Source organism: Nocardia sp. FBN12 (assembly GCF_054031145.1).
Map to the genome: position 1 here is coordinate 729,525 of NZ_CM132926.1, position 57,671 is coordinate 787,195.

Annotated in this window: 48 protein-coding genes, 3 rRNA genes and 1 pseudogene (2 of these 52 cut by a window edge); 26 read left to right on the forward strand and 26 right to left on the reverse strand. The window is 65.2% G+C overall.

The features are described from left to right. Positions 1-764: the final stretch of a bifunctional [glutamine synthetase] adenylyltransferase/[glutamine synthetase]-adenylyl-L-tyrosine phosphorylase gene (locus tag ACWZHB_RS03795; protein WP_427906541.1), read on the forward strand. It extends 2,251 nt beyond the left edge of the window; the window shows 764 of its 3,015 coding nt (coding positions 2,252-3,015); its start codon lies beyond the left edge, outside the window; it ends in the stop codon at positions 762-764. Between the two features lie 55 nt (positions 765-819). Here ACWZHB_RS03795 and ACWZHB_RS03800 read toward each other — a convergent pair whose 3' ends face one another. Then, complete coding sequence (locus tag ACWZHB_RS03800; RefSeq protein WP_056821080.1) at positions 820-1,023, reverse strand: cold-shock protein; 204 nt, start codon at positions 1,021-1,023, stop codon at positions 820-822. A gap of 230 nt (positions 1,024-1,253) precedes the next feature. On the opposite strand from ACWZHB_RS03800, the gene ACWZHB_RS03805 reads away from it, so the two are divergent. Together ACWZHB_RS03805 and ACWZHB_RS03810 are read left to right on the forward strand one after the other, a co-directional pair. Further along, complete coding sequence (locus ACWZHB_RS03805; protein WP_427906542.1) at positions 1,254-2,258, forward strand: hypothetical protein; 1,005 nt, start codon at positions 1,254-1,256, stop codon at positions 2,256-2,258. 103 nt (positions 2,259-2,361) lie between these two features. Further along, entirely contained in the window at positions 2,362-4,875 is a 2,514-nt protein-coding gene (locus tag ACWZHB_RS03810) for a GmrSD restriction endonuclease domain-containing protein (protein ID WP_427906543.1), read from the forward strand. Here the strand turns inward: ACWZHB_RS03810 and ACWZHB_RS03815 are convergent. Further along, positions 4,872-5,153, reverse strand: coding sequence for a hypothetical protein (locus tag ACWZHB_RS03815; RefSeq protein WP_427906544.1), 282 nt, complete (start codon positions 5,151-5,153; stop codon positions 4,872-4,874). The genes ACWZHB_RS03810 and ACWZHB_RS03815 overlap by 4 nt on opposite strands. Positions 5,154-5,247: 94 nt before the next feature. On the opposite strand from ACWZHB_RS03815, the gene ACWZHB_RS03820 reads away from it, so the two are divergent. Both ACWZHB_RS03820 and ACWZHB_RS03825 read left to right on the forward strand, forming a co-directional pair. Continuing rightward, a complete protein-coding gene (locus ACWZHB_RS03820; protein ID WP_427906545.1) occupies positions 5,248-6,198 on the forward strand; it encodes an endonuclease/exonuclease/phosphatase family protein in 951 nt (316 codons plus the stop codon). Positions 6,199-6,274: 76 nt separating this feature from the next. Continuing rightward, entirely contained in the window at positions 6,275-7,720 is a 1,446-nt protein-coding gene (locus ACWZHB_RS03825) for a neutral zinc metallopeptidase (RefSeq protein WP_427906546.1), read from the forward strand. Here ACWZHB_RS03825 and ACWZHB_RS03830 read toward each other — a convergent pair whose 3' ends face one another. From ACWZHB_RS03830 to ACWZHB_RS03840, 3 genes are read right to left on the reverse strand one after another with little or no spacing between them, the layout of a single operon-like run. Then, the gene (locus tag ACWZHB_RS03830) at positions 7,721-8,182 is read right to left on the reverse strand and encodes a 6,7-dimethyl-8-ribityllumazine synthase (RefSeq protein ID WP_266299114.1); all 462 of its coding nucleotides are present in this window, start codon (positions 8,180-8,182) and stop codon (positions 7,721-7,723) included. It lies immediately after the preceding gene. A gap of 35 nt (positions 8,183-8,217) precedes the next feature. Further along, a complete protein-coding gene (locus ACWZHB_RS03835; protein ID WP_427906547.1) occupies positions 8,218-9,054 on the reverse strand; it encodes an alpha/beta hydrolase in 837 nt (278 codons plus the stop codon). Further along, positions 9,051-10,469, reverse strand: a complete 1,419-nt coding sequence (locus tag ACWZHB_RS03840) for a M20/M25/M40 family metallo-hydrolase (RefSeq protein ID WP_427906548.1) — start codon at positions 10,467-10,469, stop codon at positions 9,051-9,053. Before ACWZHB_RS03840 ends, ACWZHB_RS03835 begins: the two co-directional genes overlap by 4 nt. A 119-nt stretch (positions 10,470-10,588) precedes the next feature. Here ACWZHB_RS03840 and ACWZHB_RS03845 point away from each other — a divergent pair, with 119 nt between their 5' ends. Continuing rightward, positions 10,589-11,332 carry a DUF4191 domain-containing protein gene (locus ACWZHB_RS03845; protein ID WP_056821069.1) on the forward strand — a complete coding sequence of 248 codons (744 nt, stop codon included), beginning with the start codon at positions 10,589-10,591 and terminating at the stop codon, positions 11,330-11,332. Between the two features lie 56 nt (positions 11,333-11,388). On the opposite strand, the gene ACWZHB_RS03850 is transcribed toward ACWZHB_RS03845, so the two are convergent. Continuing rightward, the gene (locus ACWZHB_RS03850) at positions 11,389-11,772 is read right to left on the reverse strand and encodes a YrdB family protein (protein ID WP_427906549.1); all 384 of its coding nucleotides are present in this window, start codon (positions 11,770-11,772) and stop codon (positions 11,389-11,391) included. A 71-nt stretch (positions 11,773-11,843) separates the two neighbouring features. Further along, positions 11,844-12,299, reverse strand: coding sequence for an RDD family protein (locus tag ACWZHB_RS03855; protein ID WP_378712540.1), 456 nt, complete (start codon positions 12,297-12,299; stop codon positions 11,844-11,846). A gap of 287 nt (positions 12,300-12,586) precedes the next feature. Between ACWZHB_RS03855 and glnA the strand changes: the two genes are divergently transcribed. Continuing rightward, entirely contained in the window at positions 12,587-14,023 is a 1,437-nt protein-coding gene (gene glnA, locus ACWZHB_RS03860; protein WP_378907388.1) for a type I glutamate--ammonia ligase, read from the forward strand. Between the two features lie 100 nt (positions 14,024-14,123). On the opposite strand, the gene ACWZHB_RS03865 is transcribed toward glnA, so the two are convergent. The 3 genes from ACWZHB_RS03865 to ACWZHB_RS03875 all read right to left on the reverse strand — a co-directional run bounded on the left by ACWZHB_RS03865 (position 14,124) and on the right by ACWZHB_RS03875 (position 15,483). After that, positions 14,124-14,522, reverse strand: coding sequence for a PPOX class F420-dependent oxidoreductase (locus tag ACWZHB_RS03865; RefSeq protein WP_427906550.1), 399 nt, complete (start codon positions 14,520-14,522; stop codon positions 14,124-14,126). Between the two features lie 25 nt (positions 14,523-14,547). Beyond that, positions 14,548-15,024, reverse strand: coding sequence for a DUF1772 domain-containing protein (locus ACWZHB_RS03870; protein ID WP_427906551.1), 477 nt, complete (start codon positions 15,022-15,024; stop codon positions 14,548-14,550). A gap of 147 nt (positions 15,025-15,171) precedes the next feature. Continuing rightward, positions 15,172-15,483 carry a DUF6191 domain-containing protein gene (locus ACWZHB_RS03875; protein ID WP_427906552.1) on the reverse strand — a complete coding sequence of 104 codons (312 nt, stop codon included), beginning with the start codon at positions 15,481-15,483 and terminating at the stop codon, positions 15,172-15,174. A 152-nt stretch (positions 15,484-15,635) separates the two neighbouring features. Between ACWZHB_RS03875 and ACWZHB_RS03880 the strand changes: the two genes are divergently transcribed. Then, positions 15,636-17,279 (forward strand): CocE/NonD family hydrolase, encoded by a 1,644-nt coding sequence (locus tag ACWZHB_RS03880; protein WP_427906553.1) that lies wholly within the window; start codon positions 15,636-15,638, stop codon positions 17,277-17,279. Positions 17,280-17,324: 45 nt separating this feature from the next. Here ACWZHB_RS03880 and ACWZHB_RS03885 read toward each other — a convergent pair whose 3' ends face one another. The 3 genes from ACWZHB_RS03885 to ACWZHB_RS03895 all read right to left on the reverse strand — a co-directional run bounded on the left by ACWZHB_RS03885 (position 17,325) and on the right by ACWZHB_RS03895 (position 20,760). Further along, a complete protein-coding gene (locus ACWZHB_RS03885) occupies positions 17,325-19,037 on the reverse strand; it encodes an alpha/beta fold hydrolase (RefSeq protein WP_427906554.1) in 1,713 nt (570 codons plus the stop codon). Between the two features lie 68 nt (positions 19,038-19,105). Beyond that, positions 19,106-19,660, reverse strand: a complete 555-nt coding sequence (locus ACWZHB_RS03890; RefSeq protein WP_427906555.1) for a TetR/AcrR family transcriptional regulator — start codon at positions 19,658-19,660, stop codon at positions 19,106-19,108. 149 nt (positions 19,661-19,809) lie between these two features. Further along, positions 19,810-20,760 carry an NAD(P)H-dependent flavin oxidoreductase gene (locus ACWZHB_RS03895; RefSeq protein ID WP_427906556.1) on the reverse strand — a complete coding sequence of 317 codons (951 nt, stop codon included), beginning with the start codon at positions 20,758-20,760 and terminating at the stop codon, positions 19,810-19,812. A 107-nt stretch (positions 20,761-20,867) separates the two neighbouring features. Between ACWZHB_RS03895 and ACWZHB_RS03900 the strand changes: the two genes are divergently transcribed. Further along, entirely contained in the window at positions 20,868-21,167 is a 300-nt protein-coding gene (locus ACWZHB_RS03900) for a hypothetical protein (protein ID WP_427906557.1), read from the forward strand. On the opposite strand, the gene ACWZHB_RS03905 is transcribed toward ACWZHB_RS03900, so the two are convergent. After that, complete coding sequence (locus ACWZHB_RS03905; protein WP_427906558.1) at positions 21,106-21,681, reverse strand: TetR/AcrR family transcriptional regulator; 576 nt, start codon at positions 21,679-21,681, stop codon at positions 21,106-21,108. The genes ACWZHB_RS03900 and ACWZHB_RS03905 overlap by 62 nt on opposite strands. A gap of 99 nt (positions 21,682-21,780) precedes the next feature. Here ACWZHB_RS03905 and ACWZHB_RS03910 point away from each other — a divergent pair, with 99 nt between their 5' ends. Further along, entirely contained in the window at positions 21,781-22,449 is a 669-nt protein-coding gene (locus ACWZHB_RS03910) for a class I SAM-dependent methyltransferase (RefSeq protein WP_427906559.1), read from the forward strand. A 72-nt stretch (positions 22,450-22,521) separates the two neighbouring features. Further along, positions 22,522-23,178 (forward strand): HD domain-containing protein, encoded by a 657-nt coding sequence (locus ACWZHB_RS03915; protein ID WP_427906560.1) that lies wholly within the window; start codon positions 22,522-22,524, stop codon positions 23,176-23,178. Positions 23,179-23,280: 102 nt separating this feature from the next. On the opposite strand, the gene ACWZHB_RS03920 is transcribed toward ACWZHB_RS03915, so the two are convergent. From ACWZHB_RS03920 to ACWZHB_RS03945, 6 genes are all read right to left on the reverse strand, one after another. Continuing rightward, positions 23,281-24,033 carry a copper homeostasis protein CutC gene (locus ACWZHB_RS03920; protein ID WP_427906561.1) on the reverse strand — a complete coding sequence of 251 codons (753 nt, stop codon included), beginning with the start codon at positions 24,031-24,033 and terminating at the stop codon, positions 23,281-23,283. Between the two features lies 1 nt (position 24,034). Continuing rightward, complete coding sequence (gene nagB, locus ACWZHB_RS03925; protein WP_427906562.1) at positions 24,035-24,814, reverse strand: glucosamine-6-phosphate deaminase; 780 nt, start codon at positions 24,812-24,814, stop codon at positions 24,035-24,037. Further along, a complete protein-coding gene (locus ACWZHB_RS03930; RefSeq protein WP_427906563.1) occupies positions 24,814-25,983 on the reverse strand; it encodes an N-acetylglucosamine-6-phosphate deacetylase in 1,170 nt (389 codons plus the stop codon). The genes nagB and ACWZHB_RS03930 overlap by 1 nt, the downstream gene beginning before the upstream one ends. 136 nt (positions 25,984-26,119) lie before the next feature. Beyond that, positions 26,120-27,784: a phosphoenolpyruvate--protein phosphotransferase gene (gene ptsP / locus ACWZHB_RS03935; protein ID WP_427906564.1), complete on the reverse strand. Its 1,665-nt coding sequence runs from the start codon at positions 27,782-27,784 to the stop codon at positions 26,120-26,122. Beyond that, a complete protein-coding gene (locus tag ACWZHB_RS03940) occupies positions 27,784-28,047 on the reverse strand; it encodes an HPr family phosphocarrier protein (RefSeq protein WP_427906565.1) in 264 nt (87 codons plus the stop codon). Before ACWZHB_RS03940 ends, ptsP begins: the two co-directional genes overlap by 1 nt. 4 nt (positions 28,048-28,051) lie before the next feature. Continuing rightward, entirely contained in the window at positions 28,052-29,398 is a 1,347-nt protein-coding gene (locus ACWZHB_RS03945) for a PTS transporter subunit EIIC (RefSeq protein WP_427906566.1), read from the reverse strand. A 228-nt stretch (positions 29,399-29,626) separates the two neighbouring features. Here ACWZHB_RS03945 and ACWZHB_RS03950 point away from each other — a divergent pair, with 228 nt between their 5' ends. Next, on the forward strand, positions 29,627-29,857 hold the full coding sequence (locus tag ACWZHB_RS03950) for a glucose PTS transporter subunit EIIB (protein WP_379239166.1): 231 nt from the start codon (positions 29,627-29,629) through the stop codon (positions 29,855-29,857). Continuing rightward, positions 29,854-30,309, forward strand: coding sequence for a PTS sugar transporter subunit IIA (locus ACWZHB_RS03955; protein WP_427906567.1), 456 nt, complete (start codon positions 29,854-29,856; stop codon positions 30,307-30,309). The genes ACWZHB_RS03950 and ACWZHB_RS03955 overlap by 4 nt, the downstream gene beginning before the upstream one ends. 482 nt (positions 30,310-30,791) lie before the next feature. On the opposite strand, the gene ACWZHB_RS03960 is transcribed toward ACWZHB_RS03955, so the two are convergent. Beyond that, positions 30,792-34,082, reverse strand: a complete 3,291-nt coding sequence (locus ACWZHB_RS03960) for a DEAD/DEAH box helicase (RefSeq protein ID WP_427906568.1) — start codon at positions 34,080-34,082, stop codon at positions 30,792-30,794. Between the two features lie 208 nt (positions 34,083-34,290). On the opposite strand from ACWZHB_RS03960, the gene ACWZHB_RS03965 reads away from it, so the two are divergent. Next, positions 34,291-34,944, forward strand: a complete 654-nt coding sequence (locus ACWZHB_RS03965) for a hypothetical protein (RefSeq protein WP_427906569.1) — start codon at positions 34,291-34,293, stop codon at positions 34,942-34,944. Here the strand turns inward: ACWZHB_RS03965 and ACWZHB_RS03970 are convergent. Further along, positions 34,871-35,461, reverse strand: a complete 591-nt coding sequence (locus tag ACWZHB_RS03970) for a SanA/YdcF family protein (protein WP_427906570.1) — start codon at positions 35,459-35,461, stop codon at positions 34,871-34,873. The two genes, ACWZHB_RS03965 and ACWZHB_RS03970, sit on opposite strands and share 74 nt — an antisense overlap. 509 nt (positions 35,462-35,970) lie before the next feature. Between ACWZHB_RS03970 and ACWZHB_RS03975 the strand changes: the two genes are divergently transcribed. The 3 genes from ACWZHB_RS03975 (at position 35,971) to rrf (ending at position 41,196) form a co-directional block, all read left to right on the forward strand. Continuing rightward, a 16S ribosomal RNA gene (locus ACWZHB_RS03975) occupies positions 35,971-37,487 on the forward strand. A gap of 337 nt (positions 37,488-37,824) precedes the next feature. Next, positions 37,825-40,956: ribosomal RNA gene (locus tag ACWZHB_RS03980) — 23S ribosomal RNA — on the forward strand. Between the two features lie 123 nt (positions 40,957-41,079). Further along, positions 41,080-41,196, forward strand: a 5S ribosomal RNA gene (gene rrf / locus ACWZHB_RS03985). The 16S, 23S and 5S rRNA genes sit together here, the layout of an rRNA operon. Before the next feature lie 67 nt (positions 41,197-41,263). Here the strand turns inward: rrf and ACWZHB_RS03990 are convergent. Beyond that, positions 41,264-42,712, reverse strand: coding sequence for a hypothetical protein (locus tag ACWZHB_RS03990; RefSeq protein ID WP_427906571.1), 1,449 nt, complete (start codon positions 42,710-42,712; stop codon positions 41,264-41,266). Positions 42,713-43,279: 567 nt separating this feature from the next. On the opposite strand from ACWZHB_RS03990, the gene gntA (ACWZHB_RS03995) reads away from it, so the two are divergent. Further along, complete coding sequence (gene gntA / locus ACWZHB_RS03995; RefSeq protein WP_427909071.1) at positions 43,280-43,945, forward strand: guanitoxin biosynthesis heme-dependent pre-guanitoxin N-hydroxylase GntA; 666 nt, start codon at positions 43,280-43,282, stop codon at positions 43,943-43,945. 69 nt (positions 43,946-44,014) lie between these two features. Continuing rightward, a complete protein-coding gene (locus ACWZHB_RS04000) occupies positions 44,015-44,920 on the forward strand; it encodes an ATP-grasp domain-containing protein (protein ID WP_427906572.1) in 906 nt (301 codons plus the stop codon). 75 nt (positions 44,921-44,995) lie between these two features. Here ACWZHB_RS04000 and ACWZHB_RS04005 read toward each other — a convergent pair whose 3' ends face one another. Beyond that, a complete protein-coding gene (locus ACWZHB_RS04005) occupies positions 44,996-46,945 on the reverse strand; it encodes a UvrD-helicase domain-containing protein (RefSeq protein WP_427906573.1) in 1,950 nt (649 codons plus the stop codon). Between the two features lie 216 nt (positions 46,946-47,161). On the opposite strand from ACWZHB_RS04005, the gene ACWZHB_RS04010 reads away from it, so the two are divergent. After that, complete coding sequence (locus tag ACWZHB_RS04010; RefSeq protein WP_427906574.1) at positions 47,162-48,538, forward strand: hypothetical protein; 1,377 nt, start codon at positions 47,162-47,164, stop codon at positions 48,536-48,538. Positions 48,539-48,564: 26 nt separating this feature from the next. On the opposite strand, the gene ACWZHB_RS04015 is transcribed toward ACWZHB_RS04010, so the two are convergent. Both ACWZHB_RS04015 and ACWZHB_RS04020 read right to left on the reverse strand, forming a co-directional pair. Continuing rightward, positions 48,565-48,813 carry a MoaD/ThiS family protein gene (locus ACWZHB_RS04015; RefSeq protein WP_266299262.1) on the reverse strand — a complete coding sequence of 83 codons (249 nt, stop codon included), beginning with the start codon at positions 48,811-48,813 and terminating at the stop codon, positions 48,565-48,567. Between the two features lie 28 nt (positions 48,814-48,841). Next, on the reverse strand, positions 48,842-49,939 hold the full coding sequence (locus tag ACWZHB_RS04020) for a WD40/YVTN/BNR-like repeat-containing protein (RefSeq protein WP_427906575.1): 1,098 nt from the start codon (positions 49,937-49,939) through the stop codon (positions 48,842-48,844). Between the two features lie 1,047 nt (positions 49,940-50,986). Between ACWZHB_RS04020 and gntA (ACWZHB_RS04025) the strand changes: the two are divergent. The 6 genes and pseudogenes from gntA (ACWZHB_RS04025) to brxC all read left to right on the forward strand — a co-directional run. Beyond that, positions 50,987-51,678, forward strand: a pseudogene (gene gntA / locus ACWZHB_RS04025) (guanitoxin biosynthesis heme-dependent pre-guanitoxin N-hydroxylase GntA). 143 nt (positions 51,679-51,821) lie between these two features. After that, on the forward strand, positions 51,822-52,223 hold the full coding sequence (locus ACWZHB_RS04030) for a hypothetical protein (protein WP_427906576.1): 402 nt from the start codon (positions 51,822-51,824) through the stop codon (positions 52,221-52,223). 125 nt (positions 52,224-52,348) lie between these two features. Beyond that, entirely contained in the window at positions 52,349-52,690 is a 342-nt protein-coding gene (locus ACWZHB_RS04035) for a hypothetical protein (protein ID WP_427906577.1), read from the forward strand. 468 nt (positions 52,691-53,158) lie between these two features. Further along, positions 53,159-53,791 (forward strand): DUF1819 family protein, encoded by a 633-nt coding sequence (locus tag ACWZHB_RS04040; protein ID WP_427906578.1) that lies wholly within the window; start codon positions 53,159-53,161, stop codon positions 53,789-53,791. Then, complete coding sequence (locus ACWZHB_RS04045) at positions 53,788-54,426, forward strand: DUF1788 domain-containing protein (protein WP_427906579.1); 639 nt, start codon at positions 53,788-53,790, stop codon at positions 54,424-54,426. Before ACWZHB_RS04040 ends, ACWZHB_RS04045 begins: the two co-directional genes overlap by 4 nt. Before the next feature lie 2 nt (positions 54,427-54,428). Beyond that, positions 54,429-57,671, forward strand: partial view of a BREX system P-loop protein BrxC gene (brxC, locus tag ACWZHB_RS04050; RefSeq protein WP_427906580.1) — the 5' portion only. The gene runs 270 nt beyond the window's last position; the window shows 3,243 of its 3,513 coding nt (coding positions 1-3,243); the start codon lies at positions 54,429-54,431; the stop codon falls past the right edge of the window.

A 57,671-nucleotide genomic window follows, 5' to 3' on the forward strand; every position in this document is an offset into this window, starting at 1 on the left:
GCGAGGACGAGGCCACCGCGGTGAAATGGGCCAACGGGATCGCGGAACAGGTCCAGCGGCTGCTCGGCGCACCGAGCGTCGATCCGCCCTTGCAGGTGGACGCGGGCCTGCGCCCCGAGGGCCGCAACGGGCCGCTGGTTCGCACGCTGGCCGCCTATCAGGCCTACTACGCCCAATGGGCCCAGCCGTGGGAGGTGCAGGCGCTGTTGCGCGCCCACCAGGTGGCAGGCGATCAGGATCTGGGCGTGCGTTTCCTGCACGTCATCGACCCGATCCGTTATCCGGCCGGCGGTGTTTCGGAGGAATCGGCCCGCGAGATCCGCCGCATCAAGGCCCGCGTCGACTCCGAACGCCTCCCCCGCGGCGCCAACCCGTCCACCCACACCAAGCTGGGCCGCGGCGGTCTCGCCGACATCGAATGGACCGTCCAGCTCCTGCAGCTGCGCCACGCGCACGAGGTTCCCGCCCTGCACAACACCTCGACCCTGCAGGCCCTCGACGTCATCGGGGCCGAAGGCATCCTCGAACCCGAAGACGTCGCGCTCCTGCGCGAATCGTGGATCACTGCCACCGCCGCCCGCAACGCCCTGGTCCTGGTCAAGGGCAAACCCACCGACCAGCTCCCCGGCCCCGGCCAGCTGCTGTCGGCGGTCGCCCGGGTAGCAGGCTGGCCCAACGACGACGGCAGCGAGTTCCTCGACACCTACATGCGCATCACCCGCCGCGCGAAAGCGGTCGTCGAGCGCGTATTCGGGGGCGAATGAGGACATGAAAAAGCCCCGCACCACTGGTGCGGGGCTTTTTCAGTTCACGCCGAAATCAGATGGCGCGGACGTCCTGGGCCTGGGGGCCCTTCTGGCCCTGGCCGACCTCGAACTCCACCCGCTGTCCCTCTTCGAGGGACTTGAAGCCCGAGCCGCCGATAGCCGAGTAGTGAACGAAGACGTCGGGGCCGCCTCCGTCTTGGGCGATGAAGCCGAAGCCCTTTTCGCCGTTGAACCACTTGACGGTGCCTTGAGTCATGTTTTAAAAGTCTTTTCCGTAGGTGAGCCATGGCGATCACTTGCGATCAGCCCAGTCTCAGCAACCCAGTATGCCATACTCGCCAGCAAACCGCGCCTTTCGGGTCGCCACACCGGAATGTGGGCGGAGTTTGCCGTGGCAGACCGGTGTGTCGCGGCCGCAGGCAACCGATGTGTGCGCGCTTTTCCCATCAGGTCGCGGACTGTGTCAATCTGGGCACCATGGGTGAGATGAACAGTGGTCACGTCGACCTGGCAATGCGAGTGCTCGACGCGCACGTGGCGTTCACCAAGCAGCAATTGCGCGAACCAGAGGGCTTCCTCGAGTTCGTCACCGAGGAGGTCGACGGCGCGCTCGACCAAGCCGCGGTGCTGACCCTCGCCGAGGCGGTCACGCGCGAGCAGATCAAAGCGGTCGCGCACAAGTTCGCCGTGCAGGTTCCGGTGGAGGGCGCGATTCCCGAACTCGTCGGTGAGATCGCGACGCGGCTGTACAACCATCGCGCCAATGACGAGATCGAGGTCGGCGAACTAGTCGACAACCGCCGGTTCGACGAGCTGATCGACGCTGTCGCCGATCTGGATCTCACCCACCGGCTGGTCCGGTTGGTGCTCGACAGCCCGGTCACCGTCGACGCGTGCGTCGAGGCGGTCCAGCGTGCGGTGGTCACCGCGGTCGACGACGGCTTACACCCCGACGGTGGCGGCCTGACCCGTTCGCTGCGCAGCGCCCTGTCGAGACTGGCCGAACCCGCGATGCCCGCGATCGAGAACGGCGTCGGCAGGCTCACCCGCACCGGCGCGCGATTCGTGCTGCGCGGCAACAGCGGTGATGCCGACGACGTGCTGCTGGACAGTGCCCGCGAGACCTGGCGCAAGCACACCGGCGACGCGGTCGGCTCGTTCCGCGAACTGGTCTCGGCCGACGATGTCGAAGACATCGTCGTGCTCATCTTCGAATTCTGGCGCTCCTTCCGCGATACCGACTACTTCCACGCCCTGCTCGACGAGGGCATCGACCACGTTTTCGACAAATACGGCGACACCCCCCTTGCCGAATTGCTGGCTGAGCTGGGGGTGGGGCGCGCGGAGATGATCGAGGAGGCGCTGCGTTTCGGTCCGCCGGTCCTCGAAACACTCGACGAGCGCGGGTATCTCGACACCGTGTTGCGGCGCAGGCTGGCTCCGTTCTATGCCTCGCAGGCTTTCCGGACCGCCGTGTCCGGGATGGAGTAGAAGCGCCAGTTCCGTTCGGCCGCTGGCATGTCGGGATGTGTCGGTACGATCCGTGCAACGATGGGGCGCTTGTCCGCCACCGGATCTCGATCGAAAGGCTGCCGTGACACGTCTGTCCACCCTGCTCGACCAGATCGACTCCGGTGCTGTGCTGTTGCCCGAATTCCAGCGTGGGTACGTGTGGAACCGCGACCAGGTCCGTGGACTCATGCGGTCGCTGTATCTCGGGTATCCGGTCGGTGGATTGCTGGTGTGGGAGACCGGGTCCGAGGAGATCGCGGTGCGCGGGTCGACGACCGGCTCTGGGCTGCGGCAGTTGCTGCTCGACGGGCAGCAGCGCATCACCACGCTCTACGGGATCGTGCGCGGGACGGCGCCGTCGTTCTTCGAAGGCGACGAGATCGCCTTCACCGGATTGCATTTCGATGTCGAGCGTGAGTTGTTCGAATTTCAGGTGCCCGGTCGCGATACCGCGCCGGCCTGGATCGATATCACCGAATTGTTCGCTCAGGGCCCGATGCACTACCTGGCCAGGTTCCCTGACGAGTCACCGGAAACCCTTGCCCGCTATCTCGATCGGCTGAACAAGGTTCGCGAGGTCACCAACCGCGAGTTCAATGTCGAGACCATCACCGGCTCGGACCGCACGGTCGACGAGGTGGTCGACATCTTCAACCGGGTCAACTCCGGCGGCACCAAACTGTCCAAGGGCGACCTCGCCCTGGCCACCCTGTGCGCGCAGTGGCCCCAGGCTCGCGGCAACCTGCGCGACCACCTGATCCGCTGGGACAAGGACGGCTACACCTTCACCCTGGACTGGTTGCTGCGCAACGTGATCGCGGTCGGCAACGGGCGCGCGCACTTCGACGCGCTGGGCGATCTGGCGCCCGCGGAATTCGAGCAGGCACTGGTGGACACCACCAAGCAGGTCGATACCTTCCTCGATACCGTGGGCGGCAGGCTCGGTCTCGATCACGACCGAGTCCTCATGGGGCGCTACGCGATTCCCGTGATCACCCGGCTGCTGTTCCTCAACGGCGGCGGCTTCGACGACGATCTGCACCGCGATCGAGTGCTGTACTGGTACGTGCACTCCGCGCTGTGGGGCCGATTCAGTGGCTCCACCGAGACGTTCCTGCAACAGGATTACGACACCCTCGAACGCGGCGGGATCAACGCGCTGATCGGCTCGCTGGAACGGCTGCGCGGCGGCTCGCTCGACCTGTGCGCCGACGATTTCGCCGGTGCCACCCGCGGTTCCCGGTTCTATCCGCTGCTGTACATGCTGACCCGCGTCGACGGTTCGCGCGATCTGGGCACCGGCTCGGAGCTCGGCATCGAGCAGTTCGGTGAGCGCACACCGGTGCAGGTCCACTACCTGTTCCCGAAAACCCTGCTGCGCGACGCCGGTTACGAACGCAACGAGATCAACGCGATCGCCAACTTCTGCTTCCTCAGCCCCGGTTCGGAGGCCGAGCTCGGTGAGCGCGAGCCCGCCGACTACTTCGCCGAGATGGAGCGACGCAACCCGGGTGTGCTCGCCTCGCAGTGGATTCCGACGGACCCGGCGCTGTGGCGGGTGGAGAACTACCGAGAGTTCCTGCGGGCGCGCCGCAAACTGCTCTCCACCTCGGCCGACGCCTTCCTGGAGAAGCTGCGCACCGGCAAGCTGCACCGCCCGACCCTGCTGACGGTGGGTGTGGCCGGGGTGACCATCGGCGATCCGGCGGTGGACCAGGTCAACGCGCTGGTCGACGACCTCATCGCCGACGGCTTCGGCTTCCCGCTGCTCGACAGCGAGGTCTCCGACCCGGTCACCGGCCGCGAACTCGCTGTCGCCGAAGCCTTTTGGCCCGAGGGCCTACAGCCCGGCGTCGGCATGCCGGTGGTGCTCGTGCTCGAACCGTCCAACGCCGACCTCACCCGCTTCGCCCAACTGGGCTACGCGGTGTTCACCTCCGTCGACGCCCTGCGCGGTTACGTCGACAACCTGCGCGTGGAGGCCTCCGGCGACACCGGCTTCGACGGCCCGGCCGCCGACCTGGCCGTGCTGGCCGACCGCCTGCCCGCCACCTGGGTCGGCAACTCCGAACAGGTCTGGTTCCGCTTCGCCTGGAATCAGCTCGAGAAGGACCGGGTCGAGGGCCCCGACGCTCACCTCGGTCCCGAACAGCTCGCCCTGCGCTACATCGCGCTGTGGGCGCTCACCCGCACCTTCTACATCCACGCCTTCGACCAGGGCAACCCCGGCGAATGGCGCTACTTCCTCGGCGACGCGATCGGCCCGAGCCCGCTGGTCCCACGCGCCTGGCTGGCCCAGCGCGCCGTGGAGTCCGGTGCGCTGGCACCCGGCATGCCCCCCGGAGACGAGGACATCGCGATCGCGCTGGTCCACGGGGTCATCGAGACCGTCGACGAGGTAGCCACCGCCCTGTCGCACATCCTCGGCGGCCCCGGTCTCTTCGCGTCCCTGTGGGCGTCGGCGGGCGCCGCCGAGCACTACGGCTACCCCCTGTCCACCGACCAGATCAACGACCTCATCAACCAGGTCGTCAACGACCCCCAGTCCCGAAAGATCCAGGCCTACAACTGGATCGAGGCAGGCCTGCCGCTCTAGCGCTGACCGGTCGCGCGCTGAAAGGTCGTGACGAAATCGGTCAGCGCGGTGCGGTCCTCGATATCGGCCGGTCGATAGCCGCGGTCGGCCTCCACCGTGATCGTGGTGCCCGCGCTGACGGACAGTTCGTCCCAGCAGACCGGGAGAACCGGGAGTTGGACGGTGCGCTCGCCGATGGTGATGGTGATCGCCGAGGTGTACTTGTTCGCGACGGTCATCAGCTCCTCGACCGCGTGCTCGGTCAGCGGCCCCGCCGCGGTGAATTCCTCGATGTACACCTCACGCCTCCTGGTCGGCGGCCATTGTAGGCCCTCAGGAAGTCCTCATGACGGTCATAAGGGACTCGAAAGTCGCGCCGCTTAGGGTGGCCGCATGATGCGTAAATGGGTGCAGCGAACGTTGCTGGTGCTGGGGTGGGGCGCGGTGGTCGCGGCGGTGGCCGGGATCGTGTTGCATGTGGTGGACTGGCCGCAGAAGTCGATGGTGCTGCTCGCGTCGGGGGCGATGTGGTTGATGCTCGGCGCGGTCGTCGGGCTGGCGTTGTTGCTGCTCGCGCGGGGGTGGCGCAGCTCGGGAGCGGCGGCGCTGGTGCTTGCCGGTGCCGCGTGGTTGGTGGTGCCGTCCTACATTCCGGAGGCCAGGGCCGCCACGGGGCCGGAACTCGTGGTGCTGCAGTCCAACATTCTGTTCGGGCTCGCCGATCCTGTCGCGGTCGTCTCGACGGTGCGTGACAACAACGTCGACGTGCTCACCGTCGAGGAGTTGACCAACGACTCGATCGTGCGCTTGCGCGACGCGGGTCTGGAACAAAGGCTGCCCTACTTCTACTTGGAGCCCGCTCAGTCCGGCGGGGGTGGCACCGGCATCTACAGCCGATACCCGTTGCGCGACATCAAGAAATACGACGGGTTCACCATGAGCAATATCTCCGCGACCATGGAACATCCACAGCGCGGCCCGATGTCGGTGTTCGCCTTTCACCCGATCCCGCCTAATCTCGACTTCGCGGCCTGGTCGGCGGAGATGCGCAAGATCGACGAAATCCTCGCGGCGACAAGTGTGCCCGCGGTCGTCGGCGCGGATTTCAATGCGACACATGACCATTCGGCCTATCGAGCCCTGCTCGACGGCGCCTTCGCCTCGGCCGCCGACCAGACCGGCGACGGTGTCCTGCTCACCTACCCGGCGGATCGCCGATGGGGACCGGTGATCGGGATCGATCACATCCTCGTCGCAGGCGGCGTGGCCGAACAGATCCGCACGCTCACCATCCCCGGCTCCGACCACCGCGCGGTGCTGGCCACGATCCGAATGGACCTGTGACAGCAGTCGTTTACGATGTGATCGCTCGATAGCGGACCGCACGACGGTCCGCGTCATTTCCCGGGGAGGACAGCGCATGAGAAGACATCGGTTCGGCGCGGCCATGGCAGCTTTGGTGAGTATCGGCATGCTCGTATCCGGTTGCAGCGCGACAACAGTCGCCAGCGACCAGGCGCAGCCGGTGATGGACAACCCGTGGGAGGTGGCGGGCGCGGCGTCGTCCACCGGACCCAGCGGATCGCGCCCCGGTGTGCCCGACACCGACAAGAAGGCCGAGAACGGCGACAACGGCAAGATCGACAAGCTCGCTCTCAACGCCATCGCCGACATCGAAGAGTACTGGCAGACCGAGTATTCCAAGACCTTCCGCGGCAATTTCAAGCCCGCCTCGAAGTACATCTCGTGGTCGGCGAAGGCGCCGGAAGCGGAGTCGGTGCAGTTCTGTAAGAGCAGCACCTACAAGCTGGTCAACGCGGCGTACTGCCCGCTCGACCACACCATCGGCTGGGACCGCACCGTCCTGCTGCCGCTGCTGGTCGACAAGTACAAGGAGATGTCGGTGGTGATGGTGCTCGCCCACGAGTACGGGCACGCCATCCAGTCCCAGGCCGACCTGCTGCGCGGGCTCCTCACCGACGCCCTGGTGAAGGAGCAGCAGGCCGACTGCCTGGCCGGTGTGTTCCTTCGCCATGTGGCAGAAGGCAATTCGAAGCACTTCACGCTCAACACCACCGACGGCCTCAACGGCGTGCTCGGTGCGACCGTCGCCGTGCGCGACCGCGACCCCAATGATCCCGACGCCGTGCACGGTTCGGCGTTCGAGCGGGTCACGGCGGTGCAGATGGGATACACCCAGGGCGCCAAGTCGTGCAAGGACATCAACGAGGACGAGATCGAGAAGCGTCGCGCAGGCCTGCCTGTCACCTTCGAAGAAGGGGAGCGCGACGAGCAGCTCCCGGTGAACAAGGACACGCTGACCACCCTGGCCGCCCAGCTGGGCAAGTCGATGCCGGTGAAGAACGCGCCGAAGTTCGACTACGCGGGTGTCACCCGCAACTGCTCCTCGACGACCACCACCGAGCCGGTCTCCTACTGCCCTGGCTCGAACACCATCGGCACCGACATTCCCGCGATGGCCAAGCGCGCGGGCGAGGGGGCCAGTACCAAGGAGGAGCCGCTGTCGGCGGTCGTCACCGGCGACTACAACGCGGCGGCGGTGTTCGTGTCGCGTTATGCCCTCGCGGTGCAGCAGGATCGCAAGCTGTCACTGTCGGGTGCAGAGTCCGCCGGTCTGCGCACCGCGTGCCTGACGGGTGTGCTCACCACGAAACTCAGTGAGCCGGGCAGTGATCCGCGCCTGTCGGCCGGTGACCTCGACGAGGCGGTCTCGGGCCTGCTCGCCGACGGCCTCGCGGCCGCCGACGTCAACGGCAAGGTGGTGCCGAGCGGATATCAGCGCCTGGAGGCTTTCCGCACCGGTGTCCTCAGCGGTGAACAGGCCTGTCTGACCCAGTTCAAGTAGTCAGCGAGACGTAGGCAGCGACCGCAGGGAGCTGAGGGTGTTCGCCACCGCGCGGGCAGCCTCGGCTCCCTTCGTCACGAAGTGGTTGGTGTAGTAGTCCACGTGCTCGCTGTGCTCGTGGAAGTGGTGCGGAGTGAGCACCACCGAGAACACCGGCACATCGGTGTCGAGCTGCACGCGCATCAGGCCGTCGATCACCGCGGTGGCGACGAAGTCGTGGCGGTAGATGCCGCCGTCGACGACCAGGGCCGCGGCGACGATCGCCTCGTAGCGGCCGGTGCGAGCCAGGCGCTGGGCGTGCAGCGGGATCTCGAACGCGCCGGGGACGTCGAACACCTCGACGACCGCGGGGTCGAACCCGAATCCGGTGTATTCGGCGAGGAAGCCCTCGTGTGCCTTGTTGACGATGGAGCTGTGCCAGCTCGCGCGGATGAAGGCAACGGCGCCGGTAGACGTGGTCATGAGTGGTGAGTCTACTAGGTCACCCGAGCGCGAACTTACTGATCGGTAACATGGGCTGTCAGCCAGTCGGTGACATCGCTGAGTACCTGTGGACCCTCGGGTTCGTTGAACACCTCGTGGTAGAGCCCCGGGTAGCGCAGGACTGTCACGTCGACCGAGCCCGCGTCGCTTTCGAGCAGATCGGCGCTCGACGGTGCCGCGATGACATCAGCGGTGCCGTGTAGCACCAGCAGCGGCGCGGTAAGCGCACCGAGCCGTCGCTTCACCAGCGCGGTGTGTTCCAGGATCTCCACGGCGGTGCGCGCGGGCAGTTTGCCGCGGAAGACCAGCGGGTCGTCGTCATAGGCGCGCACCACCTCGGGGTCGCGGCTGATCGTGGACGAATCCAGTGTCAGCACACCGAGATTAGGCGCGAACCGGGTGAGCAGGGGAGCGGCGAGGCGCTGGATCGGGTTGCCGAGCGGGATGTCGAGGGGTGGTGCGGACACCACGACGCCCGCCACGTCGACCGGTCCGCGGGTCGCCAGGTGCAGTACCGCCAGGCTGCCCATCGAATGGCCGAGCAGGAACCGCGGGACACCCGGATGGGCGGCACCCGCGAACTCGAGCAGCGTCGCGACATTGTCGGCGGCGCCCTGCATCGAACCGATATTGGCCGCGGGCCCCTCGGACAGTCCGTGCCCGATGTGGTCGAGCGCGTACACCGCGAACCCCGCGTCGGCCAGGGTGGCGCCGACGTGCTCGTAGCGGCCCGAGTGTTCGGCGACGCCGTGCACCAGCACCACCACCGCGCGCGGGGCCGTCTCGGGTTGCCATGCGCGCCAGGCGATCTTGCCGCCGTGGCCCGCGAACTCGCCCGTGTCCGTCGTCATCGTGGCGCTCCTGTGGCTTCGGGCGCCGCGGCGAGCCGCTCGATCAGACGCCGGTTGAACTCGATCAGCCGAGCGTAGTTGAGTCGTGAGATCCGCTCGTCGGTTCCGTGGATCCGCGCCAGGTCGGCGGGGGTCAACACGATCGGCGCGAAGTTGCAGCGGGTCGTGGCCAAGCCGTCGTAGTGGCGTGCATCGGTGGCGCCGGGAACGATCCCGGTGGTGGTCACGATTCCGGGCACCACGCTCGCGGCCAGCTCGGCGACCAGGTCGAACGCCGGGCCGGGCGGGGTGAACCGCGAGGGCTCCGACGCGGGTCCGACGAGGTCGATCGCCACGCCGATATCGCGGATCACCCGAGCGCAGTGCGCGAGCACCGCCGCCACCGAATCACCGGGCAGGATACGGAAATTCACCAGTGCCTCGGCGCTCTGAGGGAGCACGTTGGCCTTCACGCCGCCGCTGATGACCGTGGGTGCGGTGGTGGTGCGGACGAGGGCCTCGGTGGTCGGGCCCGCCGCCATGATTCTGGTGAGGAGCGGTGCGGCCAGTGTCGCCATCGCGCGCGAGTCGGTGAGTGCGAGCAGCCGGCGTCGCGGCTCGGGAAGTGCTTCGCGCATGCGGGCGAGCATGTCGCTGATCACCGGCGTCAGCCGCAGCGGCATCGGATGATCCTGCACCCGCGCGACCGCGCGAGCCAGCCGTCCCACCGCGGTCTGCTTGCCCGGCATCGACGAGTGGCCGCCGGTCTCGGTGACCGAAAGCCGCACCGTCGCATAACCTTTCTCGCCGAGCATGATGCTGGCCACCGGGCGGTCCACGCCGTCGGCGACGCCCTCGGTGATCACCCCGCCCTCGTCGAGCAACAGTTCCGCGCGCACGTCCTGGTCGCGTAGGTACTCGGCCATCCGCACCGCGCCGCCGTCGCCGAAGACCTCTTCGTCGTGCCCGAACGCGAGGAACATGGTGTGGCGCGGGCGAATTCCGGCTTCCAGTGCCGATTCGACCGCTTCCAGCACGGCCAGCACACGACTCTTGTCGTCGATCGCGCCACGGCCCCAGATGAATTCGTCGTCGACGACACCGGCGAACGGGGGATGGGTCCAGCCGTCTGCGTCGTCGGCCGGCACCACGTCCTGGTGGGCGAGCAGGATCGCCGACACCGTGCCCGGCTCGACACCGTCCCAGCGGTAGAGCCTGCTGTGGCCGAAGGTCGTCGATGTCAGCTCGGCGTGCACGCGCGGGAACGAGGTCTCGAGGTGGGTGGCCAGGCGCGCGAACTCCGTGTCGGCGGTGTGCGCGGGATCCTCCGTCGACACCGTCACGCACTGCAACGCGACCGCCAGCCGCCGGGCGACCTCGTCGTCGACACCCTCGGTGACGGGGGAGAGGGCAGCGTTCTCGGTGATCGGGCGCACCTGCGCCATTGTGGTCTCTGTCGGCGCGGTTTGCCCGCCAAAGGTGCCCGAAACGCCGGGATCGCGGTCCGGTGTGATGCGGTCCGACGCTCCGGCGACGCGCCATCTAAGCTGGCACCATGGCAGGAGGCAAGGGCGGCAAGCCGTCGAAGGAAGCCAGGGCCGCGGCTAAAGCGGCCCGTAAGCAGGCATCACGCGAGCGTCGTCAGCAGTTGTGGCAGGCGTTCAACATGCAGCGCAAGGAAGACAAGGCGCTGCTGCCGCTGATGATCGGCGCACTGGTCGGCACCACGGTGGTCTTCTTCCTCATCGGGCTGATCTTCGACATGCAGTGGTTCCTGCTGCCGCTGGGTCTGCTGCTGGGTGTGCTGCTGGCATTCATCCTGTTCGGGCGCCGCGTGCAGAAGAACGTGTACCGCAAGGCCGAGGGTCAGGCGGGCGCCGCGGCGTGGGTGCTGGAGAACCTGCAGGGCAAGTGGCGGGTCGCCAACGGCGTCGCCGCGACCACCCAGCTCGACGCCGTGCACCGCGTCATCGGCCTGCCCGGGGTGATCTTCGTCGCCGAGGGTTCGCCGCAGCGGGTCAAGTCGCTCATTCAGCAGGAGAAGAAGCGCACCGCCCGCCTGGTCGGTGACACCCCCATCTACGAAGTGATCGTCGGCAACGAGGAAGGCCAGACTCCCCTCAAGGAGCTGCAGAAATACCTCACCAAGCTGCCGCGCAACATCGATGTCAAGCGGATCGACCAGATCGAGGGCAGGCTCTCGGCCCTGAGCTCACGCAGTGGTCCCGCGATGCCGAAGGGCCCGATGCCCCCCGGCGCGAAGATGAAGGGCATGCAGCGCGCGATCCGTCGCCGCTGAACCGCACTACCGTCTCGAGCCCGTCACCTGATCGCAGGTGACGGGCTCGTGGCGTTTCAGGCGTTGGGTTCGCGCCCGGTCAGCAGCCACAGGATCCGGTCGTAGGCCAGCAGGTGGTAGCCGACGAGCACGGCCGCCGAGATCAGCGCGAGTCGCGGCAGCGAGGCGGCCCAGAGCGCCGCGGCCCCGCCGAACAGCACCGCGAACTCGACGCCGAGTCGCACCGGGCCCGGGACCGGCACCGTCGCGTCGCCGCCGCGGCTCGGATCATCGGGCACCGCGAACGTTCCCCACAGCAGCGCCGCCGCGACCGGCAGCACGACGACGAGCAGATATCGCCAGGGGGAATCGAAGGCACGCCAGCCGAACACTCCGAACGAGATCACGGCGATCAATTCGAGCAGGAAACGCACGGCCAGCATGGCCGGATTCAGTGACACGGCCTGATCGTAGGGCCGCGCGCGACCATGAGCAGGCCCAACGGACGCAGGCGCTCAGCCGGGCTGACCGCTCAGCGGGCGTTGACCAGCGCCGTCCCGGTGGCCCGGTCGTGCATGCCGCGGCCGTCGGCGTCGGTGAACAGCGCAGGCACCACGAACACCAGCAGCACCTGCCTGGCCAGCGCGCGCACGAACCCCACCGCCACCGGTGCGTCGATCCGCAGCACCCGCAGCCGCATGAAGTACTGGCCGGGGGTGAACCCGAACAGCGTCACCGCGGCCACGCCGACCACGAACCACACCAGCAGCGGCACCGACGACGACGCGAAGCTGCGGGTGATCACCGCCGCGATCCCGACCGCGATGAACCAGTCGATGAACAGCGCGACGACGCGGCGCCACGTCGGAGCGAGCGATCCCGCGCCCTCGCGCGGCAGCCCGTACAGCTCACCCGGGTAGCCGGAGATATCCGAGTCGCCGGGTTCGCCCGGGGATCCGGAGAGCCATGTGCCGGTAATACGCGCCATGACACCCAGGATAGAGGCGCGCGATCCGTCGCCCACGACCGCATTAATGGAGGTCACGTCAGCGCGCGATCGCGCGGATGGCAGGATTAGCGTGAAGGTCGCGCCCGGATGGCGGACATCACCAGGCATCCGGTTCGCGTAACACTGGCGAAACACAGCCTTGACTGTTGGGAAACACCGCGTCCTTAGCGTCAGGTCGCGACGAACCCCTTCGTAGCGACTGCTCGCAGGTCGTTCGAAAGGGCCAGCATCGCGACTGGCTGGGAACCGATTCGTAAGGAGAGCAAGTGACGTTCAGCACGGCCGAAGAGGTCATCCAGTACATCAAGGAAGAGGACATCGAATACGTCGATATCCGCTTCTCCGACCTGCCCGGCGTCCAGCAGCACTTCTCGATCCCGGCCAAGGCGTTCACCGCCGACCTGGCGGAAGAGGGTCTGGCGTTCGACGGCTCCTCGGTGCGTGGCTTCCAGTCGATCGACGAGTCGGACATGCTCCTGCTCCCCGACTTCAGCACCGCCCGGATCGACCCGTTCCGCAATGCGAAGACGCTCAACCTGAACTTCTTCGTGCACGACCCGTTCACCCGTGAGGCGTACTCCCGCGACCCGCGCAACATCGCGCGCAAGGCGGAGGAGTACCTGCGTTCGACCGGTATCGCCGACACCGCGTTCTTCGGTGCCGAGGCCGAGTTCTACATCTTCGACGGCATTCGCTACGGCTCGGAGATGAACGGCTCGTTCTACGAGATCGAGTCCGTGTCGGGTTCGTGGAACACCGGCAAGGAGTTCAACCCGGACGGCAGCCGCAACCTCGGCTACAAGGTCCGCAACAAGGGTGGCTACTTCCCCGTCGCCCCGTACGACCACTACGTCGACCTGCGTGACGAGATCTCGACCAACCTGCAGAACGCGGGCTTCGAGCTCGAGCGCGGCCACCACGAGGTCGGCACCGCCGGTCAGGCCGAGATCAACTACAAGTTCGGCACGCTGCTCTCGGCGGCGGACGACCTGCAGCTGTTCAAGTACATCGTGAAGAACACCGCGTGGAAGGCCGGCAAGTCGGTCACCTTCATGCCGAAGCCCCTCTTCGGTGACAACGGCTCGGGTATGCACGTGCACCAGTCGCTGTGGAAGGACGGCAAGCCGCTGTTCCACGACGAGGCCGGCTACGGCGGCCTGTCGGATCTGGCGCGTCACTACATCGGCGGCATCCTGCACCACGCCCCGTCGCTGCTGGCGTTCACCAACCCGACCGTCAACTCGTACCACCGTCTGGTGCCGGGCTACGAGGCCCCCATCAACCTGGTGTACTCGCAGCGCAACCGCTCGGCCGCCGTGCGTATCCCGGTGACCGGCAACAACCCGAAGGCCAAGCGCATCGAGTTCCGCGCGCCTGACTCCTCGGGTAACCCGTACCTGGCCTTCGCCGCCATGATGATGGCAGGCCTGGACGGCATCAAGAACAAGATCGAGCCGATGGCGCCCGTCGACAAGGACCTCTACGAGCTCCCGCCGGAGGAGGCCAAGAACATCCCGCAGGCCCCCACCAGCCTGTCCGCGGTCATCGATCGCCTCGAGCAGGACCACGACTACCTCACCGAGGGCAACGTCTTCACGCCTGACCTCATCGAGACCTGGATCCAGCTCAAGCGCGACAACGAAATCGCGCCGGTCAACCTGCGCCCGCACCCGTACGAGTTCGAGCTCTACTACGACGTGTGATCCTGACCTGCGGGAATGGGCCTGATTAGCCCATCCGGTACGCAGTGATCAGTGCAAAGAATCCCCCCTGGCCTAGCCAGGGGGGATTCTTGCTTTCTGACTACTCGGCGCCGCGACTGGTGAAGTCGAAGGATCCGCCGTCGATACCCCAGGAGATGATCCGTTCGGGGTGGATGCGGATGACCGCGCGTTCCTGGGGCGGGAACGGCGGCTCCTCGTCGTCGAGCGTTTCGGCCGTGCCGCGTACCTCGATGCCGCGAATCACATAGGGCTCCAAGGAAACCTGCTGGTCGATCACGAACGACACCCGGCTACCCGCTTCGACATTGCGGTACTTGCGACTGGCACGCATCCGCATGCCCCCGATGTCGATCGTGCCGTCGGCGTTCACCCGATAGCTGGTCGGATTGTTCTGCACAATGCCGTCGGGCGAGACCGTGGCGAGTCGGCCGATCCCGGCCTCCGCGAGGAACTGCTGTTCATTGCTGGTGAAGGGCACGTCGATACTCCTGGTGAATTCGATATCAGAACAGGATCAGCGCGGCGCACAGGCCGGCGATGGCGATGAACTGCAGGGTGACCCGGTACTTCAGCATGCTGTCCCACTTGTCCTGCAGCGCACGGGCATCGGCCGGAATGATGCCGCTCAGCGCGGCGGCGGTCTGCTGGGAATTGATCGGCTTGGCGATGCGGACGTAGAGGGCGAGCCAGGTGAGCAGCGCCGCCACCGTGATCCCGGCCGCGACAGCGGCGCCGGTCTGCCCGGCCACCAGCGCGATCAGCAGCGTGAGCACCGCGGTGACAATGCCACCCGAACCGACAATCGGCATGCGCTTGTCGCCGTAGTAGTGACCCCACCCCGCGCTGAGGGTGACGGTCGCGTCATCGAGCTTGCGGTACACCGACCGCGTGATCACGGCCGCGCAGACATCTGTGCCATAGACGACGGCATTCGCGAGAACGGCGATGGTGGCGATGATCTGGCCGGTGACAATGAGCATTTGCGGCTTCTCTTTCCTGAAAACTAGCGACGCTAGAAACTGGATCAACGGTAGCATCAGCTCGCTAGCATGTCTAGCGCTGCTAGATTTTGGATCGCGACCGTGGACCGAGTTCGGGCGATCGGCTGCCGCGTGGATCGGCCCTGATCAGTTTTCCGGCGGGTTCGGCTCGCCTTTCGGATTGGGCAGGCGCGCGATGCCGAGCGAAAGGTCAACTCCCAGTGGGCTGGCGCCGCTCTCGAGCTGCTCGCCCCGCACCTCGCGGCTTCGAATCTCCTGCTGGGTGTGCTGGCTCGACGGAGCGAACAGCGCCTGCAACTCCCCGAAAAGCCCCGCGGCACCACCGGAACCGAACTTGCCCCGAGGAGCGATCCAGCCACGCACCTCAGCCAGCACGAACAGCCGGTCGAGGGCGACAGCGAACACCACGATGCCAACAACCATCCATACCAACGGCATATCCACCCCTTACGTCCGCATCCCGACGGTACTCCGGCTGCCGGCATCGGGCCGGTTCCGGCAGCACGGGATGTTGCTCGGCACGCGGTGGCCCGACACGCCCCGGATAATCGGGGCTGGACGTGGGGGCGGGGAGCGGCAATAGTCCGGGGGTGCGATTGGGTGTGGTGGCGGCGCGGGTAGTGGCCGGTGTGGCGTTGGTGCTCGGGATGGTGGCGCCGGCGACGGCCGAGCCGGTGAATGTGGCATTCACCTGGACCCAGGAGTATCTGACCGCGCCTGACGGGACGCGGCTGCACGCGGATATTCTCCGGCCGCCGGGTCTGCCGGCTGACGCGCGGACTCCGGTGCTGATGACCGCCAGTCCGTACCGCGCGCATCTGGCGTACCTGTCCCAGCCCCGGCCCGGTGGCGGACCGTCGATCGAGAACCTGCCGGTCGAGTGGGCGCTGGGCGCCGGATACACGTACGTGATCGTCGATCTGCGCGGCTTCGGTGGGTCCAACGGGTGTCCCGATTTCGGTGGTCCGGGGGAGCAGTCGGATGTGGCGGCGGCGGTCGAATGGGCGGCGAGCAGGCCGTGGTCGACTGGCCGGGTCGGGATGGTCGGGACGTCCTATGAGGGGTGGACCGGGATGATGGCTCTGGCCGCGAAGCCCAAGGGGCTGGCAGCGGTCGCGGCGTTCGAACCGGTCGTCGATGCCTTCTCGTACCTCTACATGCAGGGCACGGCGTGGAAGTTCGGCGGAAAACCGTTGACCGAGGACGGGATTCGCCCCGCCGACACCGCGGGCGCCGAACACCTGGCCATCGCCTCGACCCCCGGTCACCCGGATGACGGCGACGAGTACAAGGCAAATGCGGTCCAGATGACCCAGGATTGCGCCGCTCGCTACCTCGCCCTCACCACCGACCACAACGGCGCCAACCCGGACTGGCGCGAGCGCGACATGGTCGAGGCCGTCCGCGGCAACACCACCCCGATGTTCCTTGGCCAGAGCTTTCTCGACTCCAACACCCGAGCCGACCGCATCATCGATGCGTGGGAAGCCAGAGGCCCCGGCGAGCACCGCGCCTGGTTCGGCCAATGGGGCCACTCGGACTGTCGCGAAAAGTGCGGCACACCCCATTTCGGCGCCGAGCTGTACGCCTTCCTCGACCGCCATGTGGCCGGGGTCGACGTAGCGGTTCCCGGCCCGCCGGTGACCGTCGGCCAGTTCGACGGTGGCTGGCGCGGCGAAACCGTCTGGCCGCCCGCGGATTCCCGTCGCGCATCGATTGCCCTGCGCACCGGTACCTTCCACGATCGCACCCTGCTGCCCGGCGCCGACCGTGAGATCTGGTCGATCTCCGCGCCGGTGACCGAGCCGGTCCACCTCGCGGGCCGCGCTACTGCCGCCCTGACCCTGTCCGGCCCGCCCGAATCGACTGTCGCACTGGAGCTTTACGACATCGCCCCGGACGGCCGCGCCACCGTCATCACCCGCGGCATCGCGCCGGTCCGCCCCGAATCCGGGATCCGGATGATCTGGCAGGACGCCCGCCTGGCCACGGGTCACCGGCTCGGCGTCCGAATCACCAACGCGGTCGACGACGTCTGGTCGCACACCCCGACGAACGCGACCGTCACCGTCACGTCAGCCCGCCTCGACCTGCCCCTGCTCACCACCCCGCGAGAGCTGAATCTCCCTGGCGGCGTACCGATCTGGCATGCACGGTGGCGAACAGAGGAAACCATCGCACTACAGCCGGACATGGTGAACGACCCCGCGCTGCGCATCGAAATACCCGCCTGAGCGGACCGCCGGCTCGGGCGGCATCGGACTGCCTGACAGCGCTGATCAGCTGTCGGCAGTCGCGACGGCGAACTTCTCGCCCCGGACGATGCGCGCGACCAGGTCGGGATGGGTGAGCTGGGGATAGTGACCGGTATCGGGGATGGTGACGACAGGCCGATCGGTCGTCTCGATCAGCGGATCATCCGAACCGACGATGATGTCGACCGGAACTGATACCCGGGCCAGCTTGGCGGCGAGCTCGTCTCGCGAGGCCCCGGCGGCCCGCAAGGCCGCCCACGTGCGCTGGGCGACGCCGGGCCGTCGCAGATCAGCGACCGCGGAGGCGATGGCAGGTCCTTCCGGAATGCCCAGTCGCGCGGCTAGTGTCGCCGTGGGCATCCGCTTGACGACCTCAGCGGCGAGGTGCGAGCCCGTCATTCGGGACGCCCGCTGCTGGAGGAAAGCGGGTGCGATGAGCACGAGCCGTGACACTCGATCAGGATGACGCAGCGCGAATTCGATCGCGGCCGAGGCGCCCAGCGAATGGCCGACGACGACCGGTCGCGTCCGCACCGGTGCCATCAGTTCCGCCATCCAGTCACCGCTCGACTGCGAAGACGCCGCCGAGCGTCCGAGTCCGGGGAGGTCCGCTGCCAGCACCGGGGCATCCAGCTCCCGGGCCACGTGGATCCATGAGTCACTGTTGAGCGGAATCCCGTGCAACAGCACATATTCCGGGTCAGCGTGCTCGCCGCTCAACCAAGTTCCGTTGCGGAAGCCGGATTTCGGTGTGGGCACGACGGTGCCGCTGCGGCCGGCGACGATACCGTCGGCGTAGGTGCGCAGCAGGTCCCCGACCGGCGGATGGCTGATGCCGAGACGTCGCGCAACGACGTCGCTTTCGCTGGTGTCGTACCGATCGGTGCTGAGGAACGACAGCGCTTCGGGATCGGTGTGGGTCACTGCCCGTGGCAGTCGCCGGACCAGCGCGGTCGGCAGCGCGAAGCGCGGCGCCGCAACATGCAGATGGTCGGCGACGAGCCGAATCAGTTCGGGCAGTGCGGGAGTCGCGGCATCGAGCAGTGGATACGACTTGCCGACCGTGTCGGGTTGGGTGGGCAGTCCGGCCATGAACCGGGCCACATAGTCGAGATCGACGACCGGAACGAAGGTGTCGGCGGAGCCGGGCAGTGCGGGCAATCGCCCTCGCCAGAGATTGTCGATCAGGTCTGACAGTCCGAAATACTGACCGGGTCCGAGCACCCCGGCCGGGTTCGCCATGGTCAGCGGGATATTCCGCTCGGCTGCGAGACGCCGCAGCAGAATATCGGCCTCGACTTTCGACGCCTCGTACGCGCCGTTGCCGTAGTCCTGATCACCCCCGGCCTCGACCGCGCGGTAGCCGCAGATATGGACGACACGTCGCAGGTCTGGTTGTCGCGCAGCCCATTCCAGCACATGCACGGCCCCGTCGAGATTCACCCGCCGCGCCACATCCGCGTCCAGTCCGAACTTCATCAACGCGGCCGTGTTGTACACATCGCGCACTCCGTCGATGGTCTCGCCCAGCGCGAGATCTGGTTCGCCGATATCGGTGGTGGTGATCGTCAAGCCCGCAGTGTCGACATCCTGTGCGTCGAGCCACGTCCGAAGCCGATCCTGACTACCCGCACGCAGTGCGGCGGTGACGGTGTGTCCGGTCCGCAGCAGTTCGGCGACCAGCGAGCGGCCGATGAACCCGGCGGCGCCGAAAACGACTGAATCGGTGTGTGCCATTGTGCCCTACTTTCAGTAGACCGATTTACATATTTTCAAGCGATGCATCCAGGACTTGGGGTAGGCGCTCAGATCAGAACGTCGATGGTGTCCGCGAGATGCCGAAGCGGTTGCCGGGATCGATGGGTGCGGGCCAGTACCAGCCCGCCTTCGATCAGGGCGAGCGCGACTGTGGTGATCCGTTCGGGTTCGGGATGGCCGAATCCGGTCAATCGTTCCCGGATGGCCTCCTCCCAGAGCCGGTATGTCGCTGAACAAGCCTGCTGCACAGCCTCATTGGTGGAAGCGGTGTCCAAGGCGACGGTCGCCACCGGGCAGCCGATGGTCCAGTCCGACGCTTCCAGCTGATCGCCCAGCAGGTTCACCATCTTTCGCGCGAAATCCCTGGCGTCGGTCGCCTCGATCGTGCGGATGATCGTCGCGATATCGGTACCGCTCTCGGCCAGCGCCGCGGCCACCAATTCGTCCTTGCCGCCGGGGAAGTGGAAGTACAGCGAACCGCGCGGTGCCCCGCTCTCCTGCACGATCTGGTTGAGCCCGGCGCCGAAATATCCGTGCGATTCGATCAGCGACCGCGTCGCCTTGATCAACTTGCACCGTGTTTCGGCTCCCTTTTTGCCCACCGCCTAAAACTAGACCGATCTGCATATTTTTGCAACCGCTCATCGGTCGCACCGCCGGTTGGTCGCCGTTTCCCCGCTGGCCGACGTCCACGGCCGCTCCGTCAAGAGCGTTGCGGCGGGGAACTTCCCGATGAGGGCCGTGGATTCGACTACGCGCGGCGTGATGTCAGAAGCTCGGCCGCATCCCCGCACAGTCGGTCGATCACAGCGGCCGCAGGCTCGATGTGGGTCACCAGACCGACGCCCTGTCCCGCATCCACGGGCGCGAGTTTGGGATCGTCGACCGCGATCGCCGCGCGAAGACGCTCGGTGTCGGGTACGTCGTCGCCTTCGAGCCGTGACCACGGGTCGGTGAACTCGTTGCGCAATACGCGCGCCGGATAGATCGGTGGCCAGGGCAGATCGAGTGCTTCGTCGAAAGCGGTGGTGACCGTGGTGCTGCTGGAGTCGGCGGCGAGCATCGCCAGACGGGCGGATTCGGGCAGCAGTGATTCCTCGGCGGCGGCCAGACAGGTCCCGAGCCACGCCCCGGCTGCTCCCGCCGCGAGCACAGCCGCGAGTGTGCGACCGGAGCCGATACCCCCGGCGGCCAGGACCGGCACGGTCGCGATCTCGAGGACGGCATCGAGCAACGGCATCAAGGCCAGCCGGTCGGCGCCGTGACCACCGCCTTCGCTGCCGCGCGCCACGAGAACGTCGATCCCCGCATCCTGGGCACGGTGGGCGCCGGGCGCGTCGTACACCTGGGTGACGGCGAGGATGCCTGCGGCCCGTACCTGCGGCACCCAGGAGAAGTCAGTGCTGAAACTGACCGAGATGATCCGTGGACCGGCGGCGATCGCGGCCTCCAGCAGCCCGGTTTCCCGGGTACGAACCCAGTCGACGAGCCCGATCCCGTCCGGCGCACCCGCGACGGCCAGCTCACGCCGCAACGCCGCCACCGACCCCGCGCTACCCATCCCGATCATCCCGAGCCCGCCTGCCGCGCTCACCGCCGCCGCGAGCCGCCCGCCCGCCGCGCCACCCATCGGCGCGTTCACCACCGGCACCCGCAGTCCCATCGATCGCGACCACGGTGTCGACAAGGACTGCTCCGGCATCAGTGCACCTTTCGCCATGACTGGGACACTCCCATCATGACAGCCGACGGCGGGCGCTCGGTGCGCGTATCTTCGACCACATCGCCGAGCGACGAGATGGGGTTGCGATGACGATCAGAGATCGCCTCGAACAGCTGGTGGCCGAGCCGCCGACGGTGTTCGGCACGCCGATCGACACGGCCGACGGCGCGATCGTCATCACCGTCTCGCGCGGCGGTGGTCTGCTGCGGCACCCACGTCCGATCGGGTTGTTCGTCGTTCACGCGGGGCAGGCCCACTGGACACCCACGGTCGATGCCAATCGCATCGCTCAGCTGGGCGAGTGGATCGGCCTGCTCACCGGAGTCATTGCGGCACTGGCGATTCTGCGTCGCCCACCATGGCCGGACCTGCGCCGCTCCCGCTGATCCCGTACAGCGCGAGCGTCTCGAACCGCTGCCACGCCCGCGCGGGCGGTGTCGGCGCGGTCGGTTCGATCACCGGACCCAGCACACCGAGCAGGCCCCACGACAGGAATTCGATCGTGCCAGCGGGCTGGTCGCCCAGGAGTTCGCCGACCAATTCGGCGACACACTGGCGGTAGGCGCGCACCACGGTTGCGGTCGCCTTCGGCCCGATCAAGGGGCGATACACCTCGGGATACTGCGCGGCCAGATGGAACATCACGCGCAGCGGCGCGAGTGGGGAGCCGGGCGTGGTGGTGCGGATGACCTCGCGGCGCAGGAATTCGGTGCAGCTCACCAGCAGCAGGTCGTCCTTGTCGCGGTAGTGCGCGTAGAAGGTGGACCGCCCCACGTCGGCGCGGCCGATGATGTCGCTGACGGTCACCTTGTCGTAGCCGCGCTCGATCATCAGCTCGATCAGCGCCTTGTGCAACGCGTCCCTGGTGCGTCGAACCCGGCGATCAGGGTGCTCGGCCATCGCTTCCTCCTGCACGGTTTCCCCGGATCTGTTCGATAACGGACACCATCGGCGATTCTGCTCCTGGCGACGTACGTGGCCACGCCCGACCATGAACTCATGTCCCGAAACCAGCTTCTCACCCCCATGTTCGTCGCCGACGCCGACACCGGCCTTGTCATCGCAGGCCTGCGTCGCTACAACCTGTTCACCACGGCGTTCTTCCTTGGCAGGCATGGTCGTCTGCTCGCCGAATTCGTCACTCGGTCCGGTGCGCGATCGGGCGATCACGCACTCGATATCGGTTGTGGTCCAGGCAAACTCGTTCGCGCGCTCGGTGCGGCGACCGGACCGACCGGTACCGCGGTCGGTGTCGATCCATCGGCCACAGCGGTCGCGGACAACAGCGGGCGGGATCGCAGCGCCCATCATCGCTACGTGGTCGGCCCGGCGCAGTCGTTGCCATTGCCCGATGCCGAATTCGACATTGTCACCTGCACTTTCGTCATGCACCACATCCCTGAATCACAGCGCGACGCCGCGATCGCCGAAATGTGGCGCGTGCTGCGGCCGGGTGGACGCCTGCTGCTCGCCGACGCGTCACCGTCGCGCCGGATGCGGGCGGTGCTCTCGGTGTTCCTCGGTCGCGGTGGTGACCCGTTCGCCGACGCCGATATCCGGCACTACACCGATCGGGTCGAGGCGGTCGGCTTCACCGGGGTCACCTACACCCAGAGTCGCGACCAGACCGGCATCCTGACCGCGGTGAAACCGGTCGCCCGCCACTGATCCCCGGAACCTGTCGGTGCCCTCGGCTAGGGTCGATCTCACACGATCACCAATCGAGCACGGGGGTGCGGCATGGAGTTCGATCAGCAGGCGTTCGAGCGGCGTGAGATCGAGGCGCGCGAGTTCGCCCTCGCGGCGCACGGCGACCAACGCTATGGCGACCATCCTTATGCCACCCATCTCGCGGCGGTTCGTTGTGTGCTCGACGATTTCGGCTACAGCGGTGAGCTCGCCCTCGCCGCGTGGTTGCACGATGTCGTCGAAGACACCCCGGTCACCGCGGCGGAGGTCGAATCCCGTTTCGGCCGTGCGGTTCTCGATCTGGTGTGGGCGGTCACCGGCATCGGCCCCGATCGCAAGGCGCGAAACCACAACGCCTACACCAAGATCACCGCTCACCCCAGAGCCGTGATCCTCAAGCTCGCCGATCGCACCGCCAATGCCGAGGCCAGCCCGCTCGACAGCAGCTGGATGGGCATGTACCGCACCGAGCACCCCACCTTCAAAGCCCACCTCGGCGGACTACTCGCCGACGACCCCACCGTGGCCAGAATGTGGGAACGCCTCGATCGCCGCCTCGACCTCTCGGTAGCGCCGCCCACCGATCAGTGGGCCGATATCGACCGGCTGGTCGCGGCAGGCGAACACGAAAAGGCCATTGCCGCAGTACAAGCGGCCTTCGCGTGCAACCCCGGCGAAGCAGAGTCGATCCTGGCCGAGCGCGCCTGAACACACCATTGCCGGGCAGCCGTCCGGTGTCACCGTAGCCGTGCTGATCCGTGCCGAGCGTGCCCGTGAATCTCCCCGCACTGGGTGTTCGGCCAGTTCGATTCAGGCCGAGGGGCGTTCGGGGGTCGTCTGCCGGTCTGCGGCGAGCAGCTGAGCTGCGGCCGCGGCCGCGAGTTCGTCGTCCAGCTGCTCATGGCCGGACTTGCCACCACCGCCGGGCCCGCCGTCGTCAGCGATGACGCGTCGGGCTGACAGGTGGATTGCGTTCACGCCCGTCCGACATAGGGCGGGAATGTCGTCGACGGCGATCCCGCCGCCCGCCATGATCTGGATCCGCCCTGCCGCGTGCTCGACCATCGCGGCGAGCTCATCGAGTCCCTCGGCGCAGGTGGCTGCCCCACCAGAGGTGAGCACTCGCGTCACTCCACCGGCGATCAGCGTGTCCAGAGCGGACTCGCGGTCGCGGACCTGATCTATCCCACGATGAAAGGTCAGCTCTATGTCGGCACCATCAACACCGTCGAGAACACGGCGTAGTCCCTCGACGTCGACCCGGTGGTCCGGGGTGAGCGCACCTACCACCAGACCGGACGCGCCCGCCGAAACCGCCGCGCGCGCATCAGCATTCATCACCGCGAGCTCGTCCGCATCGGCATACACGAAACCGCCGGCCCGGCACCGGATCAGCACGTGGACGGGAATCCCCGCCCCGACCACAGCCTCGATCGTCCCGATACTCGGCGTCAGCCCACCCGTGCTGCCCAGTGCCGCACACAATTCCACCCGATCCGCCCCGATACGGCGAGCTCCGAGCGCACCCGCCACGTCCTGTACCGCGAACTCGAGCGCGGTCACGTCAGAACGACTGCCAGGCGGGCTTGTTCGCCAGCGCGTACTTGTAGTAGTCCGCCAACTTCAACTTGCCCGCCGCGGCCTCATCGATCACCACCGTGACATGGCGATGCCACTGCATGACCGAAGCCGGGCAGAACGCCGACAACGGCCCTTCGGCGGCGGCGGCGATCGCATCGGCCTTACCCGCGCCGAGCGCGATCATCACCAGGTGCCCGGCCTCGTTGATCGTGCCGAGACCCTGGGTGAGCACGTGATGCGGCACATCCTCCGGCCCGTCGAAAAAGCGCGCGTTGTCCTTGCGCGTCTGCTCGGTGAGCGTCTTCACCCGCGTGCGCGAGGTCAGCGCCGACCCCGGCTCGTTGAACCCGATATGCCCGTCGGTGCCGATCCCCAGCAATTGCACGTCCACCCCACCCGCCGCGGCGATGGCCGCGTCATATCGCCGACCCTCACCGGCGACGTCACCGGCTTCGCCGTTGGGGCTCAGCACCCGTGCCGGATCCAGGTTCACATGGTCGACGAACTCGGACCGGATCACCGAAAAGTACGACTGTGGATGGTCTTTCGGCAAACCGACGTACTCGTCGAGCAGAAAGGCGCTCGCGGTGGAGAAGTCCAGCTCACCCTCGCGGTACCGGCGCGCCAGCTCCTGATAACTGCCCAGCGGCGAGGATCCCGTGGCCAAGCCGAGAATCGCTTTGCCACCCTTCACATAGCCGCCGACGATATCGGCGACCGTGCTCGCCACCTCGTTTTCGTCAGCCCGGATCACGATTTCCATCAGATTCCTTCCGTTCCGGCGACGAGCACCCGCCGCGGCCGCAATGACTGGTCAGTGACAAGAATGTCGGCACGCGCACCGACGGTGAGACTGCCTCGTTCGCCCTGGAGGCCGAGTACGCGAGCAGGAGTACGTGTTGCGGCGGCAACCGCGTCGGACAGGGGTACACCCGCTTCCAGCACGGTCCAGCGCAGCACATCGACGAGTCGAGCTGTGCCGCCCGCGATCGCGCCGGGCGACCCGTCGTGGGTCGCGAGCCGGGCGACGCCGTCGTGGACCTGAACGTCGAGCGCACCCAGCCGGTAGTCACCGTCGCTCATGCCCGCCGCCGCCATCGCATCGGACACCAACGCGATCTGATCCGGCCCAACGGTGTCGAACACCATCGCCACCGTCGCCGGCGCCAAATGCACACCGTCGGCGATCAATTCGACCACCATCTCGCCCCGCCCGGCAGCGGCCAGACAGGCGCCGACCGGCCCGGGGGAGCGGTGATGCAGTGCGGGCATCCCGTTGAACAGGTGCGTAGCGGTGATCGGGCCAGGACCGGCGGCGGCGATGCGCGCCGCGGTGGTGGCGGCGTCGGCATCGGTGTGCCCGAGGCTCGGCAGCACAGCGTGACGACGCATCGCGGCCAGCAGTTCATCGAAACGCGCGGTCTCGGGCGCCAATGTCATCGACCGCACCGTGCCGCGAGCGGCCGCGCAGATCCGCTCGAACAACGCGGGGTCACCGGGAATGATCGCCGCGGGATCCTGCGCGCCACACCGGCTCGCATTGATGAACGGACCCTCGAGATGCACCCCGAGCAAGGCACCGTCCTCGACCAGATCTGCCAGCATCGCCGCCTGGGCGACCAGCACCTCCGGCTGATCCGACACCAAACTGCCCATCAACCCGGTGGTGCCGTGGCTCCGATGATGCGCCGCCGCCGCCCGAGCACCCTGCGCATCAGCATTGGGGAAACCGAACCCTGCCCCTCCGTGACAGTGCAGATCGATCAATCCTGGCAGCACCAGGTCGTCGTTGGCTGCCGGAAGACGTTCGGGAGCAGGATGATCCGCGATGTCACCGACCCAGGTGATCAGTCCGGCATCGAATTCGACGACGCCATCGGCGATTTCACCTTCGGCAGTGCCGACGAGACGACCGCGCACGACTCCCGTCACGACAAACCTTCCGCATCACCTGGGCCGTTGCCGGCCGCGACACCCGATGTGGCGCCCAACGCGACGATCGACGACCGCCGCCGGACACCGCACCGCGATCCGGCCGTCGGCCGGATCGCGGGCACAACAACTTTTTTCACGCCCGCCCGATGATCGCCGCGACCGCCGCACGCCCCGCCTGCGGATTCCGGGCCGCGCACGCCGCGTCGGCCGCGTCCTGGCACCGCTGCATATCCACCGCGGCCAACGCCGCCCGCACCGCGGGCAACGCGGGCACCGACATCGACAAACTCGTCACACCGAGCCCCACCAGCACCGGCGCCAATGCCGGATCCGACGCCGCCTCACCGCATACGCCGACCGACTTACCCGCCGCCGCGCCAGCAGCACCGACCATCGCGATCAGATCCAGCACCGCCGGCTGCCACGGATCGAGCAACTGCGCGAGCCCACCCGCCATCCGATCCACCGCACACGTGTACTGGCTCAGATCGTTGGTCCCGATGCTGACGAAGTCGAGATGTGCGAGCAGATCGGCGGCGCGCAGCGCGGCCGCCGGGATCTCGATCATCGCCCCGACCTTCGTCAACCCGGATTCCCGTGCCAGCGCGGCGAATCCGGCGGCCTCGTCCGCGGTGGCCACCATCGGCGCCATCACCCACAGCTCGGCTCCGGTCGCCTCGCCCGCACGGCCGAGCGCGGTGAGCTGCGTGGCGAGAGTGTCCGGAAACACCGTGCCGATCCGTAACCCACGCACTCCCAGTGCCGGATTCTCCTCGGTGCCGAGATCGAGAAACGGCAGCGGCTTGTCCGACCCGGCATCGAGGGTTCGCACCACGACACGTCGCCCGGCGAATTGTTCGAGAACCGCTGTGTACGAGGCAGTTTGCTCATCCAGCGACGGTTCCGAAGCCTTCCCGAGATACATGAACTCGGTGCGGAACAGCCCCACACCCTCGCTGTCGACCGGACCCGCCTTCACCGCGTCATCGACGGTGCCGATATTCACCAGCAGCTGCACCGGCGTCCCATCGGCGGTATGCCCCGGCCCGCTGGCCGCCGCGATACGCGCCTTGTCCGCCGCTGCCTGCTCGAGCGCGGCCTGCTGATGCTGCGGACTCGGATCGATCACGACCTCGCCGGTCGCGCCGTCGAGCAGCACCGGCGCGCCATCGACGAGCTGATCGGTATCGGGACAGTTCACCACCGCGGGCAAGGCAAGGGACTTCGCGAGAATCGCGGTGTGGCTGGTCGGCCCGCCCTCGGTGGTGAGCAGCCCGACCACCTCGCTGTCACCCAGCATCGCCGTATCGGCGGGCGCGAGATCCTGCGCGACCAGGACGAACGGATACCCCGGCTCCGGGATGCCCGGCATCGGCAAGCCGAGCAGCACCGCGACGGTCCGCCCGCCGATATCGCGCAGATCGGTCGCCCGCTCGGCCATGTACCCGCCGAGCGCTTCCAGCTTCGCGCAGAATCCCTCGAACGCCAGGTGCACCGCGTGCGCCGTCGGCATCCCGGCAGCGAGTTCCTTCTCGGTGGCGGCGACGATGCCCGGATCGCGGGCCATCGTCGCCGACATCGAAAGAATCTCCGCCGCAACACCGGTCACGCGCTGTGCCCTGGCTTGCATCTCGTCGGACACGCCACCGAGCGCATCCTTGACCCGCGCCAGCTCCTCGGCCACCGACCCGCCGACGGGGTCCTGCGCCGAGGTCTCGAGCTGCGATCCGAACCGCAACCACGGCGCGCACACCACTCCCGGACTCACCCCGAGACCCTTGATCACCTGTTCCGGCATCAGGCGGCATCCAGATCCGTGGCGATCAGCGTCGCCAGCTGGTCGAGTACCGCATCGGCGCCCTCGGCGTGCAGGGTCACCTCGGCGCCGTGCCCCGCGCCCAGCGTCATCACTGCCAGCACGCTGGCCGCGTCGACCGGTTCGCCACCTCCCAGCGAAATCCGCACCGGCACCCCCGCCGCCTGCACGGCCTTGGTGAGTTTCGCGGCGGGCCGCGCGTGCAGCCCCACCTCGGATCCGACGATGACGGTGCGGGTGCTCATTGCCTCACTCACCTTCCAGCTTCTTGTCCAGCTTCGTTTCGACTTCCGCGACCGAAGGCGCGTCGGTTCGAGTATCGCCCGTGGCGGTCACGGCAGCTTCCGCTTCGACCGCGGCCGCGTCGGGCACCCCGGCCTCCACATCGGTCTCCACCTCGCGACCCGGCGTCCGCAGGTTCCACTTCTTGATCACGAAGCTGAAGAGCACGTAGTAGATCACCGCGTAGCCGAGCCCGATCGGAATCAGCAGCCACGCGTCGGTCGCCTTGCCGAAGTTCAGCAGATAGTCGATGGCGCCCGCGGAGAACGTGAAGCCGTCATGGATGCCGAGCGCGTTCACCAGCGCCAACGACGTGCCCGTCAAGAGCGCGTGCACCACATACAGCGGCCACGCCACGAACATGAACGAGAACTCCAGCGGCTCGGTGATGCCGGTGACGAACGCGGTGAGACCGGTGGACAGCATGATGCCGCCGACCAGCTTCTTCTGCGACGGCCGGGCGTTGCGCCAGATCGCGAGCGCGGCGGCGGGCAGGGCGAACATCATGATCGGGAAGAAGCCCGTCATGAACGTGCCCGCGCTCGAGTCACCGGCGAAGAAGCGGTTGAGGTCACCGCGAACGAGCTGGCCGGAAGCATCGGTGTAATCGCCGACCAGGAACCAGACCGTCGAGTTCAGGATGTGGTGCAGACCGGTCGGGATCAGCAGCCGGTTGGCCGCGCCGTAGATGCCGCCACCGAGAACCGAGTTGTCCGCGACGGTCTCACCCACCCAGGTGAGCGCGGAGTTGAAGGCCGGGTACAGGAACGACATGCCGACGCCGATGACCAGGCCGGTGAACGCGGTCAGGATCGGCACCAGCCGCCTGCCGTTGAAGAAGCCGAGGTAATCGGGCAGCTTCGTGCGATAGAACCGCTGCCACAGAATCGCCGACAGCAGACCCATCACGATGCCGGCGAGCACGCCGTAGTTGATCAGCGCCTGTGCGCCCTTTGGATCGGTTTTGCCTTCCAGCACGATCGGCGACATCGCCTCGAACACGCCGTTGATCACCATGTACCCGACTACTGCGGCCAGCGCCGTCGACCCGTCGGCCTTCTTGGCCCAGCCGATCGCGATGCCGACCGCGAAGATCAGCGGCAGCCAGGTGAAGACGGCCTGCCCGGCCGCCGAGATCACCGAGGCGGTGCTTTCCAGCGCGGAGAAGCGGCCGAGGAGATCGTCCTGGCCGATCCGCAGCAGAATGCCCGCCGCGGGGAGCACCGCGATCGGCAGCATCAAGCTGCGACCGAGGCGCTGCAAACCCGCGAACACCTTCGATTCTTGTTTGGGGGTGTCGGTTACGGCAGTCATGTCGACCTTCTTCGTGCCGGGTTCCCGGCGGTCTCGGCGAGGGAGGACCGGCTTGCCCGCCGATCCGGGTTAACTGTTGTGAACCGGTGTTCCCAACGGGTACTGTCCGGTCATAACCAGTTGCCAGTTTGACCAGGTGAAGGTCGGATGTCAACCGCTGAATATGATGTGGCGCACATTCGAGACTCCCATACTGGTACTGGCAACCACCGCCGAAAGGGAGAAGATATGTCCAAAGCGGAAGCGATCGTCCAGGGCTTGGGCGGCGCGGACAATATCGTCGAGATCGAGGCCTGCATCACCCGGTTGCGCACCGAGGTGAAGGACAGTGGCAAGGTCGACGAGGCCGCACTCAAGGCCGCGGGCGCCCACGGTGTCCTCAAGTCGGGCTCGGTCGTACAGGTCGTCGTCGGGCCCGAAGCCGACACCCTGGCCGACGACATCGAGGACATTCTGTGAGCATCCCGGTCATCGCCCCCTTCCCCGGCAAGGTCGTGGCCCTGTCCGAGGTCCCCGATCAAGTTTTCGCCGAACAGATCGTCGGCTCCGGCGTAGCCCTCGACCCCGACCGCACCCGCGGCACCCTGACGGTGACGGCCCCCATCGCCGGCAAGATCCTCAAACTCCACCCCCATGCCTTCGTCATCCTCGGCAACGGCGTCGGCGTCCTGGTCCATCTGGGCATCGACACGGTGAAACTCAAAGGGGAAGGCTTCGAACTCCTGGCCACCGAAGGCGACACAGTCGAAGCCGGCGCCCCCATCGTCGCCTTCGACCCCACCGAAACAGCCGCCACCGGCTACTCGGTCATCTGCCCCATAGTCGTCATGGACTCACCAAAGGACTCCGTCCACCCCGCCACCATCGGCACCACCGTGGAACCCGGCGCCCTGCTGTTCGACTCGCCGTAGGCGCGAAACATCGGGCGAATCAGCTGGTTTCGCACCCGAATCCGTCATTGTTGCTGTCGAGCCCGTACTCATCGGGTCCGATCACGCGAACGGGCCCGGTGTACGTCGGCCCGTTCCCGTCGCCACCCCTGCAGTCCACATCGCTGGTGATCGGGACGCACGGGTCGTAAGACGAGTGGCAGTCACCACCCGGTGGCGGTGGCGGCGGGGGACAGAACTGGCTCGATCCGCTGTTGCACAGTAGGTCGGTGATCGGATCAGCGGTGGCTTCCGTTGGTAGCACAATGGCTATGACGGCGCACGCAGCTGATCCGAGCAATGAGACTGGCCTCATGGCTGTTCCGATCATTGAGACGCATCGCTCATTGTCTCGCTACCTCGCCGCAACCACCAGGTCGGAGACCGAATCGTTGGGCGGTGGACGGTCACCGTTATCCGCCGCGAACGGCCGTTAACGTCCTGTGGATCGAGGCATTCGGCTTCTATTGGCTCACGGTTTGATCGACCAGTTGCTCGGTCTCGACTGTCCAGCGCTGGGCGAGGTCGGCGAAATACCGTTGGCTGCTCCACAGCCGGTAGTTGCCGATCACGTAGACCCGTCGCCGGGCGCGTGACACCGCGGTGTTGAGCACGTTCGGGTTTGTCGCTGCCCACCGGCGCGATCCGCCCGCGGCGGGCGAGGTGCCCAAGATCAATACGACTACCTCGGCCGAGTTGCCGTGCATCGCATGGACAGTTCCCACCTGCCGCTCCGCGAAGTCCGCGCCCAGCACTTCGCGCGCGATTTCCTGAGCACCGTCGGCGACATCGCGGAACGGGCTGACCACCCGGATGTCGGCCGCGGCCACCCCGTCCTCGGTCAATTGCGCGAGCAGGGCGGCGAGCGCTTCACCTTCGCCGGGAATCCAATTGCCTTCGGCCCGTGCCGATCTGACATCGATCCACCGATCATGTCCGGGGAACTCCGGCCGGTCCGGCGTGCCGAACACCAGCAGATCATCGTCGTAGGCGATGTGATGTGTGAGTTCGAAAATCGGCCTGTCGCTGCGCCGATGGACCCGCAACGGCGTGCCGACCCACACCGGCGCGACCGAATCCGACGGCATCAGCCACGTTCCGTAGCGCACCCCGCGATCAGCCGCCTGGCGCGCCGACGCCTGATCCGGCATCCATTCCGCATCGAGCCCGTACTGCTGTACCAGCGCTTCCTGCGCCGAAGTCGGCAGCGCCCCAACCGGTCCCAGCTGACGGTGATCGCCCACGATCACCGCTCGCCGAGTTCGCCACAATCCGCCTGCCACCGACTGCGGCGCCGCCTGCCCGGCATCGTCGACGAACAACCACCCGAGCGCCTCGGACCCCAGCCCGGCGAACAACCGGGGCAGCGCGGTGAAGGTAGTCGCGATCATCGGGACCGCGAGGAACAGCGTCTGCCACGCCGCCGCGACGGTTTCCGGCTTCGGTGCGACAGCGAGCTCGCCACGGATCAACGCGATGGCGACGATCAGGTTGTCGCGTACCCGCGGCGCCGCATTCAGCAAGAACGCGCGATGCAATTTCAACGCCGACAGGAACAGCTCACGCCGCGCGCTGGCGTACTGCTCGTCAGCCCATGGATTGCACAGCTGGAACTGCTCGTCGTCACCCGCGACATCACCGAAAGGTATTGTCCGCGACCAATTCTCGCGTCCACGCTCGATAACGTCCAGCGCCGCCAGCCGTCGCTCCGTCAGCTCGACGTGCTCGCGAATCAGCGTGCGCCCGTGCTCGGCCGCCGCCGCCCACTGGTCGCGCGTGTACTCGACCTCGGTCTGGCGTCGCCGCATCTCCGCCTCGGCGATGTGCCGTTCGCGCAGCAACTCATTGCTGCGCGCACTCCACCGTCGACCGGCCCGAAAGCCCGTCGACAGCGATGCCATGAATCCCGGCTTGAGCCCACCGTGCTCGGTCAGGAACTTGCCTGCCCGGTGGTGCGCGGACTGCGCCGCTCGCAGGTGCTCGGTTGCCAGCTGATGACGTTCGCGCCAATGTGCGTGTGCGTCATCAGCATTGGCGATCTCCGCCGACATCGACTGCAACCCCGCGTTCATGGCGGGCAGCTCAGCGACCGCGTCGGCGACGTTCTGCCGCTCTTGGGCGAGCCTGCGCACCTCGGCGCGACGAGTGCTGAAGTCGCGAACCGCGGTCGGCCAATCCGGAATCGAATCCTGGTCGGCCTCAGCCTGTTTGAGGATGTCGAGCATTCCACCGTTCGGTGTCCCGGTCTTCCGCTCGGCGGCGAACCGATCCCCGAACCAGAACTGCTCGGCGAACGCGCGCCGCGTCCCGCCCAGTGCCGCGGCGACCAACCCCCACGCCGGTTCACCGCCGACGAGTTCGGCCAGGTCGGTGAAATGATTGAGTTCGCCGTTGATCGCGCCACGATGCTGGATCTCGGCTACCACCTCGGCGGCGGCGGCGTCGCTGCCCGTCGCCAGCGCCACTTCGAACCCGGTCACGCTGTTCGCCAACCGGTGCGCGCCCACCGTGTAGTTCTTCGCTACCTGGACCTGCTCGGTGACCCCCGCGAACACCGCCATCGGATCATCGAAGGCCGCCAGCTGCGCGGCACGGTCGACCAGGATTCCCGCCAACAGGTCCCTGAGCATCGTCGTCGTTCCGGTCCCCGGCGCACCGTGTACCGCGAAAATCCCCGCACCATCGCGTAATTCGGACAGCGCGCGGTCGACCGCGAACTGCTGTCCTGACACCAGCGCGTCGCCGGGCCACCGGCCGTCCGGAATAAGGTGGGGGAGCAGCCCTTCGACCACCGCATCCTGTCGTCGGCGCACATCGATCCGGTCATCGACAGGCAGCGCTTCCGGCGCCGCGAGGTAATCACGCAGCGCCGGACCGATATCGCCGCGCTCCACCGCCTTCGCCAGCTCGGCCAGGTCCGCGCCGAGCCCGCTGTTCAGCCGATCCTCGGCCGCGTCGCTGTCCGCGTCACGCGCCGCGACCTGGACGCACGCCACCCGCACACCGCCCGCCCGCAACTCCGATCGAATGCCGAGCGCGGCACACAGTTCGCCGGTGAGAGTCTGCATGTCTCGACCGGTCAACCGGGGCGCATCGACAACGTCCTCATCGAACTCGACGGCAAACCGTTCGGCGAAAGCCGAGGCCGACATCCCGGCGAGCCCAGGCGAGATGACCCCGTCCGCACCCGCGGCGAGTACCGAGGCCGCCACCCCGCGTCCCGCCACATCCAGTGCACGCCACCGCGGTGCCGGACCCATCTGTTCGATGTCCGGCTGCGTATCGCGGGTGAGTGTGTCGAGCGCGGCGGTGAATGCCGCCGAATCATGCTCGAACCCGTCGGCCCAGCCCGCATCGTTCGGACCCGGCGCGCGCAACCGATTCACGGCCCACGCCAACCCCGACAACGTCGCCGAGCCCCCGACGACCACTCCGCCGTCGGTCAGCGTCACCGCGAAAGCCGCTGTGGTCCCGGCCCGTCGAGCGTCGGCCTCGAGCTGGTCCTCACCGAATGTCCGCACCAGCGCTTCCCGCGCACGCCCCACTTCGAACAAGCCGCCGTACACGACGAACTGCCACACCCGCCCGGTCTTCAACACCGGTAGCGCGGCAAGATTTTCCCACGGCGCGAGCTCATCCGCCGCGAGGTCGACCACCAGCCCGTTGTTCTCGACGTCGGGCACGAACTGCGGACCGAACAACTCCACGGTCTGCCAGAAACGCACGAGCCGCGCGGCGTGCTCGGAACCGCTCACGATGCACCCCAATCCGGTCGGCGATCATTGCAGACAACCCCGATCACGGTACGCGATCCGGATTACGCCGGCACGTTACCCCGATGCTTCCGCCCGCCGTGGCGAGAACCATCGGCGCTGGTCCTACCGCCGCGGCAAGTCCCCACCGCCCTTAGCCGCACCGGAAAACCCTTTGACCCGTTCACCTCCCGCCGCGCACGCTGGGATCATGGACGACTTGGCCCACGCGGCAGAACTGTTCGTGCTCCGTGAGCTCGACGACGAGGACCTGTCGATGGCCGCTGCCGAGGCGCTGGCCCGCGGACTCGACAGTCCCGCGCTGCTCGAACTCGCCTGTCTGCACCGAACGGACTGCGGCGGCGCCCCCGAGCTGTTCCGCACCGCGCTGGCCGAACTGGATGTGGTGAACGACTGGACGGCCTGGGAGGTCGCTGTCCGAGTCGGCCGGGCGCGACACCACGCGACAGCTCTGCTGTCAGATGAGGGCGCCTCGACCCATCACCTGGGCGCGATCACGGCGCAACTCCTGGAACTGGCCGGATACCCGGATTCGCCCGCACCGGATCTGGAAGACCTGGCCCGCGAGTTCGAGTCGCTGTCGGCGTATTTGGAGTTCGCCGACCCGCCGAAGATCCGCGAAGAGATTCGGCAAGGATGCCGAATCCTGCTGGCGGGCCCGCCTTACGCGCCGGTGATACCGCAGATGGTCACAACGCCACCCGCGCGACCGCCGGCGCGCCCCGCGCGGTGGCGTCGGTTCGTCGCCGCACTGCGGTCCAGGCGCGCCCTCAGCGCAGAATCATCTCCGCGACGGCCTTCGGTGCTGCCAGCCATTCACGAACGTTGTTGCGTACCTCGGTGACGCGCCTGCACTCGCAATAGGCGACCACGCCGTCGGCCTCGATATCCGCGGCCCGGCACAATGCCACCGCCCGAGGCAGATGCTGATACTGGCTGACGATGATCGCGCGGTTGACCCCGAACAGCGACCTCGCCCGCTCGCAGGTCTCCCGTGTGGACAGCCCCGCACCGTCGGATCGAACAATGGCCGGGTCGATGCCATGGTCGAGTAGATAGCGCGTCATCGAGGCGATCTCATCGCCCGACGACCCGCCGGCATCGCCCGACAGCAGAATCTCCCTGGCCTTGCCTGCCTCGACCAACTCGATCGCCACATCGAGGCGTCCCCGTAGATAGGCCATTGGAGTTCCGTCCGGCGCGACTCTGGCGCCCGGGATGATGACGACAGCTGCGCTGGGCGCGGAAGCCACATCACTTCTATGGCCGGACGACAAAGTCCACATGGCAATGTTCGCCCCGGCCGTCACCAACGCGAGGCCGCCCGCCAACACAACTCCAGCCCGCGCGATGCGGCGCAACCGCCGACGCTTCCCGCTATGTTCGTCCGCCATGCGCACTTTCATACATGAACGCTGCGAAAATATCCCCTGACTAGGCGATTTGACATTGCAAATGTCGACACGTAACTTTATTCGAGTCAGAGCGACACGGACACCGACTCAGCCGCCCAGCGGCCGAGACACGAGGTAGGACGATGAGCGCCTGGCTGATCATGTGTTCAGAACGACTCGGTACGGATTTGCTTCCGACCGGTTGCCTGAGCTAAAGTACGAACCCTTGCCTCGCCGAAACCCCTCCGAGAAGTTGTGGGTAGAAGTGTGTGCGTGTGTTCTTTGAGAACTCAATAGTGTGTCGATGAATGTCAGTGCCAATATTTATTATTGGTTCCAACCTTCGCGTACCCCCCGGTCGTGGGAGGTTGGACATAAACAACAGCGAAATTTTTTGCTGGTGTTTGGCTTTGCTAGGTTTTCGGACTCTAGTTAGATAATTTTGATTGCGCCCTTCGGGGTGTTTTCGAGAGTCTTCAACGGAGAGTTTGATCCTGGCTCAGGACGAACGCTGGCGGCGTGCTTAACACATGCAAGTCGAGCGGTAAGGCCCTTCGGGGTACACGAGCGGCGAACGGGTGAGTAACACGTGGGTGATCTGCCCTGTACTTCGGGATAAGCCTGGGAAACTGGGTCTAATACCGGATATGACCACCGATCGCATGGTCGGTGGTGGAAAGATTTATCGGTACAGGATGGGCCCGCGGCCTATCAGCTTGTTGGTGGGGTAACGGCCTACCAAGGCGACGACGGGTAGCCGACCTGAGAGGGTGACCGGCCACACTGGGACTGAGACACGGCCCAGACTCCTACGGGAGGCAGCAGTGGGGAATATTGCACAATGGGCGAAAGCCTGATGCAGCGACGCCGCGTGGGGGATGACGGCCTTCGGGTTGTAAACCCCTTTCGACAGGGACGAAGCGCAAGTGACGGTACCTGTAGAAGAAGCACCGGCCAACTACGTGCCAGCAGCCGCGGTAATACGTAGGGTGCGAGCGTTGTCCGGAATTACTGGGCGTAAAGAGCTTGTAGGCGGTCTGTCGCGTCTTCTGTGAAAACTTGGGGCTCAACCTTAAGCTTGCAGGGGATACGGGCAGACTAGAGTACTTCAGGGGAGACTGGAATTCCTGGTGTAGCGGTGAAATGCGCAGATATCAGGAGGAACACCGGTGGCGAAGGCGGGTCTCTGGGAAGTAACTGACGCTGAGAAGCGAAAGCATGGGTAGCAAACAGGATTAGATACCCTGGTAGTCCATGCCGTAAACGGTGGGTACTAGGTGTGGGTTTCCTTCCACGGGATCCGTGCCGTAGCTAACGCATTAAGTACCCCGCCTGGGGAGTACGGCCGCAAGGCTAAAACTCAAAGGAATTGACGGGGGCCCGCACAAGCGGCGGAGCATGTGGATTAATTCGATGCAACGCGAAGAACCTTACCTGGGTTTGACATACACCGGAAACCTGCAGAGATGTAGGCCCCCTTGTGGTCGGTGTACAGGTGGTGCATGGCTGTCGTCAGCTCGTGTCGTGAGATGTTGGGTTAAGTCCCGCAACGAGCGCAACCCTTATCTTATGTTGCCAGCGCGTAATGGCGGGGACTCGTGAGAGACTGCCGGGGTCAACTCGGAGGAAGGTGGGGACGACGTCAAGTCATCATGCCCCTTATGTCCAGGGCTTCACACATGCTACAATGGCCGGTACAGAGGGCTGCGATACCGCGAGGTGGAGCGAATCCCTTAAAGCCGGTCTCAGTTCGGATCGGGGTCTGCAACTCGACCCCGTGAAGTTGGAGTCGCTAGTAATCGCAGATCAGCAACGCTGCGGTGAATACGTTCCCGGGCCTTGTACACACCGCCCGTCACGTCATGAAAGTCGGTAACACCCGAAGCCGGTGGCCTAACCCTTGTGGAGGGAGCCGTCGAAGGTGGGATCGGCGATTGGGACGAAGTCGTAACAAGGTAGCCGTACCGGAAGGTGCGGCTGGATCACCTCCTTTCTAAGGAGCACATCTACATGATCTCTCCACACAGGTGGATGAGGTTGTGTCAGAGACCGTTTAGTTCCCTTTCGTGGAACTGCGGACGCTCATGGGTGGAACACTGACAAATTTCATCGCATACGACACCGGCTCAGTCCGGGGTCGCGATGGGTATACCGACACACTATTGGGTCCTGAAAGAACACGCGACAGTGTTTTTTCAAGGCAAAACAAACGATCCGCTCGGATCTCCTTCGAAACCGCCGGCAACCTTCGGGTTGGTGAGTAGGTCAGGAAATCAATCCGGTGCGGGTGTGTTGTTTGAGAACTGCACAGTGGACGCGAGCATCTTTGTTAGTAAGTGTTTAAGAGCGTACGGTGGATGCCTTGGCACCAGGAGCCGATGAAGGACGTAGGAGGCTGCGATAAGCCTCGGGGAGCTGTCAACCGAGCTGAGATCCGAGGATTTCCGAATGGGGAAACCCAGCACGAGTGATGTCGTGTTACCCGCATCTGAATATATAGGGTGTGTGGAGGGAACGTGGGGAAGTGAAACATCTCAGTACCCACAGGAAGAGAAAACAACAGTGATTCCGTGAGTAGTGGCGAGCGAAAGCGGATGAGGCTAAACCAATCAGATGTGATAGACGGCAGTCGTTGTCTGGTTGGGGTAGTGGGAACATTCTTCTCGACTCTGCCGAGTCGAGCAACAGTAAGAAACCAAGTGGTTAGTTGAAGTGGTCTGGAACGGCCTGCCATAGACGGTGATAGTCCGGTAAACGAAAACTTCTTGGCTGTTGTGGATGTCTCCCGAGTAGCAGCGGGCCCGTGAAATCTGCTGTGAATCTGCCGGGACCACCCGGTAAGCCTGAATACTCCCTGGTGACCGATAGCGGACTAGTACCGTGAGGGAAAGGTGAAAAGTACCCCGGGAGGGGAGTGAAATAGTACCTGAAACCGTGCGCTTACAATCCGTCAAAGCCCTCGTACTTGTACGTGGGGTGATGGCGTGCCTTTTGAAGAATGAGCCTGCGAGTCATCGGTGTGTGGCGAGGTTAACCCGTTGAGGGGTAGCCGTAGCGAAAGCGAGTCTGAATAGGGCGAAATTCAGTCGCACATTATGGACCCGAAGCGGAGTGATCTACCCATGGCCAGGGTGAAGCGACGGTAAGACGTCGTGGAGGCCCGAACCCACTTAGGTTGAAAACTGAGGGGATGAGCTGTGGGTAGGGGTGAAAGGCCAATCAAACTCCGTGATAGCTGGTTCTCCCCGAAATGCATTTAGGTGCAGCGTCACGTGTTTCACATCGGAGGTAGAGCTACTGGATGGCCTAGGGGGCCTACAAGCTTACCGAAGTCAGCCAAACTCCGAATGCCGGTGTGTGAGAGCGTGGCAGTGAGACTGCGGGGGATAAGCTTCGTAGTCGAGAGGGAAACAGCCCAGATCGCCGGCTAAGGCCCCTAAGCGTGTACTAAGTGGAAAAGGATGTGGGGTCGCTTAGACAACCAGGAGGTTGGCTTAGAAGCAGCCACCCTTGAAAGAGTGCGTAATAGCTCACTGGTCAAGTGATCCTGCGCCGACAATGTAGCGGGGCTCAAGTACACCGCCGAAGCCGCGGCATTCACACAATAACCCGTCCTGCATTCGTGCAGGGCCAGGTGTGTGGATGGGTAGGGGAGCGTCCTGTGGCCGTGGAAGCAGCAGTGTGAACTAGCTGTGGAGGCCACGGGAGTGAGAATGCAGGCATGAGTAGCGAAAGACGAGTGAGAAACTCGTCCGCCGAATGACCAAGGGTTCCTGGGCCAGGTTAATCCGCCCAGGGTGAGTCGGGACCTAAGGCGAGGCCGACAGGCGTAGTCGATGGACAACGGGTTGATATTCCCGTACCCGTGTATCCGCGCCCAATGCTGAATCAGTTGTGCTAACTGTCCAAATGTTGTCTTATCGAGCCTTCGGGTGAGAGGGATGATTGCTGCACAGGACCCCGGTTGTAGTAGGTAAGCGATGGGGTGACGCAGGAAGGTAGCTGGGCCAGGTGATGGAATACCTGGTGTAAGCGTGTAGGGCGTTGTGTAGGCAAATCCGCACAACATGTAGCCTGAGACGTGATGCGTACCCGTTGAGGGGAATTCAGTGATCCTATGCTGCCGAGAAAAGCCTCTAGCGAGCTGGTACACGGCCCGTACCCCAAACCGACACAGGTGGTCAGGTAGAGAATACTAAGGCGATCGAGAGAACTGTGGTTAAGGAACTCGGCAAAATGCCCCCGTAACTTCGGGAGAAGGGGGACCACGCCCGGTGAAGAGATTTACTCTTGGAGCTGGGTGGGGTCGCAGAGACCAGAGAGAAGCGACTGTTTACTAAAAACACAGGTCCGTGCGAAGTCGTAAGACGATGTATACGGACTGACGCCTGCCCGGTGCCGGAAGGTTAAGAGGACCGGTTAGCGGACTTTGTCCGCGAAGCTGAGAATTTAAGCCCCGGTAAACGGCGGTGGTAACTATAACCATCCTAAGGTAGCGAAATTCCTTGTCGGGTAAGTTCCGACCTGCACGAATGGCGTAACGACTTCTCTGCTGTCTCAACCACAGACTCGGCGAAATTGCATTACGAGTAAAGATGCTCGTTACGCGCGGCAGGACGAAAAGACCCCGGGACCTTCACTATAGCTTGGTATTGGTGTTCGGTACGGTTTGTGTAGGATAGGTGGGAGACTGTGAAAGCGGCACGCTAGTGTTGTGGGAGTCGTCGTTGAAATACCACTCTGATCGTATTGGACTTCTAACCTCGGACCATGATCTGGTTCAGGGACAGTGCCTGGTGGGTAGTTTAACTGGGGCGGTTGCCTCCCAAAATGTAACGGAGGCGCCCAAAGGTTCCCTCAGCCTGGTTGGCAATCAGGTGTTGAGTGCAAGTGCACAAGGGAGCTTGACTGTGAGACTGACAGGTCGAGCAGGGACGAAAGTCGGGACTAGTGATCCGGCACCGGCAAGTGGAAGCGGTGTCGCTCAACGGATAAAAGGTACCCCGGGGATAACAGGCTGATCTTCCCCAAGAGTCCATATCGACGGGATGGTTTGGCACCTCGATGTCGGCTCGTCGCATCCTGGGGCTGGAGTAGGTCCCAAGGGTTGGGCTGTTCGCCCATTAAAGCGGCACGCGAGCTGGGTTTAGAACGTCGTGAGACAGTTCGGTCTCTATCCGCCGCGCGCGTAAGAAACTTGAGGAAGGCTGTCCCTAGTACGAGAGGACCGGGACGGACGAACCTCTGGTGTGCCAGTTGTTCCGCCAGGAGCACTGCTGGTTGGCTACGTTCGGAAGGGATAACCGCTGAAAGCATCTAAGCGGGAAGCCTGTTCCAAGATGAGGTTTCTCTCCCACTTGATGGGTTAAGGCCCCCTACAGACCATGGGGTTGATAGGCCAGAATTGGAAGCCAGGTAACTGGTGTAGGTGACTGGTACTAATAGGCCGAGGGCTTACTACGAAGGTGTTACGCGTCCACTGTGCGGTTTCTGAAACAACAGACACTGCAGCACACCCGCCAAAGGGGTGATTCTTCACGGGATCGCTTTTTGGGTGGGGAGCGCTGTCGATAGTTTCATAGAGTTACGGTAGTTATAGCGGTGGGGAAACGCCCGGTCCCATTCCGAACCCGGAAGCTAAGGCCACCTGCGCCGATGGTACTGCACTCGACAGGGTGTGGGAGAGTAGGACACTGCCGGAACATCATTGCGAAAGGCCCTCAACCATTGGTTGGGGGCCTTTTTGCGTGCCCTTGAGGCCGAGCTGCGTCACGGGTTGGGTTCCGCAGTCCGCAGCACCTGGAGCAGCCCGTGCACAGCTGCTTCTTGCCCGGCAGACAGCGGGTCTGTGGCAAAGTGCATCAATTCATTTCGTACCAGCCGCACCTGCTCGACCAGCTCGATCACCTGATTCTGATCAAGCCGCCACCCGAGCTTGCGCCAACTGGTCGGACTCTGCAGGAGATGCACGTACCCGCCGAACGTCAGATGCTCGGGCTCGGTCACATACGCCCGCCGATTCTTCGGCGCCGCCGCTTTGTAGTCCTCGGTGTCGAGGTGATCCCGCGCCGCCCTGCGCAGCCGGTTCTCGGCCTCCTCGATGAGGACGAACGGCCGTGCCAGTGTGCCGAATTGGCGTGTCAGGTCGGCAGCGGTGAGAATCCCGGTCACGCGTACCCGATCCGGATCCCGCACGAAGATGAACCCGTTGTCGTAGATCGCCTCGATCTGATCCAGTAGCGGCGCATCATGATCCACCACGACCGCGGGCACCGTGGCATCGGCCAGCGTCGGATGATCCGTCGCGATATGCGCCCGCCCGATCGATTCCCAGGTCACCGCCCCGTGATACGTCCCGTCATGCTCATCGATCACGGCCAGCTGTGAATACTGATGCCGCACCATCGTCGTCTTGGCGGTCGTGAGTTCCACACTCGACGACACCCACACCAGCACCGCAGGCAGGCTTCCCAACCGTCGTGTCATCGGCTCGGGCTCGACGACATTCTCGACCGATGCCCGTTCCGCACTTCGCGTGCCGACCGCCGGCTCACTCTCGAGCGGCACGATCGCGATCACCTCACTGAGCGGCCCCTCGGTGAACGGCGGCCGCGTGGTGAGCCCGTTCTCCGCGAGATCAGCCTTGATCATCGCGACCGCGGCAGCAGTCCGCCGCTCGAACCCCCAGTGCTCGAGCAGACTCCGCACAGTCAACTCCCGCGGATTCCCCGCATCCCGCGCACCGGCCTCGGCGAGCAGCTCATCGGACCCGGTCGCCGCAACATCGCCCACATATCCGGGATCGCTCCCGTGCTCAGCGAGATGCGCGATCCGCACCGCTGCATTGTGCCGTCGCAGCCCACACACCGTGAGCAGCGATCCGAGACTGGCCCGCAGATCAGACCGAACAGCCTCCCACGGCACATCGGCACGCACCCACTCCACCCTGCGCACCTGCCGAAATGACTCAGGCTCTGGCCGATACTCGTACTCCCCGACCACTCGCCCGATCGCCACCACCCCTGCTTTCCCCTTCAACGGCATCACCACCAGATCGCCCTCCACGATCTCAGTACCGAACTTCCACAGCTGCCCCGCCCAATTCCCCACCACGGTCGCCGACGCGTCGGGATAAGACCCCCGGACCCCCGCCTTCAGCTCCTCCCAGGTCCGATACAACCCGAGATCCCCCACCTCATCCCACCCGACAATCGCCAACCCCTCCGCTAGAGCCTGCGCCTCCCGCTGCCCATGACTCCCCGCCCGAACAAGCCAAGCATGTTGCGTCCGCTCACCATCGACCACGTTCTGATCCTCCCCATCAGCCGACATTGTGGAACCCGCTGCCTACCAAAGTAGTTCAGCACCCGTGCTGCCGCATCGACTGCGCGTAGTGACAGTTCAGCGTCGTCTGGCCGCAATGAACTCGGAGCATGCGATGGTTGAACAGATCAACCGTCGCGCTGATCGCCGCGACCGATTGCTGGATGTCGGACCACTGTGGCCACCAGCAGCGGTTTCGTTGCCGAGGGTCGTGTGGCCCCCGCAGTGCGCCGCAGCGGACGTGATTCGCAGCACGTGAGTATGTCCTACCAGGCCCTCGAGCGGGGAAAAGGAAATCGACGCCATGTCGATCGATTCGCATACTGGCCGGTCGGCTGACAGGATCAGCGCGCAGTGCGAGCGAGGTGGCTGAATTCGCCGATTCGATCGGTGCGCACTCGTTCGGTGTTGAGATGTGGCTGGAAAGGATCGCCGGGGTTGACGACGGATGCGCGGGTTGAGGTGGAGCGGTTCCTTCTCGGAGATCGGTTCGCCTGTCTGGCGGGTCGCTCCGCCTGGCGCCAGGGCGGGATCAGCCATCGTCACTATGACGTGATGGGTGGCGAAGAGTCGGCTCGGTTGATGGCGGCGGATCTCGCGGAGTTCGTGGGTGGGGCCGACTGGGGCTCTCGGAGGTTCACCAGTTTCATCGCGACGTTCGAGCAGCCGCGTGGGGTGGATGAGCTGCGGTTCGAGGAGTTGTTGTGGGAGCACCTGCAGTTGCTGCACGAGGCGGACGCGGATCGGTTCGCGTGGGCGGACGGGTGTTCGTCGGATCCGCGGTCCAGTGAGTTCAAGTACAGCGTGGCGGGGCATCCGTTCTTCGTGATCGGACTGCACGAGACGCATCGGCGGTTCGGGCGGCGGCCACCGTTTCCGATGCTGGCGTTCAACTCGCATGAGCAGTTCGCGCGGATCAAGGCCGACGGGATGTGGGATCGATTGGCGGACAAGATCCGTAAGCAGGACATCTCGCTGCAGGGGGATATCAATCCGAATCTGCTGGAGTACGAGACGTTGTCGGAAGCGCGGCGGTACTCCGGGCGACCCAAGCCGGTGGAATGGCAGTGTCCGTTCAGTGCTCGCCCCGCGGCGGAACGGGAATTGGCGGGGACGCAGCACGCTTGATCGGGGCATGAGCGCTGGGTGAACGTCTGTGAGGCCGTTGTCGCCTGCTCAAAGCAATAGAATTCGGCGGTGCCCGCAACATTGCTGTTCTGTTCTGACCCCCTGAATCCGCGGGGGGTCGACGACCACTTCGCCGCGCAGGCCGAGGCCGTGCGGACCGCTGATGGGACGGTCGCCTTGCTGGACCACGATGCGCTCATCGCCGGGGATGCGGCAGCGGCCGTGCGGCGGGTGCCGCGGTCCGCAGGGACGATGTGGTATCGCGGGTGGATGATTCCGGTGGATCGCTATCGTGAACTGGCCCAGGCGCTTTCGGGGCGCGGCTGTGCGCTGGCGGTCTCGCCCGAGTGCTACGCCAAGGCCCACGAACTGCCGGGGTGGTATGAGTTCTTCGCCGAGTTGACACCGCGGTCCCGGTGGACGGAGGCGAAACCGGGGGAAGTGCCTGGTGAGTCGGTGCTGGCGGGACTGGCCGGGTCGCTCGGTCCGGGCGCGGGAATCGTCAAGGACTACGTGAAATCTCGTAAGGATGAGTGGGACACAGCCTGTTTCGTGCCCGATCTGGCTGATGTCGCCGCGCTGCGGCGCGTCGTCGAGCGGTTCCTCGAGTTGCAAGGGGAGTACCTGGCAGGTGGGGTCGTGCTGCGCGAGTTCGAGGACTTCACCGACGAAGGGGGCGGTCGGGCGGCGGAGGCCAGGGTGTGGTGGCTCGACGGTGAACCCGTCCTGGTCGGACCACATCCCGATGATCCGGCGGTGTGCCCCGAACCCGACCTGTCGGTAGTGGCGCCTGCGGTGTCGGCCCTCGGCTGCCGGTTCGTGACCACCGACATCGCGCGCCGTGCGGATGGCAGCTGGCGGGTGATCGAAGTCGGCGATGGGCAGGTCAGCGACCTGCCGCCGGGTGTGGATGCCATGGCTCTGATCGGGCCGCTGGTCGCGGCGAGTAGTCCCGCTGTTCCCGGCGGTCAATGAGACGGCTCGATCGCAGGGTTCCCGGACGCTGAGGCCGAATGGTTCTCAGTGGGCCGCTGTCCGTGTTCGGGTGCGTCAATCGGTGAGCAGGCCGACCCAGAGGTAGTCGCGGGCTCGGCTGGCGGCTACCAGGTGCTGGCGGGCTTGTAGTTCGGCCTGGTCGCGGGCGCCGGGGGTGAGGTCGGTGAGGTTGGGCGGGGGTTGTTTGGTGAGGAGGAAGACAGCGGTGAAGTCCATGCCTTTGGCGCGGTGGATGGTGCCGACTTTGATGTCGGCGGTTTGGGTGCCGTCGTAGTGTTCCAGGGGAATGGCGGGGAAGCCTGCTCGGCGGAGGATGGTCAGGTAGCGGCTGATGTAGCTGCGGTAAGGGACGATCACTGCGATGTCGGCGCCGGTCAGGTTCGCTGCCTGGATCGCCGCGGGCACTGCTGACTCCGCTTGGCGGCGGGTGCTGAACTCCTCGACGACTTTGCCGTCGGGGAGCGTGGCGTCGCTGTCGCGCAGCACGACGCCGGTGCCGCCGTCCAGGTCGTCGACGGTGTCGGAGGCTTCGATGCGCCGGGCGTAGTCGAGGATCGCGGCTCTGTTGCGATAGTTGGTGCGCAGCACGCGGCCGCGGCCACCGACCAGTGGAATGCCCGCCTCGGAGAGTGTGCAGCCGCCTGCGTATACCTGCTGCTGGCCGTCACCGACCAGTAGGAGCAGAGAATCCGGTCGGGCGCCGGCAATTTCGTAGACGAGTTGTAGTTGGCAGAGCGTGAAGTCCTGGACTTCGTCGACGACCACCAGGTCGAAACTCTCGCGCTCGGTGAGGGGGCGCGCACGGAGTTCTTCGATGGCGAGCGAGATCAGGTCGTTGAAGTCGTGGGCGCCGCGGGCTTCGAGGCCCCGCTGGTAAGGCTGATACCAGTGTTTCCAGACGAATTCGCGGCGTTTGCCGTGCAGGCTGATTCCCTCCCTGCCTCGGCGCCGCACCTGCTTGTACGCTTCGACGCTCGGCAGGCCCCGGCCTTTGATGACGCGGTCGATCTCGTCGTGCCAATAGCCGAAATCGGTGTCCTTGACCTTGTCCAAGGTTCCGCGAACGTCGCGCCAGGCATCGGCGAGCGCGGCGTCGACAGCTTTGTCGTCGAGGTTGAACGGCACGCCCCGCTCGCCGAGAAATTTGACGGTCCAGGCATGCAAACCCGTGAAGACCGCGCGATCCACCGCCCTCGGTGCCAAATGGGCGAAGCCGCGTTCATGGAACGTGGGAAGAGTCTTGACGAAGGTGGTGAACAGCAGGCGGCCCTGGTGGCGTTTGGCCCAGTGGGCCATGCGGTGCAAGGCAACTACGGACTTGCCGGTGCCTGCCGGCCCGCTGATGCGAGCGGGACCGGTGAAGTTGGTCTGCACCAGGGTGAGCTGGGCAGGGTCGAGGAAGGTCATCCAGTCGCTGAACGGGCGGGCGAGGGCGGCGGCGCGTTCGGCCTCATTGAGGTCGGTTTCGGTGAAAAGGCCCGCGAGTTCGGTGGGCTCGTCGGTGGTGGGCAGGTCGAGGTGCAGGCGGGTGAATCTTTCGACGCTGGAGGCCGCGAGCTGGGCGGCGCGGGCCTGCTTGAACCGTCGTTCGCGGCGGATCAGAGTGTCGAGCAGGCCTGGTTCGTCGACGACGTGGACGCGACCATCGGATTCGGTACGAATTCGGCCGGGGAGTACGACGACGATCTCGACCATATGCGGGACGAATCGGAAGTCGGCGGCGGTCAGGCGCACGAGGGGTTCTTCGGCGTGCTTGCGCAGATCGCCGAGTTCGGAGGCGTCGGGCGTGGTGGCGGCGAACACGATCGCGAATACACCGGTGGGGCCGATCGCAAAGGCGGTGGGGTGGCCGGGCCGTCGAGGTCCCCGGCGGGTCAGCAGATGCCAGCCCTCGGTGGCGAGAATGCCGGTGAGAACGCGACGTTCCGGCGAGCTCAGGTTGCCCTGTTCGGCGAGTGCCTGTTCGGCCGCTCGTAGGCGGCGTTCACGTCGGATGTTGGCCATGGTTTCCCCCTCGAACCCTGGTTGGCGCATTCGTTGCCGAAGCTAACCCGTTGTCTCCCAACATAGTTGACTCCGACTCCGGTCGCGGGCAGATCGGGCGGCCGACCCCGGAGAAGGTGTGGCCCGAATGCTCGGGGCAACGGTTTTGCCGGATTTCCCGGTTGTCCGCGCTCCCATAGCGTTTCACCCGGACGGCTTTCGACCGTAGGAGTGTGGATGGTTACAGGGGAGTTGGCTCAGCGGGAGCCCGAGGTCATGGACATCGAGCGGGAGGCAGTGGAGCGGTGGCATCCCGCGGTTCGGGTGCTGTTCCGGTTCGGGTTCGTTGTCGTCGGTGTCGGGATGGCGGGGGTGTGGCTGCTGCACGCGTTGCTGCGTACCTTCGGACTGCCGCAGGCGACGGTGACCGAGGTCGCCAAGTGGACGGCGCTGCATCCGCTCACCGACTGGGTCGGCGCCCAGGTCTTCGACGTGCCCATCGATTACGCGGTCACCGGCAGTGGAGATACGGCGGCGAAATGGGCGGCTGTTCTCACCCTGGTCCTGGTCGGCATACCGGTCACTGTCGCGTGGTCGGTGCTCGATCGCCGTCGCCCGAACTACGCGCGCCTGTATGAGTGGTTCCGATTGCTGCTGCGTATGTCCCTGGCCAGCGCGCTGTTTCTGTACGGGCTGATCAAGGTGTTGCCGACGCAGATGTCGTTCAACCTCGAGCGGTTGGTCGAACCGTTCGGGAACATGAGTCCGATGGCAGTGCTGTGGGCGCAGTCGTCGCTGTCTGAGCCGTACGAGATGGCTCTCGGTGCAGCGGAAGTTGTTGCGGCGCTGCTGCTTGTGCTGCCGCTGACCGCGGGGATAGGGTCTGTGCTCGCCGTTGTTGTCGCGCTGCAGGTGCTCCTGATGAATCTCAGCTTCGATGTGCCGGTGAAGCTGTTCGCTCTGCAATTGTTCTTGTACGCAACAGTTTTGGCCGCACCTGACATCGTCCGGCTCGTTCGGGCGCTACTCGGCCGCGCCGTCGAGTCGCGGAAGTCGACACCACTGCTGACTACACCGCGTGGCAACCGAATCCTGTTGGCGGCCCAGGTGTTGATGGGTATCTGGCTGCTCTGCGCCATGACCGTCGAGGCATACGACGGTTGGCACACCTACGGCAACGCACGGCCCAAGTCACCGCTCTACGGCATCTGGAACGTCACCGAGTACTCGGTCGCGGGCGAGCAGAAACCCGCACTGGTCGACTTTCGCGAATCGCCGACGACCAGCGCAATACCAAACCTCACCGAACGATTCCGTCGCATCATCTTCGATATCCCCCAGGGGATGACCGTGCAGCGGCTGGACGATTCACTTCTCTCCTTCCCCGCTCGAATCGACACCGACCAACACACCATCACGCTGTCGAAAGACACAGCACACCAATGGAAGCTCGCGACGTTCAGTTACGTTCAGCCGCAATCGGATCGGCTGATCCTGGAGGGCACGCTCGGCGGTCGGCCGGTGCGAATGCAGCTGGACCAGGTCGACCTCTCGCAGTACCCGGCTGTCTCGCGCGGGTTCCACTGGGTGCAGGCCACTCCCTATTACCGGTAGGTGCTGGACCCCAACGGAATACGTTGTCATCCGCCGGCGACCGATGGAATGATCATCACCTCGGTGCGCGCGTCGACAGCGGTGTCCTGACCGTCGAGCAGACGGCATTCGTCCCCGTCGATATAGAAATTCACGTACCGGCGCAATGCCCCGCGTTCGTCGCGGAGCCGACGCTCCAAACCTGGCGATCGTTCGCGCAGCGCATCGAGGACCTGCTGCAAGGTCGCACCGTCGACATCGAGTTCCTTGGCGCCGTCGACGTAAGTGCGGAGCATGGAGGGCAAGCACACGCGAGCCATCGCGTCACCCGATAACCGCGGCGCGCACGCACAGCACGTCCGGCAGCTTGTCGGCCACGAGCTGCCAATGATCGCCTTCGTCCGCGCTGCAATACACTTCGCCGTTGCGAGTGCCGAAATAGATGCCGGTCGGGTCGGCATTGTCGGCGCACATGGCATCGCGCATGACCGCCGCCCAGAACGGCACCTTCGGCAGTCCGTCGGCCAGCTGCGACCACGTCTCGCCGCCATCCTCGCTGCGATACACCGCGCAGGTGGCATCGGGCGGGAAGCGGAATCGATCCATATCCGCCACCAGCGGGAAGGTATAGATCACCCCTGGCCTACGCGGATGCGCCACGATCGGGAAGCCGAAATTGGACGGCGGCAACCCACCGTCGATCGATTGCCAGCTCACCCCCGCATCGGTACTGCGGAACACACCACCATGGTTCTGCAGATACATCGTGCTGGGCGACTCGGCATCAAGGGCAACCTTGTGCACACACTGCCCCCATTCCGGCAACTCACCAGGCATGAAATCCGCGGTGACCCCCTTGTTCGTCGGCGCCCACGACTCCCCGCCATCGGTAGTCTGATAAACCCCGCCGGTGGACATGGCCACCGCCATCCGCTGCGTATCGACCGGATGCGGCAGCACAGTGTGCAAAGCCAATCCGCCACCGCCCGGCTCCCACTGCGGCCGATGCGGATGCTCCCAAAGCCCCCTCACCAGCTCGAACGTCCGACCACGATCAGCCGACCGGAACAACGCCGACGGCTCGACCCCCGCGTACACCACATCCGGCTCAGCATCGGTAGCCGGCGCGATCTGCCAAACACCCTGCAACGCCGCCCCGGTGTCCTCCGGGAAGGCCAGCGGCGCGTCATCGGGCTCACTCCACGTCTCCCCGAGATCATCACTGACCACCAACGTGGGCCCGAAATGGCTGTTCAACACCCCCGCGAGCACCCGCGGCGTCGCTCCCCGGGTATCAATCGCCAACGCCTTCACATCAGCCACCGGAAACTGCGGCGCCGACACAGTCCAACTTGCCCGCCCGTCCTGGCTACGAGCGAGAAACAGCCCTTTACGTGTTCCGATCCCGAGCAGCACGTCCATCGCGAACCTCCGATTGGTCACAACGCCGACACGCGTGACACTACGCCGCACCACCGACAGCACCTGCGGACTTCACGGGGCATTCGCTATCGAGATGTGACCTCCTCCCGAACACGCGTCAGTGGAGGGCGCGCCGAGCGTCCGAGCTGCAGCCCGGGCATCGTTGACCGCGCTGTCGCCGGATCGTGCATCCTCGGAGTGCCACGGGGTCGAGACGGGGGATGGGGTCGTGAGGCAGAATGTCAAGGTGAGCGTTAGAAGTAGGACGAAGTTCGAGGTGGTGGGTGCTGTGTTGTTGACGGGTGTTGCGGTGCCTGCCTGCGGTTAGTTCGATGTCGGACCAGGAAACAGGACCAGGGTCCATGGGGGGACCCGGTGAGCATCGATTCGACGTGGTGGAGCGGCTGCGTCGGAAGTTGGCTGAGTCCAGGGCTGCGGAAGCGGGCGGTCCGCCAGCCGAGGACGGGCCCTCGAATGTGGTGCGGCTGCCGAGGCGGCCGCGCCGACGTCAGGCGGAGACCAGTACGGATCGGCGCGCGCCCTGGGTTCCGGATGGTGGCTACGATCCGGCGGCTACCCGTCCGGTGACGCGCGCGGAATTGCAGCGCGAATCAGGATCGTTTCCCGTCAACCCGGCGGTGCGGTCCGGGGTCGATGCTGCCGGCGGTGCCGAGCATGATGCGAGCCTTCTCGACTTCGACGCCTCGCGGCGCAAACGTGTCGGTGGGGATGGCCGGTCTCGGCGGATGGCGAGGCCGCGCAGGATCGGGTCTGCCGAGGGTGCGCCGGGCGATGACTCTGGTTCGTCGCGACCGGACGAACCCGGTCGCTGAGCCGTTTCGGAACGCGTGATCTGCGACACGGACGCTTGTCGCTTTCGGCCTTCGTGCGGGCAAACCTTTGTTAGCGACGGTTCGCTCGATTCGCGCATCCTCCTGGTCGGCTGAGAGGATCACCCGCGCAGCACAGTGGAGATGGCTGCTTTCGCCGAGCGGATCGAAGCTCACCCGTTCGGCCGGGGACGCGTGCTTGGAAGGAACACCGGCGTTGACGACAGAGGCGCGAGCTGAACTGGAGACTTTCCTGCTCGGCGACCGGTTCGCCTGTCTGGCGGGTCGCTCCGCCTGGCGTCAGGGCGGTATCACCCATTGCCACTACGACGTGATGGGCGGCGAGGAGTCAGCTCGGCTGATGGCCGCGGATCTCGCCGAGTTCGTCGGTAACGCGGACTGGAGTTCGCGCAAGTTCACTAGCTTTATCGCCACCTTCGAACGGCCCCGCGGTGTCGACGAGCTTCAGTTCGAAGAACTGCTGTGGCAGCATCTGCAACTATTGCACGAAGCGGACGCCGATCGCTTCGGCTGGGCGGCCGGTTGTTCATCCGATCCGCAATCCGGTGAGTTCAAGTACAGCGTGGCGGGCCATCCTTCTTCGTGATCGGCCTGCACGAGACTCACCGCCGGTTCGGCCGACGTCCTCCGTTCCCGATGTTGGCGTTCAACTCCCACGAACAATTCGCGCGGGTCAAAGCGGACGGCATGTGGGACCGCCTGGCGGACAAGATCCGCAAGCAGGACATCATCTTGCAGGGCGATATCAACCCGAACCTGATGGAGTACGAGACGTTGTCCGAAGCACGCCGTTACTCCGGGCGCCCCAAACCTGCCGATTGGCAGTGCCCGTTCTCTGCCCGCGCCGCGGCGGCCGAACACGAGCTCGCCGCTGCGCAGCGTCCGTGAACTGGTGTTCTGCGTGAGCGACAGGCCCTCGACCCAGGACTGATTCGGTCGAGCCGAGGGTGTCAGGTTGGTGTCAGGTCGCTGTCAGCGGGGTTGGCGAAAGTAGTGACATCACAAACACCAACCACTTCAAGGAGTTTCCGATGTCGAACACCATCACCCTCGCCGACCAGGACAAAGCAATCATCCGCACCGCGGCTTACGGCGCTGTCTCGCTGCTCGCCACCGTGTCGGCGAAGCCGCACAGGGTCGCCACGGCCGGTTCGCTCGCCCTCAACTCGGCCACCGGTCTGGTCGGGCACGTGCTGTCGGCCAAGTCGAAAGACATTGTGCTGAACGGCAAGACCACCGCCGCGCTGGCCGATCAGGTCCTGCCTGCTCTGACCGAAGCCATGGCGATGCTGAACGCGCAGAGCTCGGCCGAGGCCGACAATTTCCGTCAGACGGTCCAGGTGGCGCTGGAGGCGGGCTGGGTCCCGGTTCAGCCGGCGCCGGCGATGGCGGCGATGATGCACAAGATCAACGCGGCGCTCGGCGCGGCGTGATCGACTGAATTCTGTCCGGATGCCCACCCGTATTTCGATGCGCGGTGGGCATCCGCATGTCGGTCGCCCGGGCTCGACTGTCGCCCCTGTTGACGGCGAAAGAGCTTGGGCACCATGATGACCCGATGAGAACTGCACGCTTGGCTGTCACCGTCTCGGCATGGTGCGTGGTCGGGATCGTGGCCGGGGGCTGCTCTTCGGGCGAGGGCGACTCCACCGCCGCACCCGCGCCGACAACCACCGCCCAACCCACCACGACCCGTGCCCCCGCACCCATCGGCGATCCGCTGAAGGTGACGTGCGGTCAATACACGGAGTTGGACAAGGCTTCCCAGCTCGCCGTCGTCAAAGCCATCTACAGCGACGAACCGTCGAAAAATGACGACCGTGTTTCGATGGTCGACCTGATGTGCTCGTCGAGCTTCGTGCGCGACAAGCCCGTCAAGGATGCGATGCCACATCAATAGACACTGTCCGCGGTCGACGTAGGTGGGTGCCCGCGAATGAGCGGGCGTGGGTCCAGGCTTTGGCGGTGTCCTGGGGATTGGGGATACGTCAGCCAGCCAACCCATCCGGCGTGCTGGCCGTCGGCGTGAACAACGTTGGCGTGTAGCCAGTCTGGTTGCAGGCAAGGTATCCCGCGTTGTGTTTCCCCTGCGACCTCGCGAGTATGCGTGATGTCCGGGCGAAGCGTGGGTAGTGATTGCGCTGATAACGGAGACTGCCAGCAGCATCAGGTCGCGATCCCGCGGCTGCAGTGGAGGGGGATTGACGATCTGGGATGCTGGAACGGGGCGACGCACCCCATCATGAGAGAGAGGGAGGATCAACGACATGGCATGACGTCTACCGGCGACCAGAACTGTCGTACGCTCCCGATAGTCTTATTGCGCCCCCAGAAAGCCGGAGACCAGGAAAGGGAGGCCTTGCGCCACGTGACTGACGAAACGCAATCGCGCTTCGCATTGTCGTTCACCAGTGGCGGTCTCCTGGCGCGTGAAGGGGAGGCTGTCGCGGCGATGTACCTCGACTCTCGCGACTGGCAGGCCACCCGTGCCCGGGTTGTCGACCGCAACTTACTGCAGGCTCGCACAATCTCATCCCTCATCCGGCTCGCCCGCGAGACCGTTCAGCGACTTTCGGCGCTCGATGACGATGAGATCGAATTACTCGTCGACGGTAGCCCGACGGAGCAGCGCCACCTGATGTGGGCCGCAGCCTGTCGCCGCTACGCATTGATCGGTGATTTCGCTGAGGATGTGCTGCGTGAGCGCTTCCTGCTGATGAGGCCGAGCCTAGGCGCCGACGACTTCGACCGGTTCATCACCGGCAAGAGCTTGTGGCATCCCGAACTCGACGGTTTGAAGTCATCCACGCGACAGAAGCTTCGGCAGACCTTGTTCCGGATGCTCGGGGAGGCAGGTCTGCTTACTGATACAGGCGACATCGTTCCCGCCGTAATCTCCGATCGCGTCGCCGAGATGTTGGCCCGTCGCACGCCCAGCGACCTTCGGTTCTTCCCGACAACCACACCATTCACCTCCTCAGGCAATCAGGTGCAGCGATGAGAACAGCCCAGCGAAACCTCGCTCAGGAGGAGAAGCACGTCTACGACGTGCTGCGTAGCGACCGGTTCTTGAAGATGGAGGGCCTCTCCAAGGACGTCCCCTTTTTTATCTACCCCTTTCCGCCGACCTGGACCGAAGATGTCGATGATGTGCGTGACCGGGTGACCACGAAGCTGCACAGTGACGACGGTATCGGCGTGGTCGACATCAACCTCTACGACCTCGCCGTCGAACTCCTCACCGAACGTGGTGTCTGGGACCGCGTGCTCCAGGCGGAGCCGACGATGGACAAGACCGAGTTCCGCGAGATGCTCCAAGGCATGCTCGATCCGTACGATCACCTCGCCCCGGCGATCCGCGCTCGGCTCGATGCTGTACCAGGAAGTAACACCAACACCACCGCGCCCAACCGAACCGTGGTCTTCCTCACCGGTATCGGTGAGGTGTTTCCGTTCATCCGTACGCACACGGTGCTCGAGAACCTACAGAGCGTGGTGGTGGCCCACCCGTTGCTGGCTTGGTTTCCGGGGACCTATGAGTTCACCCCATCGGCCGGACACCAGCTCCGTGCGCTGAATCTCGGCGCGAGCGACAGCTACTACCGGGCCAAGGACATTCTGGAGCAAGAGCCATGAGCATGACCACGATCAATGAGATCTTCGCCAAGCCGATCGACCGTTCGATCGAGGGTGTCATCAAGGCCGACGAAACGTCACACCTAGTGACCGAGGTAGAGGAATACGTCCTCACCAACGAGGCCGCCAAAGGCGTCGAGCAGGCACTGGAGGCGTACACGAACTACACCAACGCCAACGGTGTGTGGCTGTCGGGCTTCTTCGGCTCCGGTAAGTCGCACTTGTTGAAGATGCTCGCCCATCTGCTCGGGGACATCGACGGCCACGACCTCCCCCGTGCCACCGTCTGCGCACAGTTTCGGGCGAAAGCCGACGGCGAGTTCCTCCCGGCGTTGATCGACAAGGCCGAGCGGATCGAAGCCAAGAGCCTGCTGTTCAACATCGACCAGAAGGCCACCCTGATCTCGAAGGACCAGAAGGACGCCCTGCTCAAGGTGTTCGTGAAGATCTTCGATGAGTCCCGCGGCTACTACGGCAACCAAGGCCATATCGCCCGGTTCGAGCGCGACCTCGACTCCCGGGACCAGTACGCCGCCTTCAAGGAATCCTTCGGGCGGATCGCGGGAATCCCGTGGACCCAGGGCCGAGAACAGTCCGCTCTCGAAGCGGGCAACATCGACAAGGCTTTCGCGGAGGTCAACGGCTCCGAGAGCCCCGGCATCATCCGCCAGTACAGCAACAACCATTCGGTCTCGATCGAAGACTTCGCCGACGAGGTCGCGACGTGGCTCAACCGGCAGCCCGCTGGCTACCGGTTGAATTTCTTCGTCGATGAGGTCGGCCAGTTCATCGGCACCAATACCCAGCTCATGCTGAACCTACAAACCATCGCGGAATCGCTGGCCACCAAATGCCAAGGGCGGGCGTGGGTCTTCGTGACTTCCCAGGAGGATATGGAGAAGGTCGGCGGCGACCGCACCAAACAGCAGGCGAGCGACTTCTCAAAGATCCAGGCGCGCTTTAAGAATCGTCTCAAACTCACCAGCCAGGACGTCGAAGAAGTCATTCGCAAGCGCCTCCTGGCCAAAACTGACGATGCGAGCACCGACATCAAGGCGATCTACGACGCGGAGCATGCGAATTTCAAGACCCTGTTCGACTTCGTCGAGGGCCGCCACTATTCGAACTACCGCGACGAGCAGCACTTCGTCGGAACGTACCCGTTCGTCGGTTACCAATTCCCGCTGTTCCAGGCCGCGATAGAGTCGATCAGTGACCACAACATCTTCGAGGGCCGCAACAGCTCGGTCGGTGAGCGTTCCATGCTCGGCGTTGTCCAAGAAGTCGCTACCCGCCTCGCTGACCGCCCGCTCGGCACTCTCGCGTCCTTCGACCAAATGTTCGAGGGCATCCGGAGATCGCTGAAGTCGGCCAACCAGCGTGCGGTCATCAACGCTGAGAACGCCTGCGCCAGCGGCAAGCTCAGCTCACTCGCCGTGCGGCTGCTCAAAGCACTGTTCCTGGTGAAGTACGTCGAAAGCTTCAGGGCCACACCCCGCAATCTCACGGTGTTGGTCTACGACCGCTTCGGCGTCGATCTGACCCAGCTCGGCAAAGATGTGGTCGAGGCGTTGAACACGCTGGAGGCGCAGACCTACATTCAGCGCAACGGCGACCTCTACGACTACCTGACCAACGAGGAGCAGAAGATCGAGCAGGAGATCAAGGACGTCGACATCGACAGTTCCGAGGTCTCCGCGAAACTCAACAAGCTGCTCGCCGAGTCGGTGGTGAAGGCCACGAAAGTCAGTACCAAGAACGGCCAGAACTTCGCGTTCGGTTACAAGCTCGACGGTGTGCCGTACGGCAAGCAGTACGAGTTGTCGCTGCACTTCATCAGCCCGGAGACCGATTTCAGTCTGGAGCAGATCCAGTCGCAAAGCTCGGGGCTCGACGAACTTCGCGTCGCGCTCCCCGTGGAGGCGAACCGGATCCTCGCCGACCTGCGTCTGCTGCTGAAGACGGAGAAGTACGTCAAGCGTGCGCAGGGGTCGAGCCGCACCCCGGTCGAAACCCGGATTCTCGGTGAGAAGGGTTCCCAGAACGCCGAGCGGGAGAAGGAGATCGTCGAACGTCTCCGGACAGCGGCCGGGGCGTCGACACTGATCCACAACGCCGGAATCCTCGAGGTGACCGCCACGGATGCGCAGAATCGCATCAACGACGGCTTCGGCAAGGTGATCGCCGCCACCTATACCAACCTCGGCATGCTCGGCGGTAAGACCTTCAGCGAGCAGAGCCTGGGCGGACTGGTGAGCCCGGCCGACGGCCTGGTCGCCGAGACCGGTGGCGTCCTCGATGTCCCGGCCGGCGATCTGCTCGGACATCTGGTGATGCGCGGCAAGCGGCACGAGATGGTCACGATGAAGCAACTCCTCGCGCGGTACACGGCCAAGCCCTACGGCTGGGACCAGTGGTCCGTCGCCGCCGTGGTCGCCTATCTCGCTGGCCAGACCAAGATCGAGATGCAGATCGACGGTAAGACGCTGGCGCGGACGGAGATCGTCGGCGTGCTGCGTAATACCCAGCGCTATCCGAATCTGATTGTCGCGCCGCAGCGGGTCTACGACCAGAAGGTCGTGAACCTGTTCCGCAAGTTCGTCATAGAGTTCACCGACGACGGCGCGATCACCAAGGATGCCGCCGAACTCGGCCGGGTCGGCAAGGACCATCTCGAAGCGCGACTCGCAGAGTTGAAAGCACTGCGTTCCGGCGCCGCTGCTACCTACCCTTTCATCGACCAGCTCGACGAGCCGATCAGACTCCTGACCGAGCTGTGCGCCAATCCGCCGGCGTGGTTCGTCGAGCATTTCGCCGGTGCCGACGATCTGCTCGACGCCAAGGACAACGCGATCGATCCGATCAAGGCGTTCCTCAACGGCAACCAGCGCGACATCTACGACCGCGCCCGTGAATTCATGCAGGCCAACAGCACCAACATCAGCTACCTGCCTGCCGGAGTCGCCGATGGGATCGAGACAGCGCTCGAGGACGCCCAGATCTTCCGTGGCAGTAAGACCACACAACTCGGCAGCGCGGTCACGGCATTGCGCGAACAGCTCGACGGTGTACTCACCAAGGAACGCGGCGCGGCCACAACGGAAATCGACGAGTACTGGAATCTGGTGCCGGGCAGCGCGGCGTTCGCTGCGGCGACGGAGGCAGCTCGTAGCTCGGTGACCCGCCAGACCGAGCAGCTGCGGACCCGGATACGACAAGAGATCCAGATCCCGACGATCCGGCAC

Excerpts from the sequence above, each read along its gene's own strand:
- ACWZHB_RS04015 (WP_266299262.1), bottom strand. The coding sequence starts at position 48,813 with ATGCTCCGCACTTACGTCGACGGCGCCAAGGAACTCGATGTCGACGGT.
- ACWZHB_RS04020 (WP_427906575.1), bottom strand. The coding sequence starts at position 49,939 with ATGGACGTGCTGCTCGGGATCGGAACACGTAAAGGGCTGTTTCTCGCT.
- ACWZHB_RS03820 (WP_427906545.1), top strand. The coding sequence starts at position 5,248 with ATGATGCGTAAATGGGTGCAGCGAACGTTGCTGGTGCTGGGGTGGGGC.
- ACWZHB_RS03900 (WP_427906557.1), top strand. The coding sequence starts at position 20,868 with ATGACGATCAGAGATCGCCTCGAACAGCTGGTGGCCGAGCCGCCGACG.
- ACWZHB_RS03895 (WP_427906556.1), bottom strand. The coding sequence starts at position 20,760 with ATGCCGGAGCAGTCCTTGTCGACACCGTGGTCGCGATCGATGGGACTG.
- ACWZHB_RS03835 (WP_427906547.1), bottom strand. The coding sequence starts at position 9,054 with ATGACGACGGACACGGGCGAGTTCGCGGGCCACGGCGGCAAGATCGCC.
- ACWZHB_RS03870 (WP_427906551.1), bottom strand. The coding sequence starts at position 15,024 with ATGCTCATTGTCACCGGCCAGATCATCGCCACCATCGCCGTTCTCGCG.
- ACWZHB_RS03830 (WP_266299114.1), bottom strand. The coding sequence starts at position 8,182 with ATGACCACGTCTACCGGCGCCGTTGCCTTCATCCGCGCGAGCTGGCAC.
- ACWZHB_RS03965 (WP_427906569.1), top strand. The coding sequence starts at position 34,291 with ATGGACGACTTGGCCCACGCGGCAGAACTGTTCGTGCTCCGTGAGCTC.
- ACWZHB_RS03845 (WP_056821069.1), top strand. The coding sequence starts at position 10,589 with ATGGCAGGAGGCAAGGGCGGCAAGCCGTCGAAGGAAGCCAGGGCCGCG.
- ACWZHB_RS04030 (WP_427906576.1), top strand. The coding sequence starts at position 51,822 with ATGTCGAACACCATCACCCTCGCCGACCAGGACAAAGCAATCATCCGC.
- ACWZHB_RS03910 (WP_427906559.1), top strand. The coding sequence starts at position 21,781 with ATGTCCCGAAACCAGCTTCTCACCCCCATGTTCGTCGCCGACGCCGAC.
- ACWZHB_RS03875 (WP_427906552.1), bottom strand. The coding sequence starts at position 15,483 with ATGCCGTTGGTATGGATGGTTGTTGGCATCGTGGTGTTCGCTGTCGCC.
- ACWZHB_RS03940 (WP_427906565.1), bottom strand. The coding sequence starts at position 28,047 with ATGAGCACCCGCACCGTCATCGTCGGATCCGAGGTGGGGCTGCACGCG.
- ACWZHB_RS03805 (WP_427906542.1), top strand. The coding sequence starts at position 1,254 with ATGAACAGTGGTCACGTCGACCTGGCAATGCGAGTGCTCGACGCGCAC.
- ACWZHB_RS04035 (WP_427906577.1), top strand. The coding sequence starts at position 52,349 with ATGAGAACTGCACGCTTGGCTGTCACCGTCTCGGCATGGTGCGTGGTC.
- ACWZHB_RS04010 (WP_427906574.1), top strand. The coding sequence starts at position 47,162 with ATGGTTACAGGGGAGTTGGCTCAGCGGGAGCCCGAGGTCATGGACATC.
- ACWZHB_RS03855 (WP_378712540.1), bottom strand. The coding sequence starts at position 12,299 with ATGGCGCGTATTACCGGCACATGGCTCTCCGGATCCCCGGGCGAACCC.
- ptsP (WP_427906564.1), bottom strand. The coding sequence starts at position 27,784 with ATGCCGGAACAGGTGATCAAGGGTCTCGGGGTGAGTCCGGGAGTGGTG.
- ACWZHB_RS03945 (WP_427906566.1), bottom strand. The coding sequence starts at position 29,398 with ATGACTGCCGTAACCGACACCCCCAAACAAGAATCGAAGGTGTTCGCG.
- ACWZHB_RS03825 (WP_427906546.1), top strand. The coding sequence starts at position 6,275 with ATGAGAAGACATCGGTTCGGCGCGGCCATGGCAGCTTTGGTGAGTATC.
- ACWZHB_RS04045 (WP_427906579.1), top strand. The coding sequence starts at position 53,788 with ATGAGAACAGCCCAGCGAAACCTCGCTCAGGAGGAGAAGCACGTCTAC.
- ACWZHB_RS03885 (WP_427906554.1), bottom strand. The coding sequence starts at position 19,037 with ATGGCACACACCGATTCAGTCGTTTTCGGCGCCGCCGGGTTCATCGGC.
- ACWZHB_RS04005 (WP_427906573.1), bottom strand. The coding sequence starts at position 46,945 with ATGGCCAACATCCGACGTGAACGCCGCCTACGAGCGGCCGAACAGGCA.
- ACWZHB_RS03800 (WP_056821080.1), bottom strand. The coding sequence starts at position 1,023 with ATGACTCAAGGCACCGTCAAGTGGTTCAACGGCGAAAAGGGCTTCGGC.
- ACWZHB_RS03915 (WP_427906560.1), top strand. The coding sequence starts at position 22,522 with ATGGAGTTCGATCAGCAGGCGTTCGAGCGGCGTGAGATCGAGGCGCGC.
- nagB (WP_427906562.1), bottom strand. The coding sequence starts at position 24,814 with ATGGAAATCGTGATCCGGGCTGACGAAAACGAGGTGGCGAGCACGGTC.
- ACWZHB_RS03905 (WP_427906558.1), bottom strand. The coding sequence starts at position 21,681 with ATGGCCGAGCACCCTGATCGCCGGGTTCGACGCACCAGGGACGCGTTG.
- ACWZHB_RS03950 (WP_379239166.1), top strand. The coding sequence starts at position 29,627 with ATGTCCAAAGCGGAAGCGATCGTCCAGGGCTTGGGCGGCGCGGACAAT.